The sequence below is a fragment of the Jannaschia sp. S6380 genome (assembly GCF_023015695.1).
Taxonomy (GTDB): Bacteria; Pseudomonadota; Alphaproteobacteria; order Rhodobacterales; family Rhodobacteraceae; genus Jannaschia.
Genome location: NZ_JALKAS010000002.1, coordinates 333872 through 387500, shown reverse-complemented (window position 1 = coordinate 387500; position 53629 = coordinate 333872). Strand labels below are relative to the sequence as shown.

Annotated in this window: 53 protein-coding genes and 1 pseudogene (1 of these 54 only partly in view); 30 read left to right on the top strand and 24 right to left on the bottom strand. The window is 68.6% G+C overall.

Annotated elements, in window-relative coordinates:
- Positions 1-11 precede the first annotated feature (11 nt).
- The 7 genes from MWU52_RS14940 to ahcY all read right to left on the bottom strand — a co-directional run bounded on the left by MWU52_RS14940 (position 12) and on the right by ahcY (position 8387).
- Positions 12-617 (bottom strand): protein-methionine-sulfoxide reductase heme-binding subunit MsrQ, encoded by a 606-nt coding sequence (locus MWU52_RS14940; RefSeq protein ID WP_246953651.1) that lies wholly within the window; start codon positions 615-617, stop codon positions 12-14.
- A 4-nt stretch (positions 618-621) separates the two neighbouring features.
- Positions 622-1518: a protein-methionine-sulfoxide reductase catalytic subunit MsrP gene (gene msrP / locus MWU52_RS14935; protein ID WP_246953649.1), complete on the bottom strand. Its 897-nt coding sequence runs from the start codon at positions 1516-1518 to the stop codon at positions 622-624.
- 186 nt (positions 1519-1704) lie between these two features.
- Positions 1705-4320 carry an ATP-dependent chaperone ClpB gene (gene clpB / locus MWU52_RS14930; RefSeq protein WP_246953647.1) on the bottom strand — a complete coding sequence of 872 codons (2616 nt, stop codon included), beginning with the start codon at positions 4318-4320 and terminating at the stop codon, positions 1705-1707.
- Between the two features lie 172 nt (positions 4321-4492).
- The gene (locus tag MWU52_RS14925; RefSeq protein ID WP_246953644.1) at positions 4493-4834 is read right to left on the bottom strand and encodes a DUF2853 family protein; all 342 of its coding nucleotides are present in this window, start codon (positions 4832-4834) and stop codon (positions 4493-4495) included.
- Between the two features lie 230 nt (positions 4835-5064).
- Positions 5065-6171 (bottom strand): PRC-barrel domain-containing protein, encoded by a 1107-nt coding sequence (locus tag MWU52_RS14920; protein ID WP_246953643.1) that lies wholly within the window; start codon positions 6169-6171, stop codon positions 5065-5067.
- 183 nt (positions 6172-6354) lie between these two features.
- Complete coding sequence (locus MWU52_RS14915) at positions 6355-6801, bottom strand: PRC-barrel domain-containing protein (protein ID WP_246953641.1); 447 nt, start codon at positions 6799-6801, stop codon at positions 6355-6357.
- Between the two features lie 203 nt (positions 6802-7004).
- The gene (gene ahcY, locus MWU52_RS14910) at positions 7005-8387 is read right to left on the bottom strand and encodes an adenosylhomocysteinase (RefSeq protein ID WP_246953639.1); all 1383 of its coding nucleotides are present in this window, start codon (positions 8385-8387) and stop codon (positions 7005-7007) included.
- 130 nt (positions 8388-8517) lie between these two features.
- Here ahcY and MWU52_RS14905 point away from each other — a divergent pair, with 130 nt between their 5' ends.
- The 3 genes from MWU52_RS14905 to MWU52_RS14895 are packed head-to-tail and all read left to right on the top strand — an operon-like array spanning position 8518 to position 10010.
- Positions 8518-9114: an HD domain-containing protein gene (locus tag MWU52_RS14905; protein ID WP_246953637.1), complete on the top strand. Its 597-nt coding sequence runs from the start codon at positions 8518-8520 to the stop codon at positions 9112-9114.
- Positions 9107-9577: a GNAT family N-acetyltransferase gene (locus MWU52_RS14900; protein ID WP_246953635.1), complete on the top strand. Its 471-nt coding sequence runs from the start codon at positions 9107-9109 to the stop codon at positions 9575-9577. The genes MWU52_RS14905 and MWU52_RS14900 overlap by 8 nt, the downstream gene beginning before the upstream one ends.
- 34 nt (positions 9578-9611) lie before the next feature.
- The gene (locus tag MWU52_RS14895) at positions 9612-10010 is read left to right on the top strand and encodes a DUF2177 family protein (protein WP_246953633.1); all 399 of its coding nucleotides are present in this window, start codon (positions 9612-9614) and stop codon (positions 10008-10010) included.
- A 2-nt stretch (positions 10011-10012) separates the two neighbouring features.
- Here the strand turns inward: MWU52_RS14895 and MWU52_RS14890 are convergent, their stop codons facing one another.
- Together MWU52_RS14890 and MWU52_RS14885 are read right to left on the bottom strand one after the other, a co-directional pair.
- Complete coding sequence (locus MWU52_RS14890; protein ID WP_246953631.1) at positions 10013-10342, bottom strand: hypothetical protein; 330 nt, start codon at positions 10340-10342, stop codon at positions 10013-10015.
- Positions 10339-10890, bottom strand: coding sequence for an ActR/PrrA/RegA family redox response regulator transcription factor (locus MWU52_RS14885; protein ID WP_246953628.1), 552 nt, complete (start codon positions 10888-10890; stop codon positions 10339-10341). Before MWU52_RS14885 ends, MWU52_RS14890 begins: the two co-directional genes overlap by 4 nt.
- 82 nt (positions 10891-10972) lie before the next feature.
- On the opposite strand from MWU52_RS14885, the gene MWU52_RS14880 reads away from it, so the two are divergent.
- The 10 genes and pseudogenes from MWU52_RS14880 to MWU52_RS14835 all read left to right on the top strand — a co-directional run bounded on the left by MWU52_RS14880 (position 10973) and on the right by MWU52_RS14835 (position 25089).
- The gene (locus tag MWU52_RS14880) at positions 10973-12337 is read left to right on the top strand and encodes a sensor histidine kinase RegB (RefSeq protein ID WP_246953626.1); all 1365 of its coding nucleotides are present in this window, start codon (positions 10973-10975) and stop codon (positions 12335-12337) included.
- 83 nt (positions 12338-12420) lie between these two features.
- Positions 12421-14013: a PAS-domain containing protein gene (locus MWU52_RS14875; protein ID WP_246953624.1), complete on the top strand. Its 1593-nt coding sequence runs from the start codon at positions 12421-12423 to the stop codon at positions 14011-14013.
- A gap of 44 nt (positions 14014-14057) precedes the next feature.
- Positions 14058-14546 carry a tRNA (adenosine(37)-N6)-threonylcarbamoyltransferase complex ATPase subunit type 1 TsaE gene (gene tsaE / locus MWU52_RS14870; protein ID WP_246953622.1) on the top strand — a complete coding sequence of 163 codons (489 nt, stop codon included), beginning with the start codon at positions 14058-14060 and terminating at the stop codon, positions 14544-14546.
- Positions 14543-15565: a phosphotransferase gene (locus tag MWU52_RS14865; protein WP_246953620.1), complete on the top strand. Its 1023-nt coding sequence runs from the start codon at positions 14543-14545 to the stop codon at positions 15563-15565. Before tsaE ends, MWU52_RS14865 begins: the two co-directional genes overlap by 4 nt.
- The gene (locus MWU52_RS14860) at positions 15562-16233 is read left to right on the top strand and encodes a nucleotidyltransferase family protein (RefSeq protein WP_348645524.1); all 672 of its coding nucleotides are present in this window, start codon (positions 15562-15564) and stop codon (positions 16231-16233) included. The genes MWU52_RS14865 and MWU52_RS14860 overlap by 4 nt, the downstream gene beginning before the upstream one ends.
- A complete protein-coding gene (gene addB, locus MWU52_RS14855; protein ID WP_246953618.1) occupies positions 16233-19178 on the top strand; it encodes a double-strand break repair protein AddB in 2946 nt (981 codons plus the stop codon). The genes MWU52_RS14860 and addB overlap by 1 nt, the downstream gene beginning before the upstream one ends.
- Positions 19175-22537: a double-strand break repair helicase AddA gene (gene addA / locus MWU52_RS14850; protein ID WP_246953616.1), complete on the top strand. Its 3363-nt coding sequence runs from the start codon at positions 19175-19177 to the stop codon at positions 22535-22537. The genes addB and addA overlap by 4 nt, the downstream gene beginning before the upstream one ends.
- 39 nt (positions 22538-22576) lie before the next feature.
- A pseudogene (trxA, locus tag MWU52_RS14845) lies at positions 22577-22900 on the top strand (thioredoxin); the annotation flags it as partial.
- 214 nt (positions 22901-23114) lie between these two features.
- Positions 23115-24275, top strand: coding sequence for a hypothetical protein (locus MWU52_RS14840; protein ID WP_246953612.1), 1161 nt, complete (start codon positions 23115-23117; stop codon positions 24273-24275).
- Between the two features lie 34 nt (positions 24276-24309).
- Positions 24310-25089, top strand: coding sequence for a hypothetical protein (locus MWU52_RS14835; protein ID WP_246953610.1), 780 nt, complete (start codon positions 24310-24312; stop codon positions 25087-25089).
- 104 nt (positions 25090-25193) lie between these two features.
- Here the strand turns inward: MWU52_RS14835 and MWU52_RS14830 are convergent, their stop codons facing one another.
- Entirely contained in the window at positions 25194-26528 is a 1335-nt protein-coding gene (locus tag MWU52_RS14830; RefSeq protein ID WP_246953608.1) for an ammonium transporter, read from the bottom strand.
- 26 nt (positions 26529-26554) lie between these two features.
- On the bottom strand, positions 26555-26893 hold the full coding sequence (locus MWU52_RS14825) for a P-II family nitrogen regulator (RefSeq protein WP_246953606.1): 339 nt from the start codon (positions 26891-26893) through the stop codon (positions 26555-26557).
- Positions 26894-27153: 260 nt separating this feature from the next.
- On the opposite strand from MWU52_RS14825, the gene MWU52_RS14820 reads away from it, so the two are divergent.
- The 8 genes from MWU52_RS14820 (at position 27154) to MWU52_RS14785 (ending at position 36054) form a co-directional block, all read left to right on the top strand.
- Entirely contained in the window at positions 27154-29307 is a 2154-nt protein-coding gene (locus tag MWU52_RS14820) for a PBP1A family penicillin-binding protein (RefSeq protein ID WP_246953605.1), read from the top strand.
- A gap of 57 nt (positions 29308-29364) precedes the next feature.
- The gene (locus tag MWU52_RS14815) at positions 29365-31110 is read left to right on the top strand and encodes a type I secretion system permease/ATPase (protein WP_246953603.1); all 1746 of its coding nucleotides are present in this window, start codon (positions 29365-29367) and stop codon (positions 31108-31110) included.
- The gene (locus MWU52_RS14810) at positions 31107-32441 is read left to right on the top strand and encodes an HlyD family type I secretion periplasmic adaptor subunit (RefSeq protein ID WP_246953601.1); all 1335 of its coding nucleotides are present in this window, start codon (positions 31107-31109) and stop codon (positions 32439-32441) included. Before MWU52_RS14815 ends, MWU52_RS14810 begins: the two co-directional genes overlap by 4 nt.
- A gap of 85 nt (positions 32442-32526) precedes the next feature.
- Positions 32527-32982: a RidA family protein gene (locus tag MWU52_RS14805; RefSeq protein ID WP_246953599.1), complete on the top strand. Its 456-nt coding sequence runs from the start codon at positions 32527-32529 to the stop codon at positions 32980-32982.
- On the top strand, positions 32979-33728 hold the full coding sequence (locus MWU52_RS14800; RefSeq protein ID WP_246953597.1) for a glycerophosphodiester phosphodiesterase family protein: 750 nt from the start codon (positions 32979-32981) through the stop codon (positions 33726-33728). The genes MWU52_RS14805 and MWU52_RS14800 overlap by 4 nt, the downstream gene beginning before the upstream one ends.
- Before the next feature lie 25 nt (positions 33729-33753).
- A complete protein-coding gene (locus tag MWU52_RS14795) occupies positions 33754-34941 on the top strand; it encodes a GNAT family N-acetyltransferase (protein ID WP_246953595.1) in 1188 nt (395 codons plus the stop codon).
- On the top strand, positions 34938-35189 hold the full coding sequence (locus tag MWU52_RS14790; RefSeq protein ID WP_246953593.1) for a 4a-hydroxytetrahydrobiopterin dehydratase: 252 nt from the start codon (positions 34938-34940) through the stop codon (positions 35187-35189). Before MWU52_RS14795 ends, MWU52_RS14790 begins: the two co-directional genes overlap by 4 nt.
- Positions 35190-35205: 16 nt before the next feature.
- A complete protein-coding gene (locus MWU52_RS14785) occupies positions 35206-36054 on the top strand; it encodes a mechanosensitive ion channel domain-containing protein (protein WP_246953590.1) in 849 nt (282 codons plus the stop codon).
- Positions 36055-36072: 18 nt separating this feature from the next.
- On the opposite strand, the gene MWU52_RS14780 is transcribed toward MWU52_RS14785, so the two are convergent.
- Positions 36073-37134 (bottom strand): ornithine cyclodeaminase, encoded by a 1062-nt coding sequence (locus MWU52_RS14780; RefSeq protein WP_246953588.1) that lies wholly within the window; start codon positions 37132-37134, stop codon positions 36073-36075.
- A 1-nt stretch (position 37135) separates the two neighbouring features.
- Positions 37136-38062, bottom strand: a complete 927-nt coding sequence (gene rocF, locus MWU52_RS14775) for an arginase (protein WP_246953586.1) — start codon at positions 38060-38062, stop codon at positions 37136-37138.
- A gap of 108 nt (positions 38063-38170) precedes the next feature.
- Between rocF and MWU52_RS14770 the strand changes: the two genes are divergently transcribed.
- A complete protein-coding gene (locus tag MWU52_RS14770; protein ID WP_246953584.1) occupies positions 38171-38593 on the top strand; it encodes an Lrp/AsnC family transcriptional regulator in 423 nt (140 codons plus the stop codon).
- A 19-nt stretch (positions 38594-38612) separates the two neighbouring features.
- Here MWU52_RS14770 and MWU52_RS14765 read toward each other — a convergent pair whose 3' ends face one another.
- Positions 38613-39101, bottom strand: coding sequence for a peroxiredoxin (locus tag MWU52_RS14765; protein ID WP_246953582.1), 489 nt, complete (start codon positions 39099-39101; stop codon positions 38613-38615).
- Positions 39102-39178: 77 nt separating this feature from the next.
- Here MWU52_RS14765 and MWU52_RS14760 point away from each other — a divergent pair, with 77 nt between their 5' ends.
- Both MWU52_RS14760 and rsmD read left to right on the top strand, forming a co-directional pair.
- Entirely contained in the window at positions 39179-40387 is a 1209-nt protein-coding gene (locus MWU52_RS14760; protein WP_246953581.1) for an FAD/NAD(P)-binding oxidoreductase, read from the top strand.
- Positions 40388-40394: 7 nt separating this feature from the next.
- Positions 40395-40937 (top strand): 16S rRNA (guanine(966)-N(2))-methyltransferase RsmD, encoded by a 543-nt coding sequence (rsmD, locus tag MWU52_RS14755; RefSeq protein ID WP_246953579.1) that lies wholly within the window; start codon positions 40395-40397, stop codon positions 40935-40937.
- On the opposite strand, the gene MWU52_RS14750 is transcribed toward rsmD, so the two are convergent.
- Positions 40934-41950 carry a TRAP transporter substrate-binding protein gene (locus MWU52_RS14750; RefSeq protein ID WP_246953576.1) on the bottom strand — a complete coding sequence of 339 codons (1017 nt, stop codon included), beginning with the start codon at positions 41948-41950 and terminating at the stop codon, positions 40934-40936. The two genes, rsmD and MWU52_RS14750, sit on opposite strands and share 4 nt — an antisense overlap.
- A 152-nt stretch (positions 41951-42102) precedes the next feature.
- Between MWU52_RS14750 and recQ the strand changes: the two genes are divergently transcribed.
- From recQ to yaaA, 3 genes are read left to right on the top strand one after another with little or no spacing between them, the layout of a single operon-like run.
- Entirely contained in the window at positions 42103-44136 is a 2034-nt protein-coding gene (recQ, locus tag MWU52_RS14745) for a DNA helicase RecQ (RefSeq protein WP_246953573.1), read from the top strand.
- The gene (locus tag MWU52_RS14740) at positions 44129-44542 is read left to right on the top strand and encodes a DUF1801 domain-containing protein (RefSeq protein WP_246953571.1); all 414 of its coding nucleotides are present in this window, start codon (positions 44129-44131) and stop codon (positions 44540-44542) included. Before recQ ends, MWU52_RS14740 begins: the two co-directional genes overlap by 8 nt.
- Positions 44543-44573: 31 nt before the next feature.
- Positions 44574-45344, top strand: coding sequence for a peroxide stress protein YaaA (yaaA, locus tag MWU52_RS14735; protein ID WP_246953568.1), 771 nt, complete (start codon positions 44574-44576; stop codon positions 45342-45344).
- Here the strand turns inward: yaaA and dapE are convergent.
- From dapE to MWU52_RS14720, 3 genes are all read right to left on the bottom strand, one after another.
- Complete coding sequence (dapE, locus tag MWU52_RS14730) at positions 45341-46480, bottom strand: succinyl-diaminopimelate desuccinylase (protein WP_246953566.1); 1140 nt, start codon at positions 46478-46480, stop codon at positions 45341-45343. The two genes, yaaA and dapE, sit on opposite strands and share 4 nt — an antisense overlap.
- Positions 46477-46815, bottom strand: coding sequence for a hypothetical protein (locus tag MWU52_RS14725; RefSeq protein WP_246953564.1), 339 nt, complete (start codon positions 46813-46815; stop codon positions 46477-46479). Before MWU52_RS14725 ends, dapE begins: the two co-directional genes overlap by 4 nt.
- Positions 46816-46916: 101 nt before the next feature.
- Positions 46917-47162 (bottom strand): GlsB/YeaQ/YmgE family stress response membrane protein, encoded by a 246-nt coding sequence (locus MWU52_RS14720; RefSeq protein ID WP_246953562.1) that lies wholly within the window; start codon positions 47160-47162, stop codon positions 46917-46919.
- A 106-nt stretch (positions 47163-47268) separates the two neighbouring features.
- Here MWU52_RS14720 and MWU52_RS14715 point away from each other — a divergent pair, with 106 nt between their 5' ends.
- On the top strand, positions 47269-47535 hold the full coding sequence (locus MWU52_RS14715; protein ID WP_246953561.1) for a DUF6525 family protein: 267 nt from the start codon (positions 47269-47271) through the stop codon (positions 47533-47535).
- Between the two features lie 61 nt (positions 47536-47596).
- On the opposite strand, the gene MWU52_RS14710 is transcribed toward MWU52_RS14715, so the two are convergent.
- Both MWU52_RS14710 and dapD read right to left on the bottom strand, forming a co-directional pair.
- Positions 47597-48067, bottom strand: a complete 471-nt coding sequence (locus tag MWU52_RS14710; protein ID WP_246953559.1) for a hypothetical protein — start codon at positions 48065-48067, stop codon at positions 47597-47599.
- Positions 48048-48872, bottom strand: a complete 825-nt coding sequence (gene dapD, locus MWU52_RS14705) for a 2,3,4,5-tetrahydropyridine-2,6-dicarboxylate N-succinyltransferase (protein ID WP_246953557.1) — start codon at positions 48870-48872, stop codon at positions 48048-48050. Before dapD ends, MWU52_RS14710 begins: the two co-directional genes overlap by 20 nt.
- A 237-nt stretch (positions 48873-49109) precedes the next feature.
- On the opposite strand from dapD, the gene MWU52_RS14700 reads away from it, so the two are divergent.
- Positions 49110-49556 carry a DMT family transporter gene (locus tag MWU52_RS14700; RefSeq protein ID WP_246953555.1) on the top strand — a complete coding sequence of 149 codons (447 nt, stop codon included), beginning with the start codon at positions 49110-49112 and terminating at the stop codon, positions 49554-49556.
- Here the strand turns inward: MWU52_RS14700 and MWU52_RS14695 are convergent.
- Complete coding sequence (locus tag MWU52_RS14695; RefSeq protein WP_246953553.1) at positions 49553-50467, bottom strand: serine/threonine dehydratase; 915 nt, start codon at positions 50465-50467, stop codon at positions 49553-49555. The genes MWU52_RS14700 and MWU52_RS14695 overlap by 4 nt on opposite strands.
- 61 nt (positions 50468-50528) lie before the next feature.
- Between MWU52_RS14695 and MWU52_RS14690 the strand changes: the two genes are divergently transcribed.
- On the top strand, positions 50529-51389 hold the full coding sequence (locus MWU52_RS14690; RefSeq protein ID WP_246953551.1) for a TIGR00730 family Rossman fold protein: 861 nt from the start codon (positions 50529-50531) through the stop codon (positions 51387-51389).
- Between the two features lie 243 nt (positions 51390-51632).
- On the opposite strand, the gene MWU52_RS14685 is transcribed toward MWU52_RS14690, so the two are convergent.
- The 3 genes in view from MWU52_RS14685 to MWU52_RS14675 are tightly spaced (each overlapping or abutting the next) and all read right to left on the bottom strand, a layout consistent with a single transcriptional unit that may run on beyond the window.
- Positions 51633-52484: an esterase-like activity of phytase family protein gene (locus tag MWU52_RS14685; RefSeq protein ID WP_246953550.1), complete on the bottom strand. Its 852-nt coding sequence runs from the start codon at positions 52482-52484 to the stop codon at positions 51633-51635.
- Positions 52457-53305 (bottom strand): penicillin-insensitive murein endopeptidase, encoded by an 849-nt coding sequence (gene mepA / locus MWU52_RS14680; protein ID WP_246953547.1) that lies wholly within the window; start codon positions 53303-53305, stop codon positions 52457-52459. The genes MWU52_RS14685 and mepA overlap by 28 nt, the downstream gene beginning before the upstream one ends.
- Positions 53302-53629, bottom strand: partial view of an MFS transporter gene (locus MWU52_RS14675; RefSeq protein WP_246953545.1) — the 3' portion only. It continues 1007 nt past the right edge of the window; 328 of the gene's 1335 nt are visible here — the last part of the coding sequence; the start codon falls outside the window, past its right edge; it ends in the stop codon at positions 53302-53304. Before MWU52_RS14675 ends, mepA begins: the two co-directional genes overlap by 4 nt.

Sequence of the window (53629 nt, the reverse complement as noted above, 5' to 3'; positions counted from 1 at the left end):
CGGCCGACGACCTACCAACGACGAATCCAGGCGAGTCGCATCCCGACCAGCAGAATCGCAGCCCCGAGGTAGAGAAGCGATTCCGTCGTCCAGACCTTTTCCTGCATGACGAAATGCACGCCGCCGAGGATCACCGACACATAGACCAGTCGGTGCAGGCGCCCCCAGGCCTGCGCGCCCAGCCGCCGGACCGCCCCCTGCCAGGACGTTGCGGCCAGCGGTATCAGCAGGATGAAGGCCGCGAACCCCACGGTCAGGTACGGTCGCTTGACGATCTCGGCGCCGATCAGCCCCCATCGAAGCTGAAGGTCGAGCGCGAGCCAGACCAGGAAGTGAAGCGTGAGAAACCCAAAGGCCAGCAGACCCAGCGGCTTGCGGAACTTCACCAGGTTGATGCGCGCGAAACGCATCAGCGGCGTTATCGTCAGCGATGCCAGCAGGAACTGCAGCGACAACATTCCCAGCGCCAGTTCCAGCGCCTCGACCGGGTCGATGGCGTTCAGTCCGACCCAGATCTCCCAGGCCCCCAAGGCGACCCCCGCCATATAGACCGGCCAAGTGGGCACCTTGCGCGCGGCCCCGGAAATCGCCTGGCCATATGCGGCGAAGGTCGACAAGCGCTCAGAAGTTCTCACGAAGGTCCATGCCCTCGTAGAGCGACGCGACCTGATCGGCATATCCGTTAAACGGCAACGTATCGATCCGGCCGCCGAACAGGCCAGCGCCGATCACGCGCTCACTTGCCTGGGACCAGCGCGGGTGATCCACCTCGGGGTTCACGTTCGCGTAAAAGCCGTACTCGTTCGGGTTCGACTGTTGCCAGGTGTTCAGCGGCTGCTCCTCGGTCAGGCTGATCCGCACGATCGACTTGATGCCCTTGAAGCCGTATTTCCAAGGCACGACCAGGCGCATCGGCGCACCGTTCTGGTTCGGGATCGGCCGCCCGTAGATGCCCGTGGCCATGATCGTCAGCGGATGCATCGCCTCGTCCATCCGCAGCCCCTCCACATAGGGCCAATCCAGGATCGGATAGCGCACGCCTTCCATCACGTCGGGCAGGACGGCCGTCTCGAAGCGGACATACCCTGCCTCGGGCCGAACGCCAATCTTCGCCAACAGCCTGTTCAGCTCGAAGCCGTTCCACGGAATGACCATCGACCAGGCCTCGACACAGCGGAACCGATAGATCCGTTCTTCCGTCGGAATGTCGCCGATCAGCTCGGCCAGATCATACTCGCCCGGATTCTCGACCAAGCCGTCCACCGTGACGCGCCACGGGTCGGTCCGCATGTCCTGCGCGTTCTCGGCCGGATCGCCCTTGCCCGTTCCGAACTCGTAGAAGTTGTTGTAGTTCGTGATCTGCTCCCAGGTGTTGGGCTCCAGCTCTTCCTGCGCGCGCAGGCCAGGCCCGAACCCCGCCGCGATCGACCCCGCCCCCATCGCCGCGATCAGACGCCGGCGGCTCCACCAGTATCCTTCGGGCGTCACGTCGGCTCGGGTCAGCTGCGGCTTGATCATGGGTCGTCCTCATCCTCGGTCGCCTGGATCGTATGTATGCTACCTAGACCGCACGCGAAGGAAAATCGCTCTGCCTCACGACAATGTAAGGTTTTTCGCGCGACGATTGTTCCGAAACGCCGGACCGATCACGCGTCCGCCATCGGACATGAAGGGGCGGCCCTTCCGGCCGCCCCGATCGTTTCGTCAGTGTACGACCGCATCCTCGGGCGGCTGGCGCTCGGACACGGCGACACGATCGCCGATGATCAACCCGCTGTCTCCGGCGCGGACCGGCACCACGCTGTCGTCACCGATATCACCGGCCAGCAGCATCTCGGCCAGCGGGTTCTGCAGCGTCCGCTGGATCGCGCGCTTCAGGGGTCGCGCGCCGAAGACCGGGTCGTACCCCTCGTCGGCCAGCCAGGCCTTCGCGCCCTCGTCCAGCTGCAGGGCGATGTTTCGCCCCGCCAGGCGCTTGGTCAGACGCGCGATCTGGATATCCACGATCCCGTCCATGTCCGCCCGGCCCAGCCGATCGAAGATGATGGTCTCGTCCAGCCGGTTCAGGAACTCGGGCCGGAAATGCGCCCGCACGGCATCCATGACATCGCGCTTCGCCTGCCCGGCATCGGCGCCGTCCGGCAACTGGCTCAGGGCCTGCGCGCCCAGGTTGGACGTCAGGATGATCAGCGTCTGCTTGAAGTCGACGGTCCGGCCCTGCCCGTCGGTCAGGACGCCGTCGTCCAGCACCTGCAGCAGCACGTTGAACACGTCCGGATGCGCCTTCTCGACCTCGTCGAACAACACGACCTGATAAGGCCGGCGCCGCACCGCTTCTGTCAGCACCCCGCCCTCGTCATAGCCGACATAGCCCGGGGGCGCGCCGATCAGGCGGGCGACCGAGTGCTTCTCCATGAATTCGCTCATGTCGATGCGGACCATCGCGCCGTCATCGTCGAACAGGAACTCGGCCAGCGCCTTGGTCAGCTCGGTCTTGCCGACGCCCGTCGGCCCGAGGAACAGGAACGACCCCAGCGGCCGTGCCTCGTCGTTCAGACCGGCCCGCGCGCGGCGGACCGCGTTCGCGACCGCCGTCACGGCGGTACGCTGCCCGATCACGCGGCGGCCCAACGCCTCCTCCATGCGCAGCAGCTTCTCGCGCTCGCCTTCCAGCATGCGGGACGTGGGAATGCCGGTCCAACGCTCGACCACGCTTGCGATCTGCTCGGGGCGTACGGCCTCCTCGACCATCATGTCGCCTTCGCGGCTCTCGGCCTCGGCCAGCTGACGCTCCAGATCTGGGATGCGTCCGTATTGCAGTTCACCTGCACGGCCGAAGTCGCCCTCGCGCTTGGCCTGGTCCAACTCCACCCGGGCGTGGTCCAACCGTTCCTTGAGATCGCGCGCGGATTCCAGCTTGTCGCGCTCGGCCTGCCAGGCAGCGGTCATCTCCGACGATCTCTCCTGCAGTTCGGCGAGTTCGCGCTCCAGCTTCTCCCGGCGGTCGCGCGAGGCCGAGTCCTCTTCCTTGCGCAGCGCCTCGACCTCGATCTGCTTCTGCAGGATGTCGCGGTCCAACGCGTCCAGTTCCTCGGGCTTCGAGTCCACCTCCATACGCAACCGGCTCGCCGCCTCGTCGATCAGGTCGATCGCCTTGTCGGGCAGGAACCGATCCGTGATGTAGCGGTTCGACAGGGTCGCCGCAGTCACCAATGCCGAGTCCGATATCCGCACCCCGTGGTGCAGTTCGTACTTCTCCTTGATGCCCCGCAGGATGCTGACCGTATCCTCTACGGTCGGCTCCTCGATCATCAACGGCTGGAACCGACGTGCCAGCGCCGCATCCTTCTCGACATACTTGCGGTACTCGTCCAGCGTCGTTGCGCCGATGCAGTGCAGCTCGCCCCGCGCCAGTGCGGGCTTGATCAGGTTCGCCGCATCCATCGCGCCGTCCGACTTGCCCGCGCCCACCAGCGTGTGCATCTCGTCGATGAACAGGATCACCTCGCCCGCCGCGGCGGTCACCTCGTTCAGCACCGCCTTCAACCGCTCTTCGAACTCGCCACGATACTTCGCGCCGGCAATCAAGGCGCCCATGTCCAGGGACATCAGCCGCTTGTCCCGAAGGCTCTCCGGGACATCGCCGTCGACGATGCGCAGGGCCAGGCCCTCGGCGATCGCGGTCTTGCCGACGCCCGGATCGCCGATCAGAACCGGGTTGTTCTTGGTCCGACGCGACAGGACCTGCATCGCACGCCGGATCTCCTCATCGCGTCCGATGATCGGGTCGATGCGGCCTTCACGCGCCGCTTCGGTCAGATCGCGGGCATACTTGTTCAGGGCATCATAGCCGTCTTCCGCGCTCGCGCTGTCGGCGGTCCGCCCCTTGCGGACGTCGTTGATCGCCGCATTCAGCGATTGCGCGTTCACCGCACCCGCATCCAGTGCGTCCTTGGCCCGCGACTTCACCATCGCCAGCGCCATCAGCACGCGTTCGACCGGCACGAAGCTGTCACCCGCTTTCTTGGCAACCTTCTCCGCTTCGTCCAGAACCCGCGTCAGTTCTCGCGAGAGATAGACCTGCCCCGCGTCGCCCGATACCTTCGGCAGGCGCGACACGGCCAGTTCAACAGCCTCTCGGACTCTCTCCGGGGATCCCCCGGCGGCGGCAATCAGGTTCGCGGCCATACCCTGATCGTCATCCATGATCGCCTTGAGCAGATGTTCGGGCATCAACTGCTGATGCTCCTCGCGCGTGGCGATCGTCTGCGCGGCCTGCAGGAAGCCACGCGCTCGTTCGGTAAATTTCTCCAGGTTCATCGCCCGTCTCCTCGGTTGCAGCGCCCGGCATTCGCGCCGCCCGTCAGAGGCACGGCGCCCTCGCGGGCCGACGGAATGCAGATGGGCACCCTGTTGCCGATCTGCAACCCTTCGCCGAACGGCAAAAGGGGCGCCCCAAGGACGCCCCCACCCCGGCCGCAGGACATGGCCCTCAGGCGTAAACGTTCTCTTTCCCGAAATGCTTGACGAGGAGATAGTAGAACACCGCGCGATACTTGGTGGCGTTCGATTTGCCATAGGTTTCCGCCGCCTTGTCGATGGCGTCGTCCAGCTTGGGACCGTCCGACAAGCCAAGCTTCCGGATCAGGAAGTTATTCTTGACCGTCTCCATTTCCTTGGGCTGGCTCGTGGCAACGGTCGCGCTGTCGCGGTTGTAGATCGAAGGCCCGCATCCAATGGTCACCTTGCGCAGCAGGTCCATGTCGGGCTCCTGCCCGATCTTGCTGCGGATCTCGTCGGCGTACTTCCCGATAAGCTCGTCGCGCTTGCTCATTGTCGTCTCCCTCTTGTCGCTCCAGGATGGACGTCTGCGCGCCCCCCGCGGCGGATGATCACCGCGTCGGCTGCGAAAATAAAGCAAAACTTGGCGCCGGCAGCCAAGGCGCGGCGCGAGCGTGTCATCGCGGTCGGGCCAGGCCCGGACGGCAGGCCCCCATCGGCGCAATCGGCACGAAAAAGGGCCCCCGCAGAACGGGGGCCCTAACTATCACCGGATCGGCGCGATCAGTATGCGTCGCCGACCGTCATGTCGAGCGGGACGACCTCACCGGACTGGTCCCATTCCGGCATGCCTTCCAGCTCCGCCTCAGTGGACGCGTCCACGATTAGCGCACCGTCCGTCATTGCGAAGCGGTCCAGCGGGATGGCGACTTCATGCTCGCCCAGACCCAGGAAACCACCGACACCGACAACCGCCAGAAGACCGCCATTGGCCATCACGAGGCTGTCGATCTCACCGACGTCGTCACCGGTCTCGCTCAGCACGTTCATGCCGACCAGGTCCGAGACGCGCGCATCGGCGAATGCGGCGTAGAGGCCCCCGGCGACGAGTTCGCCACGGTCAGCCACGTTCACGTTGGCGTCGCCTTCCTCCTCGATCAGGATTTCGGCATCGGCCTGCTCGACCTGGATGTCGGCGCCTTCGGCCTGCTCGACATTCACGACGGGCTCCGCATCCGACAGCATCACTTCGCCGTCGCCCTCGGTCTCGATATTGACGTCGGCATCGGCCTGCTCGACGGCGATCGCGGCGTTCTCGGCGCGGTTCACGCGGATTTCGGGCTCAGCCGAGGTGACCTGCACGTTCGGCTCGGACTCCTCGATGGTGATCCGCGGCTCGGGACGCACGAAACGCACGATCGGCTGCGGCTGCTCGACGGCGATCTCCGGCTCCGAGGTGGCGACGTTCACGTCGGGTTCCGGCATGCGCACGGTGATCGTGGGCTCGGGGATCCGTACGGTGACCTCGGGCTGCGCCTGTTCGATCGTGATGATCGGGGCCTGCTGCTCGACCGTCACGGTCGGCTCGGCCACGGTCACGGTGATCTCCGGCTGCGCCTGTTCGACGAGCACTTCGGGGCGCGCCTGATCAACGGTCACGACCGGGTCGTCGACGGTCACCTCGACTTCGGCGTCACCCTGCTCGACGACGATCTGGCCGCCCAGCGCGTTGGCGGAGGCACCGCCCTCGACGGGGTTGCCATCGGCGTCCAGAATCACGGCTTCGACTTCGGCATCTTCCTCGGGCACGACGGCGGTTTGCGCGAAGGCGCCAGTGGAAATGAGCGCGGCGGCTGCCACGCTGCTGAGAAGCAGCTTGTGGGTGGTCATGGAACACTCCTGGTGTTTTGTTTGCAGTGCCCTCACAACCGCGTCACCGGGCCGAAGTTCCAAGAATTCGCGCCGGCCGGCCAACCGGAACCCGAACGCCGGTATTCGCGTTTCGGACTCCGGCCCGACGACCGGCCCGACGTGGAACGGGCCGGTTCCGGCCCGCTCCTTCGTTTCCCTTCGCTATTCCGTCGGCGTCTCGATTACCGTGGCATCCGGCAGCGCCGGCTCCTCGGCGATGGGGGCACCCGCGACGGTCGTGTTCATCGCAAGCGGTTCGCCTTCGCCTCCGTATTCGGGCATCGCTTCCAGCGTCTCGCGGTCCAGCCCTTCCAGCAGAAGAGCGCCCTCCGCGGGGCTCAGCTCGGTCAGCGGGACGGCGACGTCATGCTCGCCGAACCCCAGAAAGCCGCCCACGCCCAGGACGGCCAACACCGCCCCGTCCGCGGAGACCAGCGCCTCGACCTCGCCGACATTGTCGCCGACGGCACTCAAGACGTTCTGTCCGACCAATTCGGACACGGCGGTATCGGCAAAGGCACCGTATCCGCCCTCCGGCTGGTCCTGCGCCGCAACCGGCAGCGCCGAGAAGGCTGCGACCACAAGGCCGCCGCCGATCAGTTCCTGCATTCGCATCTTGTCCTCCATCGATGGGCCACGCGTGCGGTGGCCGGCCCACCGACGCTAGCGCCGGCGCGTGCGCGATGGCGGAGGAAGCGCACCGGCGACGCGGTGGCGCGGCGCTCCGCCGAAAGGGCACCGATGCGCCGGCACGAAAAGGCCGCGCGCCCCAAACCCGGTGCGCGCGGCCATATTCCGCCGATGGAAGGCTTCTAGTAGCGGTAGTGTTCCGGCTTGAACGGTCCGTCCGGCGACACGCCGATATAGGCTGCCTGCTGCGGGTCCATCCGGGTCAGCTTCACGCCGATCCGGTCCAGATGCAGCCGCGCGACCTTCTCGTCGAGATGCTTGGGCAGGATGTAGACGCCTGGCTTGTAGTCCTCGCCCTTGGTCCAAAGTTCGATCTGCGCCAGCACCTGGTTGGTGAAGCTTGCCGACATCACGAAGGACGGATGCCCCGTCGCGTTTCCCAGGTTCAGCAGACGCCCCTCGGACAGCAGGATGATCCGGTTGCCCGAAGGCATCTCGATCATGTCCACCTGTTCCTTGATGTTCGTCCACTTGTGGTTCTTCAGGCTGGCGACCTGAATCTCGTTGTCGAAGTGGCCGATATTGCCGACGATCGCCATGTCCTTCATCTCGCGCATGTGCTCGATGCGGATGACGTCCTTGTTGCCGGTGGTGGTGATGAAGATGTCGGCCGATCCGACGACATCCTCCAGCAGGACGACCTCGAACCCGTCCATTGCCGCCTGCAGCGCGCAGATCGGGTCGACCTCGGTCACCTTCACGCGCGCGCCCGCGCCGCGCAGGCTGGCCGCCGAGCCCTTGCCCACGTCGCCGTACCCCATGACCACGGCGACCTTGCCGGCCATCATCGTGTCGGTCGCACGCCGGATGCCGTCGACCAGCGACTCCTTGCAGCCGTACTTGTTGTCGAACTTCGACTTGGTGACCGAGTCGTTCACGTTGATCGCGGGAAACGGCAACAGGCCCTTCTTGTGCAGGTCGTAGAGGCGATGCACGCCGGTCGTCGTCTCCTCGCTGACGCCCTTGATCGCGTCGCGGGTGCGGGTGAACCAGCCGGGGCTCGCCTCCATGCGCTTCTTGATCTGCGCATGGATGACCTCTTCCTCCTCGCTGGTCGCCACGCCCAGATCCTCGCCCGCCTCGGCCCGCGCGCCCAGCAGGACGTACAGCGTCGCATCGCCGCCATCGTCCAGGATCATGTTCGCGCCGTCCGGGAACTGGAAGGACCGGTCGAGGTAGTCCCAATGCTCCTCCAGCGTCTGGCCCTTGACCGCGAAGACCGGCGTGCCGCCCTCGGCAATGGCGGCGGCGGCATGATCCTGCGTCGAGAAGATGTTGCACGATGCCCAGCGAACATCCGCGCCCAGTGCGTTCAGCGTCTCGATCAACACGGCGGTCTGGATCGTCATGTGCAGCGATCCCACGATCCGCGCACCCTTCAGCGGCTTGTCCCCGCCATATTCCTCCCGCAGCGCCATCAGCCCCGGCATCTCCGTTTCGGCGATGTCGAGTTCCTTGCGCCCATAGGCCGCAAGCGCGATATCCTTGACGACGTAGTCTTCCATCCGGGTCTCTCCTGCGCGTCTCATACGGTCGGTGTCGCGCGCGGCCCTAGCAGGCCGTCACCGCCCGCACAATGCGCGCCGGCGACGCGGCCCGCTTGCATCGCCGCCCCGCCCCGCTAGGACGGTCCGCATGAGACAGGCACGCGCATGGCAAAGGATGCTCTCGGGGCGCAGGCTCGACCTGCTCGATCCCACGCCTGTGGATATCGAGGTGCGCGACATCGCCCACGGGTTGGCCTTCGTGGCCCGCTGGAACGGCCAGACCCAGGGTGACTGGCCCTATTCCGTGGCCGAACACTCGCTTTTGGTCGAACGCCTCTTCGCCCGTATCGATCCGTCCGCCGAGCCCAGGGACCGGCTCTCGGCCCTTCTGCACGACGCGCCGGAATACGTGATCGGCGACATGATCTCTCCGGTGAAAGCCGCCGTGGGACCGGCCTACGAGGCGCTGGACGACCGGCTCCAGACGGCGATCAACCTTCGCTTCGGCCTGCCCGCGCGCACGCCCGATCGCCTCAAGCGTCGCATCAAGAAGGCCGACAAGCTCTCCGCCTGGCTCGAGGCGGTACACCTTGCCGGGTTCGCCCGGGCCGAGGCGGACCGGTTCTTCGGCAAGCCCGACGCCGGACTGATCGAAGGCCTGTCGCTGACCCTGCGCCCTCCGGCCGAAGTGCGCGCCGCCTTCCTCGACCGGCATGCCGCCCTCCTCGCCGCTTGCGATGCATAGGCGCTACGCGCCCTCTCTGGCTGTCCGCCCGGCCCGATCTTTCGACGCCGCCGCCATCGCCCGGTTGCTCGACCGCGTCGCGCGGCCCGCGGAGGCCATCGACCCGGACGCGATCCGCGACTGGCTGACCCGCGGCGATGTTTGGCATCTCGTCGAAACCGACGATCTGCTGGGCCTTCAATGGATCGGTCCGCATCCGTACCTGCCCACGTCCACCTGCGAGATCGCGACCTTCGTGACCCCGGGCCCGCGCGACCTGGCGGCCGGTTCCGCCCTTTTCGATGCGACGCGCAGGGCCGCCCGGGGACGCGGGTACCGCCACATCACGGCAATTCTGCCGTCGACGAACGAAACCGCCGCCATCTACTACCGCTCGCGCGGGTTCGAGCGGCAGCGATGCAAGCCCGTGCTCGCGGAAATGCGACCGGACGCGAACGAACTGGTAATGACATATCGCCTATGAGACCTCGGGCCCGCCCCTGCCAAAGGACCCTCGCATGCAGTTCTTCCTGCTCTACCTGACCTCCGCGACGGTATTCGCGGTCATCGACGTGATCGGCCTGAACTTCATCATGAAGCCGCTGTTCGAACGTCACGTCGGCGATCTGCTGCAAAGCCCGATCAATATGACCCCGGCGCTTGTTTTCTACGCCTTCTACATCGCCGGGATGGTCTGGCTGGTCTCGATGCCGGCGCTTCGCGACGGATCGGTCGCGCAGGCGCTGCTGAACGGGGCGATCCTCGGCGCGCTCGCCTACGGCACCTACGAATTCACAAACATGTCCACACTGCGTGGCTGGGATTGGACCATGGTGGCGGTCGACACGACCTGGGGCACCCTGCTCACGGCGGCCTCGGCGGCGAGCGGGGTCTGGGCCGTACGGCTGATGGCCTGACCTCAGGTGCAGCCGCGCCCGGCGGCCCCTGCGGGCACGTCCCAGCCGACGAAGGTTCCGTCTTCGAAAATCAGGCGCGTTCCGTCGCGCAGCAAGACGGCGTCCCGTCCGGGGCCGCAGACGGCCGCGCGCGGCGCCTGCCGCTCGACCCGCTCGACGGTCTGCAGCACGCCCGGCCTGTCGCGGCCGAACCCGATCTCGCGCCCGCCCGATCCTTCGACGTTCAACCCACCGGGCGCCGGCACAAGTGTGTAGCGGCCCGCACCAGGCCCGTCCGGGGCGACCGGCTGACAGGCCGCTACCAGCAACAAAGTCCCGATCCGGAGGATCACCGGGGCGAACGCTTCGCCAGAATGCGCTGCAAGGTCCGGCGGTGCATGTTCAACCGCCGGGCCGTCTCCGACACGTTCCGATCGCACAGCTCGAACACCCTCTGGATATGCTCCCAGCGAACGCGGTCGGCAGACATCGGGTTCTCCGGCGGCGGCGGCATCGTCTCCTCGCGGCAGAGCAGGGCGTTCGTGATGTCATTCGCATCCGCCGGCTTCGACAGATAATCCGTGGCCCCGATCTTCACGGCCGCCACCGCCGTGGCGATGGCCCCGTATCCGGTCAGGACCACGATCCGCGCATCCGGGCGCTTCTCCTGCAGGTGTTCGACGACATCCAATCCGTTCCCGTCCTCAAGGCGCAGGTCGATGACGGCATAGGCCGGCGGGCGGGCCATGGTGCGGGCGATGCCTTCGGCCACGGATTGCACCGCCTCCACGGCGAAGCCGCGCTTGGCCATGGCGCGCTCCAGCCGGCGCAGGAACGGCTCGTCGTCATCCACAAGGAGCAACGATGGATCGGGCCCGATCTCCTGGATGGTCTCGCCCATTCTTGCGTCTCCCGAGCATCCTTGTCCCTGCGCAGATAAGTCGCCACCCTGCACCAGTCAAATCCAGCCCCAGGCCAGAGCCTTGCCCACGCAACCGACGCGAACCCTCCTGCCGCCCGAATCCTACGGGCCCCGCGTCCGGCTCGGCACGCTGGTCAACCTGCGCTGGCTGGCGCTGCTGGGCCAGACGGTGACCGTGGTCGTGGTCGGCCTGACCCTGTCGCTCTCGCTTCAGGTCGGGCTCTGCCTGCTGGTCATCGCGGTGGGCGCGGTCGTCAATCTCGGGGCGCTGGCGATTTATCCGACCAATGCCCGCCTGAAGGAATGGGAAGCATTCGGCGCGCTTCTCTTCGACCTGGTTCAGCTCACGGCCCTGCTTTTCCTGACGGGCGGCCTTCACAATCCGTTCGCCCTCCTCTTCCTGGCGCCGGTCACCATCTCGGCCACGGCGCTGTCGTTCCGCTCGACGCTGACGCTCGCGACCATCGCGGTGGCGCTGATCTCGCTTCTGGCGGGCTATCACGTGCCGCTGCGGCTGTCGGACGGCACGCTGCTGCAGCTTCCGAGCCTGCAACTCACCGGGTTCTGGATCGCGATCGTGATCGGCACCCTGTTCCTGTCGGGCTTCGCGTTCCGTCTGACGCTCGAGACGGAGCGGATGTCGAACGCGCTCCTGGCGACGCAGACGGCGCTCGCCCGCGAACAGAAGCTGCACGATCTGGCCGGCGTGGTCGCCGCCGCGGCGCATGAACTGGGAACGCCGCTCGCGACGATCATGCTGGTCTCCTCCGAACTCGCGGAGGAGTTGAAGGACCGCCCCGACCTGCGCGAGGACGCGATGCTGATCCGTTCCCAGGCCGATCGGTGCCGCGACATCCTGCGCTCCATGGGTCGCGCGGGCAAACGCGACCAGCATGTCCGGACGGCCCCGCTGGAGGCGGTGCTGCGCGAGGCCGCGGAGCCGCACGAGGGGCGCGGCATCGCCATCACCTACGACCTGGCCCCGGCCGAGGGCGGCCCGGCTCGCAAGCCCCATATCCACCGTCAGCCGGAAATCGTGCACGGGCTGCGCAATCTGGTGCAGAACGCCGTCGATTTCGCCCGTTCCGAAGTCTGGGTCGAGGCCCGCTGGTCCGAGCGCGAGATCGCGATGCGTGTCATCGACGACGGTCCCGGCTATGCCGGCGAGATGCTGCACCGGCTGGGCGATCCCTTCATCCGCAGCCGCCAGCGGCCGGGATATGACGGCATGGGCCTGGGTCTCTTCATCGCCAAGACCCTGCTGGAGCGGACGGGCGCCACGCTGACCTTCTCCAATGCCACGAAATCGGGCCGCGCCCGGCCGCGCCGACGCGCCGGCGCCATTGCCGAGCTGGTCTGGCCGCGCGACGCGATCATCGCCGAGGAGACCGGCGGCCTCGGCGCGAACGAGCCGATAGAACGTTGATCATTTCTGCGTTCTACCTGCGTTAACATCCCCTTAACCAAAATGCGGGAACGTCCCCCGAGCTTCGAGCAAAGGGGGCCGTCATGTCCGCGATCCTACCTGTCATCTTTCCATTGGTGGGCGGCCTCGCGGTCGGGCTGGGCGCCCTTCTCGCGGTGCTCTGGCTCGCCCCCCGGGAGCGGCAGGCACCGCCCGTCTGCGATCTCGACATCCTGTCGGAGCCGCGGGTCTTCCGGTTCCGCAACGGCTACCTGACGGATCACTCCGAGAATGTCTCGTTCCTGCTGCCGTCTCCGATCGACCACCTCAAGGCCTGGGACGACCTGATCGAGGCGCTGGCGGACGTCAACGCCGATATCGGCCCGGCATTCGCGGTGCTGCGCGACGCCGGTCGTCCGTTCAAGCTCGCCGGGCAATTCGGGCGCGACCGCATCCTCGTCCTCGGGCTGCGCGACGGCGACGACGTCCGCATCACCGTCACCACGGCCGAGGACAGCCAGTCCTCGGTGCGCATCGACCTGCACAGCCTCCGCACGATGGAGGACGAACTGGCCATGCTGACCCGCGCCGGCGACACCAGCCCCGCACTCAGTTGGGCCACCGATGGCGAGGGCCGCGTGATCTGGGCCAACGCCGCCTACATTGATCTCGTGTCGCGCTGCGCAGGGCCGGATGCCGCGCGCGGCTGGCCGCTTCATGCGCTGTTCCCCGACGGCGAAGGCACCCCCATCGGCAAGGCACGCCGCAAGGTCCGCGACCGCGACGGCGCGGAACACTGGTTCGAGGTCACCACCGCCGCCCCGGGCCGCGACGGGCTGCGCCAGACGCATGCGCTCTCGCTCGACGCCGTCATCAAGGCCGAGGAGTCGCTCAGAACCTTCATCCAGACCCTCACCAAGAGCTTCGCCTTCCTTCCCACCGGGCTGGCGATCTTCGACCGCGACGGGCATCTCACGCTGTTCAACCCCGGGCTGATGGACATGACCGGCCTCGACGGGGCGTGGCTGTCGCGGCGCCCGCGGCTGACCGACTTCTTCGACGCCCTGCGCAACCGTCAGAAGTTGCCCGAACCGCGGGACTACAAGACCTGGCGCGACGGGCTTGCCGACCGGCGGCGCGACGGGCAGGCCGGCATCTATGTCGAAACCTGGACGTTGCCCGAAGGCGCCACGTACCGCGTAACCGGCCGCCCGCAGGACGACGGCGCCATCACGCTGATGTTCGAGGACGTCTCGGCCGAGATCGTGGCATCGCGGAACCAGCGCGACATTCGCGAAATGATGCGCGACGTGATCGATCGATCCGAGGACGCGATCGTCGTTTTTGGGGCCGACGGGACGCGGATGCTCTCGAACGGCCGCGCGCGCCGGATGTGGCTGCCGGACGGGGACGAGGATACGGATTTGCCGGCCACGCTCGAGGGCTGCATCGCATTTTGGAAGACCCTGGCCGGTCCCAGCCCGGCCTGGGGCGAGCTGCGCGATTTCGTGCGCAACCCCGGCCCTGACCGCGCGGAATGGATTGAGGTCCTGAACGGCGCGGCCCTTGCGGGCACCGAAATGCGGATCGATCCCCTGCCGGGCGGGCGCGTTGCGGTCGCGTTCCGGGGTCCGGGCGCCGACCGGATGCCGATGCCGCAGGACGACAGGCGGACGGGACAGATGCTGCCGGCCTGACGGCGGCCTTGCACCCCACCGGCGGCGGCGTCTAACTGCGCGCCATGACCGCCCCCGACCCGACGATCCGGCTGCCCGATCCTGCCGCCACCGACGCCTTCGCGCGGGCCCTCGCGCCGCTGGTCCGGGCGGGAGACACGCTCCTGCTGCAGGGACCCGTGGGTGCGGGAAAGACGGCCTTTGCACGCGCCCTGATCGGCGCCCTCCGCGCCGCGACGGGCCTTCCGCCCGAGGATGTCCCGTCGCCGACCTTCACACTTGTTCAAACCTACGACACGGGGCCCTTCCAGACCTGGCATGCCGATCTCTATCGCCTGACCGACCCGGCCGAGGTCCTGGAACTCGGCTTGGAGGAGGCGTTCCAGGATGCGCTGTGCCTGGTGGAATGGCCCGACCGGCTCGGCTCCGACGCGCCCGGCCAGGCCGTGACGCTAGCCTTCGATCCGCTACCCGACGGGACCCGGCTACTGTCGATCCGCGCGCCCGCCGGCATCCGCGCCCGGTTCGCCGCGGCCCTGGATCCCGCCGCATGAACGCGCGCGAACGACGGATCGCGGGGTTCCTCGCCGCGAACGGCTGGGCCGAGGCCTGCCGGCTCCCGCTCGCGGGCGACGCGTCGCTGCGGCGGTACGAACGGCTCAACACGGGCGACCGCCGCGCGATCCTGATGGACGCCCCGCCCGAGACGGGCGAGGACGTCCGTCCGTTTCTGGAAATGGCCGATTGGCTGACGGCGCGCGGCGCTTCCGCCCCCGCGATCCTCGCCGCCGACGCGGAGGCCGGCCTTCTGCTGCTGGAGGATCTGGGCGACGACCTGCTAGCGCGTCATGCCCGCGCGTTCCCCGAGGACGAGCCACACCTCTACGCCACCGCCGCCGAAACGCTGGCCGCGCTGCAGGACGCGCCGCCGCCCGACCGCCCCTCCTATATCGATGACATGCCCGAACTCGCGGCGACCGTTGTCGACTGGTACGCGCCCGACGCACGCGACCGCCGCGACGCGATCCGCGACGCGATGGCCGACATCGCCGCCCGCCACCTGACCGGGCCGCAGGTCTTCGTCCACCGCGACTACCACGCCGAGAATCTTCTCTGGCTGCCCGAACGGCGGGGAACCGGCCGCATCGGGCTGCTCGACTTCCAGGACGCGATGCGCGGACCTGGCGAATACGACCTCGCCTCGCTGATCCACGATCCGCGGCGGGACGTTTCGGCCGAAGCCGTCGATGCGGCCACCCGTGCCTATCTCGACCGCACCGGGGCGGCGGCCGAGGGCGTCGCGGCCCGGATCGCAATCTGTTCGGTCCAGCGCTCGCTGCGCATCATCGGCCGGGTTTTCACCCGGCTCTGCCTCCATTCCGGCCGGACGTCCTATCTGCGTTTCATTCCGCCGACCTGGGATACGCTGCAACGCGAACTGGCGCATCCCGCGCTTGCCTCCCTGCGCCGCGTGCTGGACGGGGCCTTACCGACACCGGATGCCGCGTGGTTGGCCGATACGGCATCGCGGGCGGGCACGCGCGACGGTCGCGATCACGCGGGGCCGGCGTGACGTCGGCGATGGTCTTCGCGGCCGGTCGCGGCACGCGGATGCGTCCGCTGACGGATGATCGACCGAAGGCGATGGTCCGCGTGGCCGGCCGCCCCCTGATCGATCATGCGCTGGACCAGGTCGCGACCTGCGCGCCCGTCGCGGTCAACGCGCATCACTTCGCGGACCGGCTGATCGCGCATCTGCACGGTCGCGACGTGGCGATCCTGCGCGAGACGCCGACGCTGCTGGAAACGGGCGGCGGTCTTCGCAATGCCCTTCCGGCGCTGGGGGCCGGACCGGTCCTGACGATGAACGCCGATGCAGCCTGGACGGGCCCGCGCGCTTGCGACACGCTCACGGCCGCGTGGGATCCCGCGCGGATGGACGGGCTTCTGCTGATGGTGCCGAAACACCGCGTCACCGGAAAGGCGGGCGACGATTTCACCCTCGGCCCGGACGGCAGGCTCAGCCGGGGGGCGTGCCGGATGACCTATACCGGCGCCGGCATCGTCAAGACCGACCTTCTGGGGGGCATCACCGAAGATGTTTTCTCGCTCTGGCGCATCTGGACGCCGATGCTGGCGGCGGGCACGCTCTTCGGTGTCGAGCATCCGGGTCGCTGGGCCGATGTCGGCGCGCCCGGCGCCATCGCCCCGGCCGAGGCGATGCTGGCCGCATACGCCTGATGCGGGGCCTCTATGGCGAACCCCTTGGCGTCGATTTCAGCCACAGCCTCGCCGCGGGCCTGCGCGCGCGCCTGCGGGATCATCCGCCCGAGGCGATGGCGCGCGTCACGCTTCTGGTGAACACGACGCGTCTCGCACGGCGTGTGGAGGCGGCGCTCATGGCCGGAGGACCGACGCTTCTGCCGCGGATCCGGCTCGTCTCCGATCTTGCTTCGCTGCTGCCGCCCGGGGCCGCGCCAGGCGCGACCGTGGGCCCGCTCGCGCTGCGTCTGCGGTTGACGCGGCTGGTGGCGACACTCCTTCGCGCGGCGCCGGATCTGTCGCCGGTCGCGGCCGCCTTCGACCTGGCCGGAAGCCTGGCCGACCTGCTGGCCGAGATGGAGGAGGAGGGACTGTCCTCCGACGGGCTCGACTGCATCGACGTGGGCGACCTGTCCCGGCATTGGGAGCAGAGCCGACAGTTCCTGCGGATCGCGACCGACTGGCTGGACGGCGCAGGCGACCTGACACCGGCCGGTGAAAACGCGCTGGCCCTGCAGACGCTCCTGACGCACTGGGGCCAAACACCGCCCGCGGATCCCGTGATCGTCGCCGGTTCCACGGCGTCCCGGGCCCCCACACGCCGCCTGATCGAAGCGGTCCTCGATCTTCCCCAGGGGGCGGTCGTGCTGCCGGGTCTCGACACGGACATGCCGGAACCGGCCTGGCAGGATCTGGTCGCCGGCGATGGGCCCGGGCGGCAGGACCATCCGCAATTCCGCCTGGCCGCCCTGCTTGCCACGCGCGGTGTTACACGTGCCGAGGTGCCGCGCTGGGAAGACACCCCGCCGGTGGCGCCCGACCGCAATCGGCTCGTCTCGCTGGCGCTGCGCCCGGCCCCGGCGACGGATGCCTGGCGCGAGGAAGGCCCCGCACTGGACGGCCTCGAGGAGGCCTGCGCCTCCATCACCCTTCTGGAGGCGCCCTCGCCCGGTGCCGAGGCCGCAGCAATCGCCTGCGGCCTGCGCGACGCGCTTCACCGCGGGGTCAGGTCCGCTCTCATCACGCCCGACCGGACGCTTGCCCGCCAAGTCGGCGCGCAGCTCGGCCGATGGGGAATCGTGCCCGACGATTCCGCCGGCCGTCCGCTCAACCAGTCGGCGCCGGGCCGGTTGATGCTGCACGTCGCGCAGATGCGCGGCAGGCGACCGGAGGCGGAGGCGCTGTCGATCCTTCTGGAACATCCGCTGACGCATTCGGGCGGCGACCGGGCGGACCACCTCGCCCACGCACGCGCGCTCGAAGTCGGGTTGCTCCGCCGGGAGCCGTTGCCCTTTCCGACCGCCGAGGCGGTCATGGCATGGGTCGACGACCCGAGCACCGCACTGACACCGGACGACTGGTCCGAATGGCTTTGCGGTCTGCTGGACCGGCTCGCCGCCGACCCGCCGACGGCCACCCTGGCCGAACATGCGACCCGGCATCTGAACCTCGTGGAATATCTGGCAGGCGGCCGGACGGCGGTGCCGGGGCCGCTCTGGGATGGCGACGCGGGCCGGGCCGTGCACCGGATCGTGAGGGACCTGATCGCCAACGCACCCGAACGCGGCGATGCGGCGCTGGATGCGCGCGAGTTCGCGCGTATCCTTCAGGGGCTGCTATCTTCCGAGGAGGTTCGCGACACCCATGCCAGCAATCCCGACGTCATGATCTGGGGCGCGATCGAGGCGCGGGCGCGGCATGCCGATCTGGTGATCCTCGGCGGGCTGAACGACGACGTCTGGCCCGGTCAGCCCGCCCCCGATCCATGGCTCAATCGGGCCATGCGCGCCGCCTGCGGGCTGCGGCTGCCCGAACGCCGGGTCGGCCTGTCGGCGCATGACTTCCAGCAGGCCGTCTCAGCGCCGGAAATCTGGCTCAGCCGGTCCCTGCGCGGGACCGAAGCAGAAACCGTCCCGTCGCGCTGGCTCAACCGGATCGAAGGACTGCTGGGCGGGATAGGTCCGCGCGGCCAAGCGGCCCTGCGCGACATGCGCGACCGCGGCCGTGCCTGGCTTGCGACTGCCGCCCGGCTCGACATGCCCGATGATCGCCATCCGACCCGGGCGGCCGTCCGGCCCGGACCGGTTCCCCCGGCCGGTGTCGCCCTGGACCGCATTTCCGTCACCGGGGTCGAGACGCTGATCCGCGACCCCTATGCGATCTATGCGCGCGACATCCTCGGGCTGCGGGCGATGCCCCCGCTGCGCCAGGGACCGGACGGGCGGGTGCGCGGATCGGCCGTGCACGACGCCATGGAGCGGTTCACCCGCGCCACCCCCGGCCCGCTGCCCAACGATGCGGCCGAACGCCTGCGCGCCGCCTTCGAGCGCGCGCTGGAGGACGGGGCACCCTGGCCCGGGGCGCGGCGCCTCTGGCTCGGTCGGTTCGGGCGCGTCATCCCCGATTTCCTAGTGGCGGAGGCGGCACGGCGCGCCCGCGGCACCCCGCTGCTAATCGAGGGGACCGGCCGCCTTGCCTTCGCGCGACCGCCGTTCACGCTGACCGCCCGCGCCGACAGGATGGACCTGCGCGACGACGGGGTCGCGATCTACGACTACAAGTCCGGCCCACCACCCTCGGAGGCGCAGCAGAAGCACTATGCCAAGCAGCTTCTGCTGGAAGCGATGATGGTGGTGGAAGGCGCCTTCCCCGACCTGCCCTTCCGCGAGGTGCGCGAAGTGGCCTATCTGCAGGTCGGCAACCGCTACGCCGAGATGGCGCCCAAGGATTTCGGCCCAGACCTGATCAACGCCACCCGCACCGGCCTGATCGAACTGATGGCGCACTATGCCGACGGGGCCCCTTTCGTCGCACGGCTCGCGCCGGACCTTCTGGCCTATGCCAGCGACTACGACCAGCTGTCGCGCTTCGGGGAATGGGATGACACGATCCCCGCCATCCGCATTCCGCTGGCGCGGTCATGACGACCGATTTCACCCCCGACGCCGCGACCCGGGCGCAGATCGCGGCCGCCGATCCCTCGGGCTCGGTCTGGCTGTCGGCGAATGCCGGGTCGGGCAAGACGCGGGTGCTGACCGACCGCGTCGCATGGCTCCTGCTCGAAGGAACGCCGCCCGAGCGGATCCTGTGCCTGACCTACACCAAGGCCGCGGCGGGCGAGATGCAGAATCGGCTCTTCGCCAGGCTGGGCGATTGGGCGATGCTGTCCGACGACGAACTCCGCGACCAGATCACCCGCCTGGGGGCGGGGCGCGGAACGATCCCCTCGGACCGGCTGCGGCATGCGCGCACCCTTTTCGCCCGCGCGATCGAGACGCCGGGCGGCCTGAAGATCCAGACGATCCACGCCTTCTGCGCCTCGCTGCTGCGGCGCTTCCCGCTGGAGGCCGGCGTGACTCCCGCCTTCGCCGAGATGGACGAGACCGCCACGGCACGCCTGCATGCCGAGGTTCTCGACAAGATGGGCGACGACCCCGCGACGCGCGGCCTGGTGGATGCGGTGGGCGCGCGCTTGTCGGACACCGAACCGGCCGCGTTCCTGTCCGCCGTCGGCCGGATGCGCGACGGCGCCCCGCCGCCGGACGAGGCGGAACTGCGCGCCGCACTGGGCATTCGCGACGCCGATCCGGCCGCCGTTCTGGCGGACGTGGCCGGGCCCGAGGCCGCGGCGCTGATCGACGCGTTCCTGGACGATGCGGCCGGGGCACCGGGCAAGGCGCTGGCCCAGGCCGCCGCCACGCTGGCGCCCGGGCGCGGGGCCCATCCGGCCGATCGCTTCGCCGCGATGTGCAAGGCGTGCCTGACGGCATCGGGCACACCCCGCAAGACCGGCAACTGGCCCAAGGCGGTCCGGGAGGGGACGCATGGCCCCCTGGTCGAGACGTTCGAGGCGTTGATTGCACGTGCCGAGGATGGCATCGCCCGGATCGGTGCCTTCGAGACGCTGGAGCAGACCCTCGTCCTGCATGCCTTCGCCCCCGAATTCGTCGAACGGGTCGAGACCCGAAAGCGGGCGCGCGGGTGGCTCGATTTCGACGACCAGATCGCGCGGACGCGACACCTGCTGTCGAGCTCGAGCCTCGCGCAATGGGTGCTGTTCAAGCTCGACGGCGGGATCGACCACATTCTGGTGGACGAGGCGCAGGACACCGCGCCCGACCAATGGCAGGTGATCGTCAGCCTGCTGGCCGAGTTCGCGGCCGGCGCGGGTGCGCGGCCCGACATCCGCCGCACCGCCTTCGTCGTGGGCGACCGGAAGCAGTCGATCTATGCATTCCAGGGCGCGGACCTCGCCGCCTTCGACCGCATGCGCGACCGGCTGACGGAGTTGTTCGCGCCCGGCCCCGCCCCGATGGCGGAGCGGGAGTTGCGGCATTCGTTCCGCTCCTCCCCGGTGATCCTCGATCTGGTCGACGCCGTTTTCGTCGACGACAGCGGGCTGGGCCCGCCGCCGCGCCACATCGCGTTCCAGGACAGGATGCCGGGCCGTATCGACCTCTGGCCCGCGCTCGAGACCGAAAAGGAGGACGTGCAGGACCGGCGATGGTACGATCCGGTCGACCGGCGGGGCCGGAAGGACGCGAATGTCGCCCTGGCCGGCCATATCGCCACCGCGATCGAGCGGATGATTGCGGATCGGGTCCCCGTCGGGCGCGGCACCGACCGGCGCGCGGTCGAGGCCGGCGACATCCTGATCCTGTTGCAGCGGCGGCGCGACCTGTTTCATCACATCGTCCGCGCCTGCAAGGCACGCGGGCTGGACCTGGCCGGCGCCGACAGGCTGCGCCTGTCCGACGACATGGCCGTCCGCGATTTGATCGCCACGCTGACCTGGGTGGCGACGCCGGCCGACGACCTGTCGCTGGCGACGGTTCTGCGCTCGCCGCTGGGCGCGACCGACGAGGCCGGCCTGTTCGCGCTGGCGCACAAGCGCGAGGGGCGGCTTTGGGACGCGCTGCGCATGCGGGGGAGCGACCCTGACACCCAGGCGATGCTTGCCGATCTGCTGGCCCATGCCGATTTCGAACGTCCCTACGAGTTGTTGCAGCGGATCCTCGTGGTCCATGACGGTCGTCGCCGGCTGCTGGCGCGGCTGGGCGCCGAGGCGGCGGAGGCGATCGACGCGCTGCTGGCGCAGGCGCTGGCCTACGAACAGCTGGAGGTCCCCAGCCTGACGGGGTTCCTGGGCTGGCTGGCCTCGGCCGATGTCGAGGTCAAGCGCCAGGGCGGAAAGGGGTCGATCCGGGTGATGACGGTGCATGGCGCCAAGGGACTGGAGGCGCCCGTCGTGATCCTGCCCGAGACGATGACGCGCCGCGCGCGCGCCCTTTCTGGCGTGTTCCGCCTGCCCGACGGTCCCCATGTCTGGGCCGCGCCCAAGGCCGGCTGGTCGCCTGCCCTTCACGCCGCCGACGAACGGGCCCGGCAGGCCGAGGCGGAGGAACGCGACCGTCTCCTCTATGTTGGGCTGACGCGGGCGGAGAACTGGTTGATCGTCGGCGCGGCGGGCACGACCGGCGAGGACCCGCGCGACAGCTGGCACGGCATGGTCGAGGCCGGGATGCAGGCCTGCGGCGCACGTCCGCATGAGTTCGACTGTGGCACGGGGTTGCGCCTGGAATTGGGCAACTGGTCGCCCGGAGCCCGCGTCGCACCCGGCGCCGTCGCGCCGCCGCCGGCCTTCGACTGGCATGAGCGTCCGGCCCCGCCGCCGGCCCGCGCGGCCCGGCGCCTGGCCCCGTCGACCCTGCCCGGCCCCAAGACCCTACCGGGCGAGGGCGACCGGGACGGCGAGGCGGCACGGCGCCATGGAACCGCGATCCACGCCTTGCTGGAACATTTGCCGGGTCTCGATCCGACGGACTGGGCGCGCGCGGCCCCCGACCTCCTGCGCCGATACGCCGATGCAATACACGAGGCCGAGATCCCCGCCCTGCTGGCCGAGGCGCGATCCGTGCTTCTGGCGCCCGAATTCGCGCATGTCTTCGCCCCCGGCACACTGGCCGAGCTGCCCTTCGCCCTGCCCGCCGAAGGCGTCCGGCCCGCCATCGTCGGCACGATCGACCGCGTCCTTTTGGACGGCGACACGGTCACGATCGTCGATTTCAAGTCCAACGTCGCGATCCCCGACGACCCGGCCCGCACGCCGTCCGGCATCCTGGCGCAGATGGGCGCCTATCGCCGCGCCGCAGAAACCATCTGGCCCGACCGCACCGTCCGCACGGCGATCCTGTGGACCAAGGCGCCCCTGCTGATGGATCTGCCGCACGATCTGGTGACCGGGGCCTGGGCCGCCATTGACCCGGCCGGGCCGCCTGCCTAGCTTCCGACTCCGCGCCCGTCGCAACATGCAGGAGAGTTTCCAATGGCCACCATCGCCGCCACCGACGCCACCTTCGACGAGGTCGTCAAGCAGTCCGACATCCCCGTCGTCGTCGATTTCTGGGCCGAATGGTGCGGACCCTGCAAGCAGATCGGCCCGGCGCTGGAAGAACTTTCGGCGGAGTATGACGGACGCATCAAGATCGTGAAGGTCAATGTCGACGAGAACCCCGCCGCGCCCGCGCAGATGGGTGTCCGCGGCATTCCGGCGCTGTTCATGTTCAAGGACGGCCAGGCGGTCGACCAGAAGATCGGCGCCGCGCCGAAATCGGCGCTGAAGGACTGGATCGACGGCGTCGTCTGACGCCCGATATCCGGACTGCCGGCATCGACGAACCTTCTGAATTCCAATGAGATACCCCCCCGGACGTTCGATCGTCCGGGGGTTTTTCGATCGACACTTGCCCACCGGAATTGCCCGTTGCGGCGCGATTCAACCACGGTTTCCCTCACTTGCCCGGATGCGCGCTGTGGTGCCCTATTCCTGAACACCGGCACGATCAGCTGAGGTTCATCAAATGACGTTCTCGATAGACGCCCCCGTCGGCACGATGCTGGGCATCGGTTATAACGAAGCGACATCCGACCTGCGGTCGGCGGCCGTGATCGGTGACATCGGCGTGGACGACGACAGCACCGGCAACCTGAACACCGATTTCCATTTCGGCATGGTGACGAGCGCCAGCCATCTGGCGAAGTCGATGGAGATTTCCGCCGGGGCGAGCGTGCGGACGCTGAGCTTCGGGGCCAGCGCGCAGGTCGATTTCCGCGAACGGGTCGCGGTGTCGAGCAAATCCACGAACGTGCTTCTGCGCATCGCCGTCCTGCGGCGGCCCCGGCGGCTAGTCAACGCGCGGCTGACGCAGGACGGGCATGACCTGCTGGCCTTCGTTCCGCCCAAATCCGAGCGATTCCACCAGAGGTTCGGCAGTCACTTCGTCCGCCAGATCGTATCGGGCGGCGTGTTCTATGCGGTGGCGCGGATCGAGTCGGAGAGCGAGGAGAAGCAGGAGGAACTGGGCGTCGACGTGTCGCTGCGCATCGGCAATGTCCTGGGCGGCTCCGTCAACTCGTCCAACGACTTCTCCGAGAGCTTCGACTCAAGCACCGACCGGATCGAGATGTTCATCATGGCGGTCGGCGGTTCCCCCCGACCGGTCTTCAACATCGACCAGCTGATGACAGAGATCAGCCTGTTCGAGCAGGATCTGAGCAATGGCGTGGCGGTTCCGATCACCGCCGAGATGGCGCCCTATGATCAGTTGGCGCTGCCCAATGACGACGTCAGCTTCGTGCAGGAGCAGGTGGCGCGCGTGTTCCTCGACGAACTGGCCGAGGACTTCATGAACCAGGTCGAACTGCGCAACGAAATTGATTTCGTCCTGCGCAACCGCAACGCCTTCAAACCCTTCAACGTCCAGAACTTTCGCGAGGGTCTGAACAAGTGCAACCGGAACCTCAACCGGATGGCCGCGGCCGCCGACAGTTGCGCGCGGGACCGGACGATGTGCGTGCTGCCGCAGGACATCGCGCCGCCATCCCTGGTTTTTCCGGACCGGCGGGAGATACGGACCAATCCGCCACGCCCGCCGGGGGATTTCCCCATCGGTCCGCCCGTGTTCGAAGCCCCCGGAACCGGCCAGGCGATCAATTTCGCGCATTTCGTCAATATCGGCTGACCGCCGGGTCCCCCTTTTTCAACGAGGTGACGTCATGAAAAGTGCGACAGACTTCCGCCCCGCGTTGCTGGCGCTGACGCTCGGCTGCGCCGCCCTCGCCTCCCCGGCCGCGGCCGCCTGCGACATCGCGGAATGCAATCCGCAGGTCTGCGATCCCTGGCGCCCGGCCTGGACGATCAACGACTTTCCGGCGCATCAGACGGACACCACGACGGCGCAGCGCGACGCGCTGGGCGACATCGCCCGACACGTTGCCGACAGCCAGGATGACGCCGATCCCCTCGTGTGCCTGCGACTGATCGGACACGCCTCCTCCTTCCGCGGGATCGGAGCGGACGAATACGACCGGCGCGCCATGGTCCGCGGCGAGACGGTGGCGGAGATGCTGACCGCGACGCTCGAAACCCATGGGCTCACGTCGTTCACCGTCGCGCGCGGGGACATCGACAATGACGATGCCTTCTGCGGCGAAGTGCTCGGCTCGGACATCACGCTGATCTTCGACGGGCGGGGTAATGCGTGTCCGCTGGTGGACAACATGGTGAACTCGTCCAGCGGCACGGCGCGGGCCAACCGGGCGGTGAACCGGCGGGTTTCGATCTATGCCCTGCGCGCGATGGCCCCGATAGAGCGGCCCGATGCGCCCGCGGGGCCGAGCCTGTGCAACGAGCCCCGGGCGATCTGCATCAATCGCCATGGCACGGCGGTCGAAGGCAAGGCTTGTTGGACGCCGGGCAATTTCTGGGAGAATCCGGACGACCTGCGCGACGAAGTTCGCCGGGGCGAGGCGGACCTGATCTGTGGTGAGATGTAGCCCGTGCGCTCGGCCTGCCGCAAGGTAGTGCGCCACCGAACAGGAAGACCCCCGGGCAATCGCTCGCCCGGGGGTTCGTATTGCGTGAGATCCGGCAACGCGCGTCAGCCGCGCGCGAATTCCGGGTAGGCCTCCATCCCCAGCTCGGCCATGTCGAGACCGTTGATCTCCGCCTCCTCGTCCACGCGGATGCCGCCCAGCGCCTTCAGGATCAGCCAGACCACGAGGCTGGCGATGAAGACGAAGGCGCCGATGGCGACGAAGCCCAGGATCTGCGTGCCGAAGGACGTGCCGTCGGTATAGACCGGCACCACCAGCGTGCCCCAGAAGCCGGCGATCAGGTGGACGGGGATCGCGCCGACCACGTCGTCGATCTTCATCCGGTCCAGCATCGGCACCGCGAAGACCACGATGATGCCGCCGACCGCCCCGATCCAGAGCGCGCCGAACAGGGTCGGGTCGAGCGGCCCCGCCGTGATCGAGACCAGGCCCGCCAGCGCACCGTTCAGCACCATCGTCAGGTCGACCTTATTGTAGATGATCTGCGTCATCAACAGCGCGGCGACCGCACCGGCGGCAGCGGCCATGTTGGTGTTGGCGAAGATCCGGCTGATGTCGGTGACGTCCCCGATCGTGCCCATGGCCAGCTGCGACGCGCCGTTGAAGCCGAACCATCCCAGCCACAGGATGAATGTGCCCAGCGTGGCGAGCGCGAGGTTGGAACCCGGCATCGGCACCACGCGCCCGTCCTTGGCGTACTTGCCCAGACGCGGCCCCAGGACGATGGCACCCGCCAATGCGGCGAAGCCACCGGCGGCATGGACGAGGGTGGATCCCGCGAAGTCCGAGAAGCCCGCTTCCGACAGCCAGCCGCCGCCCCACTGCCACGACGCCTCGATCGGGTAGATCAGCCCGGTCAGCACGACGATGAAGGCCAGGAACGGCCAGAGCTTGATCCGCTCGGCCAAGGTGCCCGACACGATCGACGCGGTGGTGGCGACGAACATCAGCTGGAAGAAGAAGTCCGATCCGACGGAGGCATATGTCACGTCGACCATGTCGGCCCCGGCGCCTACGGGCTCCAGCACGGCGGGCACGAAAAGCGCGCCCAGGTATCCGACCACGGTCCAGTCATCGCCGGGATACATGATCCCGTATCCGATCAGCCAGTACATGATCGCCGCGATCGAGAAGAGCGAGATGTTCTTGGTGAGCTGCATCGTCACGTTCTTCGACCGGACGAGCCCGGCTTCCAGCATGGCGAACCCTGCGGCCATCCAGAAGACGAGGAAGCCGCCCACCAGGAACAGCAGCGTGTTGAAGATATAGGCCGTGTCGGCATAGGTCGCGAATTCGGGCACGGCGACGTCCTGCGCCAGCGCCATGGTGGGCAGGATCGAAAGGGCCGCGGCGGACAGGCATGCGTTGCGGAGTTTCATGTGGTCAATTCCCCTGATGATGTGGATCAGATCGCGTCGTCGTTCAGCTCGCCGGTGCGGACGCGCACGGCCTGCTCGACGTCCAGGACGAAGATCTTGCCGTCGCCGATCTTGTCGGTCTTGGCGGTCGCGGCGATGGTCTCGACGACCTGGTCGGCCATCGTGGCGGGTACGACGATCTCCAGCTTGATCTTCGGGACGAAATTCACGGCGTATTCGGCGCCGCGGTAGATCTCGGTATGGCCGGACTGGCTGCCGAAGCCCTTGATCTCGGTGACCATCATGCCGCGCACGCCGAGATTGGTCAGCGCCTCGCGCACCTCCTCCAGCTTGAACGGCTTGATCGCTGCAATGATCAGTTTCACGTCATTCCCCTTCTTCCTGCGGCCCTGCGGACCGGATGGGGGAAGATCACGAAGGCGGCCCACGGGGCGCAATGCATAGGCGGGTTCCGGCTGCCGTCCGGACGCGGGTTGCCCCAATTTTCCTCCGATCGCGGCGACATGCCCGATTTTTAGACGCTGCCGGAATGCTGCATGTGCAAAGCAATCGATCCATGGGGTGCACATTCCCCCGCGCCTCACCTATCTTGACGCGCAAAACACCCCCCACGGGATGAGCAGTGATGGCCAAACCCACGAAGAAGCGCCTGGTGGCCGACAAGCGGCGGACGGCGCGTGCCCCGGCCAAGCGCACGGCGCCGAAGAAACGCACGCGGCGCGCGGCGCCGCGGCGCGGCTTGCTGGGCTGGATCCTGTGGCCGTTCCGGTTCGCATTGCGACTGGGCTGGGCGTTGGCCTGGCGCGGCGCGGTCGTGGTCGCGCTGATCCTGGCGGTGGCCACGGCCTGGAACTACACCCGCATTCCCGACATGGCGACGCTGGCCGACGGGCGCGCCCGCGGGTCGGTCACGCTGCAGGACCGCGAGGGGCGGACATTCGCGTGGCGCGGCGACAATTTCGGCGGGCTGATCACGATGGAGGGCGTCTCGCCGCATCTGGCCAACGCCGTCATCGCGTCCGAGGACAAGCGCTTCTACCGCCATCTGGGCATCAGTCCGCGCGGGATCGCGGGGGCGATGCGCACCAACCTGCGGGCCGGCCGGGGGCCATTCTCGGGCTCGGGCGGGTCGACGATCACGCAGCAGGTGGCGAAACTCCTGTGCCTGGGCAACGACTACGATCCGACCTCCGGCATGACCGAGGCGCAGTTCGAGGCGGATTGCCGGGCCGGCAGTGTCTGGCGCAAGCTGAAGGAGATCCCCTACGCCTTCGCGCTCGAGGCGAAGTTCTCCAAGGACGAAATCCTGTCGATCTACCTCAACCGCGCCTATCTGGGCGCGGGCGCGCGCGGGTTCGCCGCCGCGTCGCAGCGGTATTTCGGCAAGTCCGTCGCCCGGCTGGAGCCGACCGAGGCGGCCATGCTTTCGGGCCTGCTGCCGGCGCCGTCCTACTATGCGCCCACCAACAACCTGCAGCGCGCGCAGGACCGCGCCAGGACGGTGCTGGTGCTAATGCGCGACCAGGGCCTGCTCAACAGCGCGGAATTCACCCGCGCGATGGAGAACCCCGCCACGCTGTCGCCGGCCGCGCGCCAGGACACCGGCGGCTATTTTGCCGATTGGGTGATGTCGGACGGCCCCGATTTCCTGACCGGCGAGACGACCGAGGACGTGATCGTGCGCACCACGCTGGACCAGAGCATCCAGAAGGCCGCCGAACGCGCGTTGCGCCATGTGTTCGAGACCAAGGTCTCCCCGGGCTCGGAGGCGCAGGCCGCGATCGTGGTCATGTCCGCCGACGGGGCCGTGCGCGCCATGGTCGGGGGCCGCGACACGCGCGGCGGCGGCCAGTTCAACCGCGCCATCCAGGCCGTGCGGCAGACCGGGTCCAGCTTCAAGCCGTTCGTCTATGCCGCCGCGCTCGACCTTGGTTGGCGCTACAACTCGACGGTGCTGGACAGCGAACTGGCGATCGACGTGCCCGGTTCGGGCACCTATTCGCCCGACAACTACACCAACCAGTTCTACGGCGAAGTTTCGCTGACCGAGGCGCTGGCCCGCTCGCTCAACGCGGCGACCGTCCGCCTGTCCGAGAATGTCGGACGCGACGTCGTCCGCAACGTCGCCACGCAGTTCGGCATCGAAAGCGACCTGGCCGAAGGGCCGGCCCTGGCCCTGGGCGTCAGCGAGAGCACCCTGCTGGAGATGACCGGCGCCTATGCCGGCATCCTGAACGGCGGCACGAGCGTCACGCCCTATGGCCTGTCCTCGCTGACCCTGCGGGGCGAGAACACGCCGCTCTTGGACCATGACAGCGGCTTGGGCGAACGGGTCATCACCGACGACGCCGCCCGGCAACTGGTCTACATGATGTCGCGCGTCATCGCCGAGGGGACGGGAACCCGGGCGCAGCTGCCCGACGGGCGCCCGGCCGCCGGCAAGACCGGGACGACCCAGGCCGCGCGCGACGCGTGGTTCGTGGGCTTCACCGGCGACTATGTCGCGGGCGTCTGGATGGGCTACGACGACAACACGCCGCTGAAGGGCGTGACCGGCGGCGGTCTGCCGGCCGAGATCTGGCGCGAGACGATGACCCGCGTCCACGAGGGCACGCCGGTCACGCCGCTGCCGATGATCGAACCGGCCGCCACGCCGCGCCCCGATCCGCAACCGCAGGTCGCGCGCGAGCCGCAGCAGCGGCAGCGCCAGCACCGGGAGCCGGACATCGCCGAGCGCATCCTGATGGACGTCCTGGGCGGAATCTTCCGCCGCGATTGACCCGCGGCCCAAATAAGTCCAGCAGGACGGCCACAGCAGCAAGGCGACCCAGACGCGATGAGATCCCCGCGCCCAAGCAATCGACCCTCCGGTTCGGAAGAGGTGGCCTCCGTCCGCAAGCAGGCGAACGGGCTGCTCTGGATGACGTTCCTGTTCTCGATGGCCGTGAACGCGCTGATGCTGACCGGGCCGATCTACATGCTGCAGGTCTATGACCGGGTCCTGGGTTCCCGCGCCGAGGAGACGCTGATCGCGCTGTCGGTGCTGGTGACATTCCTGTTTCTGATGATGGGCATCCTCGACTACGCCCGCGGCCGGGTGATGGCGCGCGTGGGTGCCCGGTTCCAGTCGGCGCTCGACGGGCGGGTCTTCGCCGCGCACCTGCGCCGCGCGGCCGCGACGCCGGGCGGCGCGGGCGGTCGCAACCCGCTCCGCGACCTCGAGGCGGTGCAGCGCCTGCTCTCCTCGCCGGTTTTCCTGGCGCTCTTCGACATTCCGTGGACGCCGCTCTTCCTGACGGCGATCTTCATCTTCCATCCCTACCTGGGTCTGCTCGCCGTCGGCGGCGGCCTTATCCTGATCTGCCTGGCCGCGATCAACCAATGGATGACCTCGGGGCCCATGACCGAAGCCAACAGCGCCACCGCCCGGGCCGAACTGACGGCGCAGCAGCTCGTCTCCGAGGCCGAGCTGGTCCAGAGCCTTGGCATGCGGGGCGCCGCCTTCCGCCGCTGGATGAAGGCGCGGGGCGCGTCGTTGACGCAATCCATCGGCTTCTCGGACCGCTCGGGCTTCTTCACGGTCACGACCAAGACGCTGCGGCTGTTCCTGCAATCGGCGATGCTGGGCCTTGGCGCCTGGCTGGTGCTGCAGAACGAGTTGACGGCGGGCGCGATGATCGCCGGTTCGATCCTGATGGGCCGCGCGCTTGCCCCGATCGAGATGGTGATCGGGCAATGGCAGCTGGTCCACGCGGCGCGGCGCGGCCGCACGGCGGTGATCGACCTTCTGGACCAGGTGGCGCCAGACGGGCAGCGCACGCCATTGCCTCGCCCCCAGGCCCTGATGGTTGGCGAAAACCTGACGATCGTGCCGCCCGGCGCCACGCAGGCCAGCCTGCGCGCGGTGTCCTTCGTGCTGCGGCCCGGCCAGGCGATGGGCGTGATCGGCGCGTCGGGGGCGGGCAAGACCTCGCTCGCGAAGGCCGTGACCGGCGCCTGGCCCCCCGCCGGCGGCCGCATCCGCCTCGATAGCGCGACGCTCGACCAGTACGATCCCGACGTCCTGGGCAGCTATATCGGATACCTGCCGCAGACCGTGACGCTGTTCGACGGCACCATCGCCGAGAACATCGCCCGCCTGCAGGACGACGCCGATCCCGCCCGCATCGTCGAGGCGGCCAAGAAGGCCGCGGCGCATGAGATGATCCTGCAGCAGCCCATGGGGTACGACACGCCGGTCTCGGCGGTGGGCGGGCGCCTGTCGGGCGGCCAGATCCAACGCGTCGGCCTTGCCCGCGCGATGTTCGGCGACCCTGCCATCCTCGTCCTCGACGAGCCGAACTCCAACCTCGACAACGAGGGGACGCAGGCCCTCAACAGCGCCATCCGCACCATGAAGGAGGAAGGCCGCTCGATCATCATCATCGCACACCGTCCCGCCGCGATCCAGGAATGCGACACGCTGCTGATGCTGGAGAACGGCAACCGCGTGGCCTTCGGCCCGCGCGAGGAGGTGCTGGAAAAGATGGTGGCCAACCATTCCGAGATCGCCCGCGCCGCCGGTTCGGGGGGCGTCCGATGACCCGCCTGCCCGCGCCGGCCGTCGCCACGCCACCCGCCGCCGGCGCCGGCGGCTGGTCGGCCCGGCGGCACCTTGTCATTGGGGTTCTGGGGCTGGTGATCCTGGTCGGCGGCTTCGGGTCGTGGTCGGTCCTGGCCAACATCTCGGGCGCGATCATCTCGCCCGGGCGGATCGCGGTCGACAGCAACCGGCAGATCGTCCAGCACCCCGACGGCGGCGTCGTGACCGAGATCCTCGTCCGCGAAGGCGACCGGGTCGAGGCCGGCGACACGCTGGTCCGGCTCGACCCGACGCCGCTGCGTTCGAACGCCGAGATCCTGCGTGGCCAGTTGCAGGAGATCTCCGCCCGCTCCGCCCGCCTGGTGGCCGAGCGGGACGAGGCCGAGGCGATCACCTTTCCCGAAATCCTTACGGAGGCCGCCGACGACCCCGACGTGGCCGACATGATCGAGGGTCAGCGCAACCTGTTCGCCGCGCGCGCCGCATCCCGCGCTCGCGAGGTCGAACAGCTGGGCCGCCGCAGGGACCAGATCGCGAGTCAGGTGGACGGCATCGCCGCGCAGTCCGAGGCGTTGGAGCTGCAGCTGCAATTCATCCGCGAGGAGCTGGACGCGCAGCGCAGCCTGCTGGATCGCGGTCTGGCGCAGGCTCCGCGGGTCCTGTCGCTGCAGCGCGAGGAGGCGGGCCTGCTGGGGCGCGTGGGCGAGTTGGAGGCGACCGTGGCCGAGTTGGAAGGCCGCGCGACCGAAATCGACCTGGAGGTCCTCAAGCTCGGCAATCGCGCGCGGGAGGAGGCGATCTCGGAGCTGCGCGACCTGCGCTTCCGCGAGCTGGAACTGGCCGAGCAGTACCGCGCCATCACCGAACAGATGTCTCGGCTGGAGGTGACGGCCCCGGTTCCGGGCGTGGTCTACGACCTGCAGGTCTTCGCCGAACGGTCGGTCATCCGTGCCGCCGAACCGGTGGCCTATATCGTCCCGCAGGACCGGCCCCTGGTGATCCAGACGCGCGTCGATCCGATCCATATCGACCAGGTCTTCCCGGGTCAGCCGGTCACGCTGCGCCTGCCCACCTTCGACGCGCGCACCACGCCCGAGCTGTTCGGCTCGATCGTCCGCGTCTCGCCCGATGCCTTTACCGACGAGGCGACGGGCCAGACCTTCTACCAGGCCGAGGTGCTGCCGAACGAGGGCGAGCTCGACCGCCTGAACGACCAGATCCTGCTGCCCGGCATGCCGGTCGAAGCGTATCTGCGCACCGACGACCGCACGCCGCTGGCCTATCTGGTCAAGCCCCTGGCCGACTATTTCAACCGCGCTTTCCGGGAGTAACGGGCAGGCCTGGCCGGCCCGTGGCGCTTGGCAACGCGCGGCCCGCATGCCAGCAAGGGCCGAGTTCCAATCGGAGGCCGGCCTCATGTCTTTCTCGGAAACCCTTTCCCGTCTCGGCGTGACCCTGCCCGACGCACCGGCCCCGGCGGCGAATTACGTGCCCGCGGTCCGCATGGACGACATGCTTTTCGTCTCGGGCCAGATCTCGAACGGGCCGGACGGGATGATCAAGGGGCGCCTGGGTGACGGGATGTCGGTCGAGGACGGGGCCGCAGCGGCCCGTCAATGCGCCATCAACCTGCTGGCCCAGGTCAAGGCGGCCTGCGACGGCGACATCGACCGGCTGGTCCGGGTGGTCAAGCTGACGGGCTTCGTCAACTGCACGCCGGATTTCGGCGACCAGCCCGCCGTCATCAACGGCGCGTCCGATTTTCTGGTCGAGGCCCTGGGCGAGGCCGGTCGGCACAGCCGGTCCGCCGTGGGGGCCACGCTTCCCTTCGGCGTCGCCGTTGAGATCGAAGGCATCTTCCAGGTAAGATGACCCTTCCCGCCAGCTTCCTGACCGGCGGTCACATCGCCCATCGCGGCCTGCACGGGCCGGGCCGGCCCGAGAACTCGATGGATGCGTTCCGGGCCGCGCTCGACCTCGGGATCCCGATCGAGCTGGACGTCCAGCCCTCCGCCGATGGCGTCGCCATGGCGTTCCACGACAACCACATGCGGCGACTGACGGGCCTCGACCTGCTGGTCGACAGCCTGGATGCGGATGCATTGGGCGGAACGGCCCTACGGGGCGGGAACGGTGGCGTACCGCGGTTGTCGCAGGTTCTGGACCTGGTTGCGGGCCGCGTGCCGCTCCTGATCGAAGTGAAGGACCGCGATGGCGCGATGGGCCCCGATGTCGGCCCGCTGGAGGCGGCGGTGATCGCCGATCTGGCTCGATATGACGGCGACGTCGCGGTGATGTCCTTCAACCCGCACGCCGTCGCCTGTTTTCAACGCGATGCGCCGCATCTGCCCCGCGGCCTGGTGACCGCGGCCTTCCGGGCCGAACACTGGCCCGACCTGTCGGCAGAGACCCGCGCCCGGCTGGCCCGGATCCCCGATATCGACCGTCTCGGCGCGTCCTTCATTAGCCACGAGGCCGCCGCCCTCGACATGCCGCGCGTGGCCGAGATCAAGGCCACGGGGCTGCCGATCCTCTGCTGGACGGTCCGGTCCCGGGCCGAGGAGTTGCGCGCCCGGCGCGTGGCCGATGCCGTGACCTTCGAAGGCTACTTGCCGTGAGGCGACGGGGCCCCACCTGTCGCCCATGACCGAACGCGAAATCGAGATCAGCGTCACGCCCGGCCTGGGTGACGTGGCGCCCGGTGATTGGGACGCCTGCGCCTGCCCCGAGGCGTCCGATGGCGGCCCCCCGAACGATCCGTTCACCACCCACCGCTTCCTCTCGGCGCTGGAACGCAGCGGCTCGGTCGGGGAGGGAACGGGCTGGCAGCTACAACACCTGATCGCGCGGGCGGAAGGGAAGATCATCGCCTGCGCGCCGATGTACGCCAAGGGGCACAGCCAGGGCGAGTACATCTTCGACCACAACTGGGCCCATGCCTGGGAACGCGCGGGCGGCGACTATTATCCCAAGCTGCAGATCGCGGTGCCCTTCACGCCCGCGACGGGGCGGCGCTTCCTGCTGCGCCCGGGCTTCGAGGAGACCGGCTTCCGCGCCCTTGTCCAGGCCGCGACCCAATTGACCGAACAGAACGATCTCAGTTCGCTCCACATCACCTTCTGCACCGAGGCGGAACGGACGGCCGGTGCCGCCCTCGGCCTGATGGCGCGGTCCAGTCAGCAATATCACTGGTTCAACGACGGCTATGCCGATTTCGACGCCTTTCTCGGCGCGCTCAGTTCGCGCAAGCGCAAGACGATCCGCCGCGAACGGGCCGTGGCCCAGGCGTTCGGCGGCACCATCGCTGCCTATACCGGCGACGCGCTCCGCCCCGAACATTGGGATGCGTTCTGGCACTTCTATCAGGACACGGGCGCGCGGAAATGGGGCCGCCCCTATCTGACGCGGGCGTTCTTCGATGCCGTGCAGGAGACGATGCGCGACGACGTGCTGCTGGTCCTGGCCGAACGCGACGGCACGCCCGTCGCCGGGGCGCTGAACTTCATCGGGCGCGACACGATGTACGGCCGCTATTGGGGCGCGGTGGAACATCATCCGATGCTGCATTTCGAGCTGTGCTACTACCAAGCTATCGATGCCGCGATCGCCCGCGGCCAATCGCGGGTGGAGGCCGGCGCCCAAGGCGAACACAAGCTGGCACGCGGCTACCTTCCGGTGACCTGCCACAGCCTGCATCACATCCCCGATCCGGGGTTTCGCGCGGCGGTGTCGCAGTTCCTGACCGCCGAGGCGCGCGCCGTGGAACACGACATCGAGGTCCTGACCGCCTACGGTCCCTTTCGACGCGAACCGGTGGAGGAACAGCAATGAACGATCTCGATATCCCCGACGGCTGGACGCGCGACGGTACCGCGATCCGCCGGACCTTTCATTTCGACGATTTCTCGCAGGCGTGGGGCTTCATGTCGCGCGTGGCGCTGCTCTCCGAGGCGGCCGACCATCACCCCGACTGGCGCAACGTCTGGAACCGGGTGGAGATTGCGCTTACGACGCATGATGCCGGCGGGCTGACCGAACGCGACTTCTCCCTGGCCCGCGCCATCAACGACCTGATCTGAAAGACACCGCACCGACATGAAAGACTTCCTTTCGACCGAACTCTACGCCGGCCGCACGATCGGCGATTTCCTGTCCCTCGAATTCCTGGCCTCGATCCTGGGCAGCCTGCTGGCCGCGATGCTGGTCCTGTTCGTGGGCTTCATGATCGCCGGATGGGTCGCACGGCGCATCAAGGGCCTGTCCGAGCAGCACGCGCGCCTCGACGCCACGCTGTTCGACTTCCTGGCCAACATCGCCCGCTACGTCATCATCGGCCTGTCCTTCCTGATCGTCCTGAACACCTTCGGGATCGAGACGACATCGCTCGTCGCGGTGATCGGTGCGGCGGGCCTGGCCATCGGCCTGGCGCTGCAGGGCACCTTGTCGAACGTGGCGGCGGGCGTGATGCTGATCTTCTTCCGACCGATCAAGCTGGGCGATTTCGTCATCATCAACGGCGAGATGGGGACGGTGAAGTCGATCAACCTGAACTACACCGAACTGGCGAGCATCGGAAACTATCAGATCATCATTCCGAACTCGGAGGTCTGGGGGAACACGATCACCAATTTCTCGGTCTACGACATGCGCCAGGCCGAATGGAAATGGGGCGTGGCCTATTCCGCCGACCTGGCCCTGGCCGAACAGGTGATCCGCGACACGATCACGTCGGACCCGCGTTTCGTGGCCGATCCGCCGCCCACAATCCTGGTGGACGGGCTGAACGATTCCAGCGTCGATTTCCTGGTGCGCGCCTGGGTGCCGCGCACGGATTTCTTCGGATACTGGAAGGATATGAACCGCGACGTGAAGATCGCGCTGGAGGCGGCCGGGATCGAAATCCCGTTCCCGAACCGCACCCTGCACATCGTCAACGGGGGATGACGCCCCCGCGCCGCCCGGTCATTGACCGGCGGCGCGCGCCACCATGCCGAACAGGTCGCGCGGATCGTCCGGGTCGGCCAGCAGGTCCAGTTCCACATAGTGGCCGGTGCGCATGGCCTCGGCATGGATGTGGCGCAGCGCGCTGAAATCCTCGGTCGCGAAGCCCACCGAATCGAAGAGCGTGATCTGGTCGCGCGACGTCCGCCCGGGCACCTGGCCCGCGATCACCCGCCACAGTTCCGTGATGGGGTGTTCGGGCGCCAATTGCTGGATCTCGCCCTCGATCCAGGTCTGCGGCGGGTACTCCACGAAGATGTCCGACCGCATCAGGATGTCGCGGTGCAACTCCGTCTTGCCGGGCGAGTCGCCGCCGATCGCGTTCAGGTGCACGCCGGCCCCCACCATGTTGTCGGTCAGGATGGTCGCCTGCTTCTTGTCGGCGGTGCAGGTGGTCACGATCTGCGCGCCGGTGATCGCCTCCTCGGCAGACGAACAGGCCGTCACGGTCAGGCCCGTCCCTTCCAGGTTGCGCACGGCCTTGGCGGTCGCTTTCGGGTCGATGTCCCACAGGCGCACCTCCTCGATTCCCAGGCAGTGGTGGAAGCCCAACGATTGGAACTCGCATTGCGCGCCGTTGCCGATCACGGCCATGACGCGCGCGTCTTTCGGCGCCAGGTGGCGCGCGGCCACGATCGACATCGCCGCAGTGCGCAGCGCCGTCAGGATCGTCATTTCCGAGAACATGACCGGATAGCCGTTGTCGACCCGCGCCAGCACGCCGAACGCGTTCACGGTCTGGAACCCCCGCGCCATGTTCGCCGGGTGCCCATTGACGTATTTGAAACCGTAGAACTCGCCGTCCGAGGTGGGCATCAGCTCGATCACGCCCTCCTCGGAATGGCTGGGCACGCGGGGGGTCTTGTCGAAGGTCTCCCAGCGCAGGAAATCGGCCTCGATCCGGTCGGCGATGGCGGCGATGGTCTGTGCCACACCGGCCTCGTTGACGATCCGCATCATGTGATCGACCGAGATGAACGGCACCATCGCCAGTCGCGAGGGGTTGGGGTCGTGCTTGGTCATGTCATTGGCTCCGTGTCGGGCGGTCGAGGACGGACTTGCCGAACAGGCTGGACACGAGGTCCACCATCAACGTCGCCGTCCGGCCGCGTTCATCCATGAAGGGGTTCAGCTCCGCGATGTCGAGCGAGGTGACGAGGCCGGAATCGTGCAGCCACTCCATCACCAGATGCGCTTCGCGGAAGGTCGCGCCGCCGGGCACGGTGGTGCCCACGGCGGGCGCGATGGAAGGGTCCAGGAAATCGATGTCGAAGCTGACATGCAGCCGTCCGTTCGCCGCTTCGACCCGTTCCAGGAAGGCGCGCAGCGGCGCGGCGATCCCGTGCTCGTCGATGGCGCGCATGTCGGTCACGTCGATATCCGACGCGGCAACCGCCCGCTTTTCGTGGGGGTCAACCGAACGCAGGCCGATCATGCAGATATTGGCGGGGTCGACCTTGGCCGCCGGGTCGGGGAAATGCGGCGCAAACTCCGACAGGCCGGTGAAATAGGCCACGGGCGTGCCGTGCAGGTTGCCGCTCTCGGTGCTGTCCAGGTCGTGGATGTCCGAATGCGCGTCCAGCCACAGCACGAAGAGGGGGCGCCCGTCGGCCTCGGCCAGGCGGGCCATCGCGGGCACCGTGCCCGCCGCCATCAGGTGGTCGCCGCCCATGAAGATCGGCACGGTCTCGGTGCCCAGGTCATCGGCCGTTGCCTGCAGCGTCGCGACCCAGCCCGCGCACAGGTCGAGGTCGCGGATGGCGGGGTTCCGGGCCTGCGGCACGGTCATCGCCTGCGCGGCCAGGTTGCCGCGGTCGGTCACGTCGTGGCCCAGCTCCGTCAACGCCCGGCCCAGCCCGGCCGTCCGCAGCGCGTCGGGCCCCATCATGCAGCCGCGCCGCCACGCGCCCGTCTCGACCGGGGCCCCGATGAGGGTGATCGATTTCATCATCCATCCTTCATTGAATGCGTCGGTGGCACTCAACCCCGATGGACCGGCGACATGAAGTCCGATAAGTGATCGATCTGCGCGATCAATCGACCGAATTGGATGATCCCGATGGACGATCTGGACAGAATCCTGCTCGCCGCGCTGTCTTCGGACGGGCGCGCCAGCGTGTCGGCGCTGGCCGCCCGGCTGGGCGTGACGCGGGCCACGATCCGCGCCCGTATCGCCCGCCTGACCGAGGCGGGCGAAATCCTGGGATATCGCGCCGTTCTGAAGGGCGACTTGGCCGACCGGCCCGTGCGCGGCATCGTCCTGATCGAGATCGAGGGCAAGGGCAGCGCCCGCGTGACCCGGATGCTGACCGCCATGCCCGAGGTGGAGGCGGTGCATTCCACCCATGGCCGCTGGGACCTGGTCGCCGAACTGGGCGCCGACACGCTGGAACTGCTGGACGCCACGCTGAACCGCATCCGCCTGATCGACGGTGTCTCGCGCAGCGAAACCAGCCTGTACCTGTCGACCCGGCGGGGCTAGCGCCGGATCGACAGGGCGATCAGATCTTCGCCAGCAGCGCCTCTCCGGCCGACGCCTCGCACGTGCCGGGGCTGTCCTCGACATGCAGGGTCCGCACGACGCCGTCGTCGACCAGCATGGCATAGCGGCGGGAGCGCCCCACCAGGCCCGCGGGCGGCGCGTCGAACTGCATGCCGATCGCGCGGGTGAACCCGCCGTCCGGATCGGCCAGCATGTGCAGATCCGCCGCCGCGGCCCCGGTGGATTCGGACCACGCCCTCATCACGAACGGGTCGTTGACCGAAACGCAGATCACCGTCTCGACGCCCTTCTCGGCGAACTCGTCCTTGGTGCGGATGAAGCTGGGGACATGGGCCGTGGTGCACACGCCGGTATAGGCTCCCGGCACGGCGAACAGGGCGACGGTCTGTCCCTTCGTCAGCTCGCGCAGCGAGACGGTCTCGGGCCCGTCCTCCCCGATCCGCATCAGCTCGGCATCGGGCAGCTTGTCACCTTCGGAAATGGTCATCGTCGCGGTCCTCGCGTTTGAAGTTTCACGCATCGGGATATAGCTGTCCGGCAACGCTGCGACCAGCAAGGTGCAACATGGATCATATCGCCGTCATCGGTGCCGGCCAGGCCGGCGCCTCGGTCGTCGAGACGCTGCGCAAGGAGGGGTATGACGGGCGCCTGACGCTCTGGGGTGAGGAGCCGGAACTGCCCTACCAGCGACCGCCCCTGTCCAAGGCCTATCTGCTGGGCGAGATGGCGCGCGAGCGCCTGCACCTGCGGCCCGCCGCTTTCTACGAGGAGAACCGGGTGGAGTTGCATCTGGGCACGCGCATCGACGCGATCGACCCGGACGCGCGCACCCTGACCCATGCCGGCGGCACGGAGGGGTGGGACGCTCTCGTCCTCGCCACCGGCTCGGCCCCGCGCCGCCTGCCCGGCGCGGTCGGCGGCGACCTGGACGGGGTGTTCGCGGTCCGCACGCTGGCCGATATCGACGCGTTGGCCCCCCATATCCGTGAGGATGGGCACCTGCTGGTCGTCGGCGGCGGCTATATCGGGCTGGAGGCGGCGGCCGTCGCCCGCAACAGAGGCATGCGCGTCACCTTGCTGGAAGCGGCCCCACGCCTCCTCAGCCGCGTGTCCTGCCGGGACACCGCCACGTGGTTCGCCGACAAGCACCGCGCGATGGGCGTCGACATCCGCGAAGCGGCGACGCTCGAACGGCTGACCGGCGACGGACACGTCACGGGCGCCACGCTGTCGGACGGAACCAAGCTGTCGGTGGACGCCGTCGTGGCCGGCATCGGCATCGTTCCGAGCACGACCCTAGCGGAGGCGGCGGGCCTGACGCTGGCCGACGGCATCGCGGTCGACGCGCAAGGCCGGACTTCGGCGGACGGCATCTGGGCTGCGGGTGATTGCTGCTCCTTCCCCCATCGCGGCGGGCGCGTCCGCCTGGAATCGGTGCCCCACGCCATCCACCAGGCCGAGACGGTCGCCCGGAACCTGCTGGGCGCGGCCGAGGATTACGTCGCCAAGCCCTGGTTCTGGTCCGATCAATACGACGTCAAGCTGCAGATCGCGGGACTCAATACCGGGTTCGACCGGGTGATCGTGCGCGACGGGTCCGATATCGAAGGCGGTCGTTCGCATTGGTATTTCGCCGGCGACAGGTTACTGGCCGTCGATGCGATGAACGACCCGCGCGCCTACATGGTCGGCAAACGCCTGATCGAGGCGGGCCGCTCCCCCGATCCCGACGCGGTGGCCGACCGCGCCGTGCCGATCAAGTCACTGATGTGAGGCGCGCATGAGGATCGTCGGCGGCGCATGGCGGGGGCGCAGACTCGCAACGGTCGGCAAGGGCGACGTCGCCACCCACCTGCGCCCGACGACGGACCGGGTGCGCGAGTCGATCTTCAACCTGCTGGAGAATGGCCGCCATGGCGATGTGCTGAGAAACGCACGCGTCCTCGACGTCTTCGCCGGCACCGGGGCTTTGGGCCTCGAGGCGCTGAGCCGGGGCGCGTCGCAGGCCACCTTCATCGAACAGGGCCGCAAGGCGCTGACCCTGCTGCGCGAAAACATGCGCCTGCTGGACGCGTCCGCCCGCATCGTCGCCCGCGATGCACGCAAGCCAGGGCCGGGCACGCCGCATGACCTCGTCTTCCTCGACCCGCCCTATGGCCAAGGCCTGGGCGAAAAGGCCATCGCCGCGCTTCGTGCCGAAGGCTGGCTCGCGCCCGATGCCCTGATCGTGTGGGAGGAAGGGACGCCGCCCACGCTCGACGGCCTGACCCCGGTCGATCAGCGCCGCTACGGCGACACCATCGTCACGCTGGCCCGCACCTAGCGGTGCGCGGCGACGGCGGCGCGTGCGTCCTCGACCAGGGACGCGCCGTCGAAGCCCTTCGCATCCATCTCCGCGATCCAGTCGCGCGTCACCGCGTCGCCCAGTTCCGCGATGTCGGCCGTGACCTCCGGCGACAGTTCGGCGATCTGGTTGCCCGACGCGACCATGACCGCCCGTCCTTCGGCATCGCCGATGTCATGCGCCCGCCCCGCCCAAGCCGAGGCCATGGCGCCCGAATTGGCGTCGATCACCGCCCGCAGATCATCGGGCAGGCCCTCGTACACGTCGCGGTTCATCGCCCACAGGAAGTAGAGATTGTAGAGCGACGCATCCCCTGCGACATCCGTGTGGCTGTCGGTCAACTCGTCCAGCTTCAGCGACGGCGCCTGCTCCCAGGTAATGACGCCGCCGTCCAGCACGCCCTTGGACAAGGCCTCCGGGAAGGCCGGCACAGGCATCCCCACCGGGTTCGCGCCGAGCCGGCGCAGCAGCAGCGTCGCCGCACGCGACGGCCCACGCAGGTTCAGGCCCCGGAAGTCGGCCAGCGTCTCGGGCGCGTCGCCCTTCAGGTGCACCAGACCGGGCCCGTGCATATGCGCGGCGATCACGTGGATATCCGCGAAATCGTCCATCAGATGCGTCTGCGTGAAGTCCCAGGCCGACTTCGACGCGGCCTCCGCCGATTTCGGCGTCATGAAGGGCAGCTCCAGCGCCTCCGCCTCGGGGAAGCGACCGGGTTGATAGCCGGGGATGACCCAGCCGCCATCGACCGCGCCGTCGGCGATCAGGTCGTACATGTTCGCCGCCGATCCGCCCAGCTGCATGAACGGGTACAGTTCGACCGCGATCCGCCCGCCGGATTGCTCCTCGATCGCGTCGGCCCAGGGCTGCATGAAATGCGCAGGGTTCGCCGAAGCCGGGTTCACGAAGTGCTGAAAGCGCAGCGTGACCTCCTGCGCGGCGACGGGCGTGGCCAGCAGAAACGTAGCGAGTGCGGTGCGAAGGACGGACATGGCATGTCCCCATATTTTGCGTCAGGGTTCGTGACCTACCACCAGTTCTGCCCTACGCCAAGGGTATTCTTGCGAACGCCTCGCAAACAGGCCCCTTGTCCATCGATTGCCCATATGTGATTCCCCTCGGGACCCAATTCGTGAGCCTGCCGATGCCCCGTCCCGCGGACCTTCTGTCCTCCGTCTTCGGATTCGACGCCTTCCGTCCGGGCCAGGCCGAGATCGTGGAGGCGGTCTGCGACGGGCGGGACGTGCTGGCGATCATGCCGACGGGGGGCGGCAAGTCGCTCTGCTTCCAGTTGCCCGCGCTGTGTCGGGATGGGCTGACCGTCGTCATCTCTCCGCTGATCGCGCTGATGCGGGACCAGGTCCGCGCGTTGCAGATGGCGGGCGTGTCGGCCGGCGCCCTCACCTCCGGCAACACCGAGGAGGAAACCGAGGCTGTCTGGCAGGCCATCGAGGACGGCACCCTCAAGCTTCTCTACATCGCGCCCGAACGCCTCGCCTCGACGTCGACGGAACGCATGCTGAAACGCGCCGACACCAGCCTCATCGCCGTGGACGAGGCGCATTGCGTCAGCCAGTGGGGCCATGATTTCCGCCCCGACTACCTGCGGATCGGCGCGCTGCGCCGGACGCTCGGCGTGCCGCTCGCCGCCTTCACCGCCACCGCCGATGTCGAGACGCGGGAGGAGATCGCACGACGCCTCTTCGACGGCGAACCGCAGACCTTCCTGCACGGGTTCGACCGCCCCAACATCACCCTGACCTTCCGGCCGAAGGACGGGCCGCGCCGCCAGATCCTGTCTTTCGCCGCCGCGCGCAAGGGTCAGTCCGGTATCGTCTATTGCGGCACCCGCGCCAAGACCGAAGGGCTGGCGAAGGCGCTGCGCGACGACGGTCACAGCGCCTGCCACTATCACGGCGGGATGGAGGCCGAGGATCGTCGGCATGTCGAGACCCGTTTCCAGCAGGAGGACGGGCTGATCGTCGTGGCGACCGTCGCCTTCGGCATGGGCATCGACAAGCCCGATATCCGCTGGGTCGCGCATGCCGACCTGCCCAAATCAATCGAAGCCTACTACCAGGAGATCGGCCGCGCCGGCCGCGACGGCGCCCCGGCCGACACGCTGACGTTGTTCGGTGCCGACGACATCCGTTTCCGCCGACAGCAGATCGACGAGGGGCTGGCCCCGCCCGAGATGAAATCCGCCGACCATGGCCGCCTGAACGCGCTGCTCGGTCTGGCCGAGGCGCAGGTCTGTCGCCGCGTCGCGCTCCTGTCCTATTTCGACGAGGCGCCGGAGCCCTGCGGCAATTGCGACCTGTGCGAGACGCCCCCCGAGCTGTTCGACGCCACGACCGAGGTGCGCAAGGCGCTGTCGGCCATGCTGCGGACAGGGGAACGTTTCGGCACCGGCCATCTGATCGATGTGCTGACCGGGACCGAAACGGACAAGACGCGCCGTTTCGGCCATGACGCGCTGCCGACCTGGGGCGTGGGGCGCGACACGCCGAAACCCCAGTGGCAGGCGATCTTCCGTCAGATGATGGGACTCGACCTCGTGCGGCCCGATGCCGAACGCCACGGCGCGCTGCGCATGACCGACCCGGCCCGCCCCATCCTACGCGGCGAGGCCGGCGTGACGCTCCGCCGCGACAGCGTCGCCCGCGCCGAGCGTCGCCCCGCCGTCAAGCAACTGGTCAGCGAGGAGGACGCGCCGCTCCTGTCGGCGCTCAAGGCCAAGCGCCGCGCGCTGGCCGAAGCCCAGGGCGTGCCCGCCTACGTCGTCTTCACCGACCGCACTCTGATCGAGATGGCCGAGACGAAGCCCGCCACGCTCGACGCCATGGCCCGCATCTCGGGCGTCGGCGCGACCAAGCTCGACCGCTACGGCGCGACCTTCCTGTCGGTCGTCACCGGCGACGCGCCCGAGCCGCTTCACCCCGCGCGCCGCAAGCTGGCCGGTCGGACCGAGGGCGCGCTCTATGACCGGCTGCTATCGGTCCAGAACGACCTTTCGCGCGGCGAGACCGGGCTCGACAAGCCGATGACCTGTTCGTCATCGCAATTGGCCAAGGTCGCGCGCGCCCGGCCCGACCCGGCCGAAGTCACTCGCATCCTTGGCGACCGTCACGCCGAACGCTTCGGCGAGGCGTTTCTGGAGGTCCTGCGGGATGAATAACTTGCGCCCCGACGACCCCGCCGCAGTGGCCGCAGTCTTCGATACCTTTCCCGACCAGGCGCGACCGACGCTCCTCGATCTTCGGGCGCTCATCCTGACCGCGGCGGCGGACATGCCCGCCATCGGCCCGCTGACCGAGACGTTGAAGTGGGGCCAGCCGGCCTATCTGCCCGCCCGGCCGCGCATCGGCACGACCGTGGGCCTGGGGCAGTCGAAGGGCGACGAACCAGCGCTCTTCGTCCATTGCCGGACCACCCTCGTTGCGAATTTCCGGCTGACCCATCCGGACACGTTTCGCTTCGAAGGCAATCGTGCCGTCCTGCTCGACGCGGACCGACCCCTGCCCGAAGCGCCTTTGCGCCATTTCGTGCAGGCCGCCTTGTCCTACCACCTGAAACGGGGTTGAGCGCCGGAGCGGAGCGCATAGAGTGCCGCCCATGCTCACCGTCATCTCCCCCGCCAAATCGCTCGACTTCGACCCCGTCGACGTCCCGCCGACCGCCCCGCGCTTCGCCGACGATACGGCGCGCCTCGTCCGAACCGCGCGGCGCAAGGGCATCCGCGACCTGCAGGCGTTGATGGACATCTCCGAAAAGCTGGCCCGCCTGAACCGCGACCGCTTCCGCGACTGGGAGGCCGCCCCCGAGAAGCCGGCGATCTTCGCCTTCGCGGGCGACACCTATACCGGCCTCGACGCCGCCACACTGTCGGAGGACGCGCTGCGGCATGCGCAGGGGCATCTGCGGATCCTGTCGGGCCTCTATGGCCTGTTGCGACCGCTCGATGCGCTGAAGCCCTACCGGCTGGAGATGGGGAGCAAGCTCGCCACGCGGCGCGGTCGTGACCTCTACGCGTTCTGGGGCGACCGGATCGCGAAGGCGCTGGAGGAGGACGCGGCCGCCAACGGTGCCACATGCCTCGTGAACTGCGCCAGCCAGGAATATTTCGGCGCCGTCGACCGAGAGGCGCTGACCCTGCCCGTCGTCACGCCGACCTTCCTCGAAGACCGGCCCGACGGCCCGAAGATCGTCAGCTTCTTCGCCAAGCAGGCCCGTGGGGCCATGGCCCGCTACGTGATCGAAAACCGCATCGAGGGCCCGTCCGACCTGCGCGCCTTCGACAGCGGTGGCTATCTCTGGCAGGCCGACCGCTCCACGCCCCAGGCTCCCGTCTTCCTGCGCCCCGACCGAGCCGCGCAAGCCGCCTAGGCGAAGTAGTCCCGCAGCACCCGGCCGTAGATCGCCTTCAACTGCTCGATCTGCTCCACGCGCACGCGCTCGTCGACCGCATGCATCCGGTGCCCGACCAGGCCGAACTCCACCACCGGGCAATGGTCCTTGACGAAGCGCGCATCCGACGTGCCCCCCGTCGTCGACAATTCCGGCACGCGGTTCGTCTCCACCTGCACCGCGCGCGACACCAACTCCGACAGCGGTCCCGGAGGGGTCAGGAACGCCTCGCCCGAGATCTTCGTGTTCATGCGGACGCGGATGCCGGTCTCGCCCACCACGCGGTCGACTTCGTCCTCCAACCAGGCGACAAGACCCGCGCCGGTGTGGCGGTCGTTGAACCGGATGTTGACCGTCGCCCGCCCTTCGGCCGGGATGACGTTGGTGGCCGGGTTGCCGACATCCATCGTGACGACCGCCAGAGTCGAGGGGTCGAAATGCTCGGTCCCCCGGTCCAGTTCCTCATCCGCCAGCCGCGCCATCATCCCCGCCATCGCCGGCAGCGGGTTCTGCGCCAAGTGCGGATAGGCCGAATGCCCCTGCCGCCCCTCGAACGTGAACCACGCGGTCAGCGACCCGCGCCGCCCGATCTTGATCATTTGGCCTATATGCTCGGGGCAGGTGGGCTCCCCCACAAGGCAGACATCCAGCCGCTCCCCTTCCGCCTCCATCCAGTCGAGGATCGCCACCGTCCCGTCGGCCGCGTCCCCCTCTTCGTCGCCGGTGATGGCCAGCACCACGGCGCCGTCGGGCGGGGTTCCGGCCACGAAATCGACGGCGGCGGCGGCGAAGGCTGCGACGCCCGACTTCATGTCCGTCGCCCCGCGCCCGTAGAGCCAGCCATCCTCGATCACCGCTCCGAACGGATCATGCGTCCACGCCGCCGCATCGCCCACCGGCACCACGTCCGTGTGCCCGTTGAACCCGAACGTGCGCGGATGCCCCCTATCACCCCAGCGCGCATAAAGGTTCGCGATCCCGCCCCGGTCCACCCGGGTGCAGACGAACCCCGCATCCGACAGGAGGTCCTCCAGCAGCGTGATCGCCCCGCCTTCGTCCGGCGTCACGCTCGGGCAGCGGACCAGGCGCGCCGTCAGGTCGACCGGGTCGATCACGCCTCGTCCTCGCGGAACACGGTGGTCTGCGCCACGACGACCGAATTCTCGGCCAGCGCGCGGGCCATCAGGTCGCGTTCGTCGGCCTCGATGTCGTGGCCTTCCGCCTCGCGCTCCTCCAGCGAGCCGTATCCCGTCACTTCCAGCACGTTCATGTCGGCGGTCTTGAGGACGGCCACGGTTTCGCGCACCGCCTCATCCTCGTCGACGCCGCTGGCATAGCACATCAGCGCCGCGCCCGACGCGCCCTTGGGAAGGCCGTCGCCGCTGCGGCGCCCGACCTCCACCAGGAGGGTGTAGACGTGATGCGGGCGCTTGGGCTTCTTCTCGGTCATCTCCGGGGTCTCCGTCGCGCTGCCGGCCATGTCAACCGGCCCCTGGAACGCAAACCGCCGCCCCGAGTAGGGGCGGCGGGTCGGGGGCCAGGCAGCCGGCACTATTTCCGTATGGCGCGCACGGCGAAGATGAGGATGCAGGCGCCGATGATTCCGACGATCAACTGCGGTATGATCGACTCCGCCGCGTAGATGCCCAGAAGCCCGAGGATGAAGTTGAGCACGAGCGCACCCACGATCCCTAGGATGATGTTCAGGAACAGGCCGGTATCGGCCTTCATGATCATGCTCGCGATCCAGCCGGCAAGGCCGCCCACGATGATGGAAAGGAAAAAGCCAAGGCCCATGGGTTGGGTCCCCTCTGTGATTGTGCGCCGATTCAACGCGGTCCGGTCGGGGCGGGTTCCCGCATCGCGTTTGACAGCGCCTGCGCGTGGCCCCATCTCGGGTGGCATGACGGATCGCCACGCCCTGTCGGACACGCGCCAGCGCCGACGCCTGATGGCCGAGTACGACGCCCTGCCACCCGCGCTGCGCGCATGGTTGGCGGGCGCCCGGCTGCAATGGTCGCCGGGCTCCGCCCGCCGCGCCTGGCGCCGCGCGATGTGGAAATCGCTGGGCCGGACGCGGAAGGCGGCCGAGCGGATGGACACCTTGGAAGATGCCCGATTGGCGCAGGATCCGCTTACGCTGAGGCGGCAGGATCGGGCGAAGGACTGACGTCGAGCTGCCTTTGCGATAAACGACACGGTCCATGCCCGCGCGATCTGCCCGCGTCCGCTCAGGTCCAGGTCGGGTCCTGCATGTCGTCGTAGACACCGATCCCGTCCAGAAGCGGAATGCGGAAACTGTCGGGCGGGGTATCGAAGAAGGCCCGGCCGGGGCTGTTGGACAGGCGAAAGTCCATATAATCCATCCGGCTGCACACCAGATCGTCGATCAGCAGAAAGCAGCAGGCGAAGGCCGTCAGAGTGGCCCCCTGACCGTCGACCCCGAAACTCGCCAATTCGATCGGTTCGGACGGATACCATTGATTTCCCGGCATCCGGCCGAGCACGCAATCATGTTCCTCGATCAACCGTTCGAGGGCCTCGCGATGTTTCGGCGTATCCCCGGGAAGTGCCTGGCCGTCGTAGTCGGCGATGGCATCCCGCAATTCGATGGGGGCCGTGCGCACCGCGTGGCGCAGGCTTTCGACGGCCCGGTCGCGCCGGACGGTCCAGTCGGCCCCCTCAGGCCCGGAGCAACTCATTGATCGCCGTCTTCGACCGCGTCTTCTCGTCCACCCGCTTGACGATCACCGCACAATAGAGGTTCACGCCGTTCTTCGACGGCATCGATCCGGCCACCACAACGGAATAGGGCGGCACCTCGCCATAGGTGAATTCCCCGGTCTCGCGGTCCACGATCTTGGTCGACTTGCCGATGAACACGCCCATGCCCAGCACGCTGCCTTCGCGCACGATGCAGCCCTCGACCACCTCGGACCGGGCGCCGATGAAGCAATTGTCCTCGATGATCGTCGGCCCCGCCTGCATCGGCTCCAGCACGCCGCCGATGCCGACGCCGCCCGACAGGTGCACGTTCTTGCCGATCTGCGCGCAGGACCCGACCGTGGCCCAGGTGTCGACCATCGTGCCCTCGTCCACATAGGCGCCCAGGTTCACGAAGGACGGCATCAGCACCACGCCCGGCGCGATATAGGCCGAGCGGCGCACGATGCAGTTCGGCACCGCGCGGAAACCCGCGCTCTCCCACTTGGCGGCGTTCCAGCCGTTGAACTTGCTGTCTACCTTGTCCCACCAACTGCCGCCCTGCGGTGCGCCAGATTGCGGCTCCATGTCCTTCAGACGGAACCCCAGTAGCACCGCCTTCTTGGCCCATTGATTGACGTGCCAGTCGTCGCCCCGCTTCTCGGCCACCCGCAGGGTGCCGCCATCCAGCGCCTCCAGCGTCGCCTCGATGGCGTCGCGCGCCTCGCCGGTGGTCTGCGGCGAGACAGTGTCGCGCGTGTCCCAGGCGGCCTCGATGGCGGATTCGAGCTGTTCGTTGGACATGCGGGGCCTCCGGGCGCTTTGATTGCGATGTGCTTATCGGCCCGCCCAAGTCAGGGCAATCCCGCCCAACCGCGTCTGGGCAGCGCCGGTCGCGTGATGGCCGCGGAACCCTTCGCACCGACGACCGACAGGGGGCCGGTCATTGGGCGCCGCGAAGTGGGGTTTACCGGAATTGCCCGATTTCGCGGCGTCGGCGATCATGGCCGCCTGTTTTCCGATCCTGGAACGGAACATCGCATGCCCTCCACCGTCGCCCTGCCCATCGCCCTCATCATCATCGCCGGCGGGCTCGCCGCCCTGCAGGCGCCCATGAACGCAGCGCTCGGGCGGAGTCTCGGCAGTCCAGTCGCGGCGGCGGCGATCTCGTTCGGCGTCGGGTTCGCCGCCCTTCTGACGCTGACCTTCGCGCTCGGCCATGGGGCCATGCTCGAACGGGCCCGCGCCGTCGATGCCCGCCTTCTGCTGGGTGGATTGCTGGGCGCCTTCTATGTCTGGGCGACCCTCTGGGCCGTGCCGGTCCTCGGCATCGTCACGGCCGTGTCGGGCATGATCCTGGGCCAGATCGTCATCGCGCTCATCCTCGACGCGTTCGGCCCCTTCGGCCTGCCCACACATGCGATCACGCCGACCCGCCTGGCCGCGGGGGCGCTCGTCGCATGCGGGCTGATCCTGTCGCGCCTCTAGAACGCCGCCAACGGATCCGGAGCCGGGTTCGCGCCGCAGATCAGCACCGCCACGCGTTCGTCCGCATCCGGCACGTAGGCCCCGCACAACAGCGCCGCCAGGGCGCAGGCACCCGCCGGCTCCACCAGCATCCGCGCCTCCTGCCACAGCATCCGCTGGGCCCGCGTGATCGCATCGTCCGGCACCGTCATGCTGTCCATATCGCGCGCCAGGTCGAAGCAGATCGACCCGATCCGCCGCGCGCCCAGCGCGTTGGCCGCGACGCCACCGACCTCCACATCGACCGGCGCCCCCGCCTCCAGCGCGGCGTGCAGCGCGCGGGATCGCTCCGGCTCGACCGCGACGACACGCCGCCGACCGCCCCACCAGGCCAGCGCGCCTGCGATCAACCCGCCACCACCCACGGCGACCAGCATCGTGTCGGCCTGCAATCCCTGATCGTCCCATTCGGCAAAGCACGTCCCCTGCCCGGCGACCGTCGGCACGGCGTCATAGGCATGAACCTGCATCGCGCCGGTCTCCGCCTCATGCGCCCGCGCCCGCTCCAACGCATCGGCGTAGAGACCCGGCACCACATGACAGGTCGCGCCCGCCCGCTCGATCAGCGCGATCTTCGCGGCACCTGCCACCTCCGGCACGAAGACATGGGCCGGAAACCCCAGTCGCGCCGCCGCGAAGGCCACCGCCGCGCCGTGGTTCCCGCCAGACGCGGCGACCACGCCCGCCGCCGGCACCTCCACCGACAGAAGCGTGTTGAACGCGCCGCGGGCCTTGAAGCTGCCGGTGTGCTGCATCTGTTCCAGCTTCACCTCGACGTCGAAGCCGCCGAGGTTGAGCCGTGCGATCGGCGTCACCCGCGCATGCCCCGCGATCCGTGCGCGCGCCGCCGCGATTTCCCCCGTCCAATCCATGTCGCACCTCCCGTCCGCGCCTGTTAGACCCAGCGCGACCCAAGGATTCAAGGACGACCCGATGACCGACCATCCCCGGAACCACCCGCTGCGCGAAGCCCGCGAAGACCGGCAGACCGCCAGCACGGTGCCCGACACCGCGCAGACCCGTTCGCCCGCCTATCGCCTGGCCTTCACCGACGAGGATTTCCTTTGCCGTGACGAGCTGCGCCCCGTCCGTCTGCAACTGGAATTGATGAAGCCCGCCCTGCTGATGGATGAGGCGGAGGTGACGTCGACCGTCGTCCTTTTCGGGGGCGCCCGCATCCCCCGCCCCGAAAACGCGGACCGCGCCCGCACCGATACGCTGCGCGACCTCGCGACCCAGTACGACGAGGCGCGCCGCTTCGCGCGGCTCGTGACCGAACGCTCGATCCGCGACAGCGGCGGGCGCGAGAACGTCATCGTCACCGGCGGCGGCCCCGGCGTGATGGAGGCCGGCAATCGCGGCGCCCTGGATGCGGGCGGCCGCAGCGTCGGCCTCAACATCGTGCTGCCGCACGAACAGGCGCCGAACGGATACGTCACGCCGGAGCTGTCGTTCAACTTCCACTATTTCGCGATCCGCAAGATGCACTTTCTGATGCGGGCCAGCGCGATCTGCGTCTTCCCCGGCGGCTTCGGCACGCTGGACGAGCTGTTCGAGGCGCTGACCCTGATCCAGACCGGACGCATGGAACGCGTGCCGTTCCTGTTGTTCGGCGAGGCGTTCTGGCGCGGCATCTTGAACTGGGACGCGTTGCAGGAGGCGGGCACCATCGGTGCCGACGACCTGGAGCTGTTCCGCTTCGTCGAGACGGCGGAGGACGCCCTGGCCCTGATGGACGATTGGCCCCTGCCGCGCACCCGGCGCGAACATCTGCCCGACCGCGTGGAGGCTTGAGGGAAAGGGGCGCTGCCCGCGCCCGTGCATTCCCCGGCAGCATTTGGGGCAAGATGAGACGAGGGTCACATCCTGCCCCGGAAAGACGAGGGTCTCACCTTGCGCGGCCATCGGCTCCTCAGCCTGTGCCGCAGAACCATGTTGCGGGACCGGAGGTAAACAGGGGGTTAACGCCCCCTTCATCTTGCCGGAAATACCTCGGGGGGCGCGAAGCGCGGGGGCGGCGCCCCCTCCGCCGGGGCGTCAATCAAGCAGGTAGTCGACGAATTCCGTCCGCTGGACCAGCGGGCGCTGATTGTCGTCGGATACCATCGTCGCGCGAAGCCGCCCCTCCCCATCGCGCCAGACGGCGATCCCCTCCAGGTTGTCGTGCCGGCCCACGGCGCTCTCGAACTCCAGCCGTTCGTCGCCGCCTTGCAGGTCGAAGCTGCGGACGCGGCTGCGAAACCCCAGCAGCAGGAAGTCCCGCTCCAACAAATACAGCCGTCCATCCGGCCCGATATCGGCCCCGGCGACCAGGAACCGACCGTCGCGGCGCAGTCCGAACGGCACGGTCCATTCGCCATTCATGTAGCGATAGACCGGAAACGGCCGGTCCAGTTCCCCGGACCTTTCGGGAATGGCATAGAGCGCGCCGCCCGCATCCGCGGCCAGGGCCTCCAACCCGGAATTGCCCTGCAGCCCGGCGAACCCGTCCGGCAGGGCCATGCGATCGGGCACGGCGCCGATCCCGTCATGGCGCATCACGCGATGCGTGCCCTCGAACGCCACGAAGAAGTCACCACCGACGCGCGCGATCGCCTCGGCATCGCTCTCGCGCCCTTCCAGCGCCTCGCCGGTCGAGCGCAGCAGATGCCCGCGCTCCTCCACCTCCACTTCGCGCACCACGCCGTCCGCATCGCGGGCCAGCCGGCCGCGGACCCACCCGCCCCGGTCGGACAGCACCACCATGTCGGCCCCGTCCGGCGCCAGCCACAGCGCCGAATAGCCGCCGGCACCCGCGAATCCCGGCTCCCAGACGTGATTGCCCAGGAACTCGGCCGCGGAAACCGGCGCCGCCAGCAGGGTCAGCGCGAGGAGAGGACCGCGGCGCATTGCTGCGGCAGATCCGCCATCCGCAACTCCCGGCGCGGGGCGGGGGCGGGGGCATTCGGATCGGGCGGCGGCGGGTTCAGGATGTTGTTCACCCATTGCCGCGCCTCGGCGCAGCCGTCGCCTGGCGGCGGCGGGTCCTGGTTGATGCAGGCGCGCGCGCCGCGCGGGCAGGAAATGCGGATATGAATGTGATAATGGTGCCCCCACCAGGGCCGGACCTTGCGCAGCCAGGACCGGTCGCCCGTCTCGTCCTCGCACATCCGCACCTTGGCGCCCGGAAAGATGAAGATCCGCGCCGTGCGCGGGTCCTGCGCGGCCTTCTTGACCAGTTCGTGCTGTCCGCGCGACCAGTTGTCGTTGACGAAAGCGCCCTCGGCCCGGCGCATCGATACGGCGGACAGGTTCTCGCGCTGGCGTACCGAAAGGGTCATGTCGGTCGCCGGGTACAGCCAGACATCCGCGTCCAGCCCGATCTGGTGGCTGCGATGGCCGGACGTCATCGGCCCGCCGCGCGGCTGGCTCATGTCGCCGACATAGATCCCGCCCCAGCCGATCCGGTCCATGTGGCGGCCCAGGTCCTGGACCAGGTCGATCAGTTCGGGATGACCCCAGTTGCGGTTGCGCGACAGGCGCATGGCCTGCCAGCTGGGCCCGGTCTCGGCCAGTTGCACCAGCCCCGCCGCGCAGCCGCGCGAATAGCTGCCGAAGGGTTCCGCCCGCTGGGCGGATCCGGCGCGCTGCGCCCCGAACAACTCCTTGGCGAGCTGGGCCTGGGCGGGTGCCGCCAGCAACGCGGCGCACAGGAAAATCAGTCGGATCATGCAGGTTCCCCTTCCGGTTCAACCCAGACTAGCAGGATCAGCCCGAGGGTGAAGAGGCCCGCGACCGGCAGGATCCCCACCTGCTGCGATCCGCTCGCCAGCGTGACGGCCCCGATCAGGAACGGCGCCAGGAAGGCCGTGGCCTTGCCCGCCAGCGCGTAGAGGCCGAAGCCTTCGGTCATCCGCGCCGGATCGGCCTGGCGCACCAGCATCGTCCGGCTCGACGCCTGCAGCGCCCCGCCCGCCGCGCCGATGATCGCGCCCATCACGTAGAACGCGATGTCGGGCAGCGCCGAATTCGGTCCGACCGGCACCAGAAACACG

What these genes read in the sequence shown, in the direction of transcription:
- msrP (WP_246953649.1), bottom strand. Translation starts at nt 1,518, where the DNA reads ATGATCAAGCCGCAGCTGACCCGAGCCGACGTGACGCCCGAAGGATAC.
- clpB (WP_246953647.1), bottom strand. Translation starts at nt 4,320, where the DNA reads ATGAACCTGGAGAAATTTACCGAACGAGCGCGTGGCTTCCTGCAGGCC.
- MWU52_RS14925 (WP_246953644.1), bottom strand. Translation starts at nt 4,834, where the DNA reads ATGAGCAAGCGCGACGAGCTTATCGGGAAGTACGCCGACGAGATCCGC.
- MWU52_RS14920 (WP_246953643.1), bottom strand. Translation starts at nt 6,171, where the DNA reads ATGACCACCCACAAGCTGCTTCTCAGCAGCGTGGCAGCCGCCGCGCTC.
- MWU52_RS14915 (WP_246953641.1), bottom strand. Translation starts at nt 6,801, where the DNA reads ATGCAGGAACTGATCGGCGGCGGCCTTGTGGTCGCAGCCTTCTCGGCG.
- ahcY (WP_246953639.1), bottom strand. Translation starts at nt 8,387, where the DNA reads ATGGAAGACTACGTCGTCAAGGATATCGCGCTTGCGGCCTATGGGCGC.
- MWU52_RS14905 (WP_246953637.1), top strand. Translation starts at nt 8,518, where the DNA reads ATGAGACAGGCACGCGCATGGCAAAGGATGCTCTCGGGGCGCAGGCTC.
- MWU52_RS14900 (WP_246953635.1), top strand. Translation starts at nt 9,107, where the DNA reads ATGCATAGGCGCTACGCGCCCTCTCTGGCTGTCCGCCCGGCCCGATCT.
- MWU52_RS14895 (WP_246953633.1), top strand. Translation starts at nt 9,612, where the DNA reads ATGCAGTTCTTCCTGCTCTACCTGACCTCCGCGACGGTATTCGCGGTC.
- MWU52_RS14885 (WP_246953628.1), bottom strand. Translation starts at nt 10,890, where the DNA reads ATGGGCGAGACCATCCAGGAGATCGGGCCCGATCCATCGTTGCTCCTT.
- MWU52_RS14875 (WP_246953624.1), top strand. Translation starts at nt 12,421, where the DNA reads ATGTCCGCGATCCTACCTGTCATCTTTCCATTGGTGGGCGGCCTCGCG.
- tsaE (WP_246953622.1), top strand. Translation starts at nt 14,058, where the DNA reads ATGACCGCCCCCGACCCGACGATCCGGCTGCCCGATCCTGCCGCCACC.
- MWU52_RS14865 (WP_246953620.1), top strand. Translation starts at nt 14,543, where the DNA reads ATGAACGCGCGCGAACGACGGATCGCGGGGTTCCTCGCCGCGAACGGC.
- addB (WP_246953618.1), top strand. Translation starts at nt 16,233, where the DNA reads ATGCGGGGCCTCTATGGCGAACCCCTTGGCGTCGATTTCAGCCACAGC.
- addA (WP_246953616.1), top strand. Translation starts at nt 19,175, where the DNA reads ATGACGACCGATTTCACCCCCGACGCCGCGACCCGGGCGCAGATCGCG.
- MWU52_RS14840 (WP_246953612.1), top strand. Translation starts at nt 23,115, where the DNA reads ATGACGTTCTCGATAGACGCCCCCGTCGGCACGATGCTGGGCATCGGT.
- MWU52_RS14835 (WP_246953610.1), top strand. Translation starts at nt 24,310, where the DNA reads ATGAAAAGTGCGACAGACTTCCGCCCCGCGTTGCTGGCGCTGACGCTC.
- MWU52_RS14830 (WP_246953608.1), bottom strand. Translation starts at nt 26,528, where the DNA reads ATGAAACTCCGCAACGCATGCCTGTCCGCCGCGGCCCTTTCGATCCTG.
- MWU52_RS14820 (WP_246953605.1), top strand. Translation starts at nt 27,154, where the DNA reads ATGGCCAAACCCACGAAGAAGCGCCTGGTGGCCGACAAGCGGCGGACG.
- MWU52_RS14815 (WP_246953603.1), top strand. Translation starts at nt 29,365, where the DNA reads ATGAGATCCCCGCGCCCAAGCAATCGACCCTCCGGTTCGGAAGAGGTG.
- MWU52_RS14810 (WP_246953601.1), top strand. Translation starts at nt 31,107, where the DNA reads ATGACCCGCCTGCCCGCGCCGGCCGTCGCCACGCCACCCGCCGCCGGC.
- MWU52_RS14805 (WP_246953599.1), top strand. Translation starts at nt 32,527, where the DNA reads ATGTCTTTCTCGGAAACCCTTTCCCGTCTCGGCGTGACCCTGCCCGAC.
- MWU52_RS14800 (WP_246953597.1), top strand. Translation starts at nt 32,979, where the DNA reads ATGACCCTTCCCGCCAGCTTCCTGACCGGCGGTCACATCGCCCATCGC.
- MWU52_RS14795 (WP_246953595.1), top strand. Translation starts at nt 33,754, where the DNA reads ATGACCGAACGCGAAATCGAGATCAGCGTCACGCCCGGCCTGGGTGAC.
- MWU52_RS14790 (WP_246953593.1), top strand. Translation starts at nt 34,938, where the DNA reads ATGAACGATCTCGATATCCCCGACGGCTGGACGCGCGACGGTACCGCG.
- MWU52_RS14785 (WP_246953590.1), top strand. Translation starts at nt 35,206, where the DNA reads ATGAAAGACTTCCTTTCGACCGAACTCTACGCCGGCCGCACGATCGGC.
- MWU52_RS14780 (WP_246953588.1), bottom strand. Translation starts at nt 37,134, where the DNA reads ATGACCAAGCACGACCCCAACCCCTCGCGACTGGCGATGGTGCCGTTC.
- rocF (WP_246953586.1), bottom strand. Translation starts at nt 38,062, where the DNA reads ATGATGAAATCGATCACCCTCATCGGGGCCCCGGTCGAGACGGGCGCG.
- MWU52_RS14770 (WP_246953584.1), top strand. Translation starts at nt 38,171, where the DNA reads ATGGACGATCTGGACAGAATCCTGCTCGCCGCGCTGTCTTCGGACGGG.
- MWU52_RS14765 (WP_246953582.1), bottom strand. Translation starts at nt 39,101, where the DNA reads ATGACCATTTCCGAAGGTGACAAGCTGCCCGATGCCGAGCTGATGCGG.
- MWU52_RS14760 (WP_246953581.1), top strand. Translation starts at nt 39,179, where the DNA reads ATGGATCATATCGCCGTCATCGGTGCCGGCCAGGCCGGCGCCTCGGTC.
- rsmD (WP_246953579.1), top strand. Translation starts at nt 40,395, where the DNA reads ATGAGGATCGTCGGCGGCGCATGGCGGGGGCGCAGACTCGCAACGGTC.
- MWU52_RS14750 (WP_246953576.1), bottom strand. Translation starts at nt 41,950, where the DNA reads ATGTCCGTCCTTCGCACCGCACTCGCTACGTTTCTGCTGGCCACGCCC.
- recQ (WP_246953573.1), top strand. Translation starts at nt 42,103, where the DNA reads ATGCCCCGTCCCGCGGACCTTCTGTCCTCCGTCTTCGGATTCGACGCC.
- MWU52_RS14740 (WP_246953571.1), top strand. Translation starts at nt 44,129, where the DNA reads ATGAATAACTTGCGCCCCGACGACCCCGCCGCAGTGGCCGCAGTCTTC.
- yaaA (WP_246953568.1), top strand. Translation starts at nt 44,574, where the DNA reads ATGCTCACCGTCATCTCCCCCGCCAAATCGCTCGACTTCGACCCCGTC.
- MWU52_RS14725 (WP_246953564.1), bottom strand. Translation starts at nt 46,815, where the DNA reads ATGACCGAGAAGAAGCCCAAGCGCCCGCATCACGTCTACACCCTCCTG.
- MWU52_RS14720 (WP_246953562.1), bottom strand. Translation starts at nt 47,162, where the DNA reads ATGGGCCTTGGCTTTTTCCTTTCCATCATCGTGGGCGGCCTTGCCGGC.
- MWU52_RS14715 (WP_246953561.1), top strand. Translation starts at nt 47,269, where the DNA reads ATGACGGATCGCCACGCCCTGTCGGACACGCGCCAGCGCCGACGCCTG.
- MWU52_RS14710 (WP_246953559.1), bottom strand. Translation starts at nt 48,067, where the DNA reads ATGAGTTGCTCCGGGCCTGAGGGGGCCGACTGGACCGTCCGGCGCGAC.
- dapD (WP_246953557.1), bottom strand. Translation starts at nt 48,872, where the DNA reads ATGTCCAACGAACAGCTCGAATCCGCCATCGAGGCCGCCTGGGACACG.
- MWU52_RS14700 (WP_246953555.1), top strand. Translation starts at nt 49,110, where the DNA reads ATGCCCTCCACCGTCGCCCTGCCCATCGCCCTCATCATCATCGCCGGC.
- MWU52_RS14695 (WP_246953553.1), bottom strand. Translation starts at nt 50,467, where the DNA reads ATGGATTGGACGGGGGAAATCGCGGCGGCGCGCGCACGGATCGCGGGG.
- MWU52_RS14690 (WP_246953551.1), top strand. Translation starts at nt 50,529, where the DNA reads ATGACCGACCATCCCCGGAACCACCCGCTGCGCGAAGCCCGCGAAGAC.
- MWU52_RS14685 (WP_246953550.1), bottom strand. Translation starts at nt 52,484, where the DNA reads ATGCGCCGCGGTCCTCTCCTCGCGCTGACCCTGCTGGCGGCGCCGGTT.
- mepA (WP_246953547.1), bottom strand. Translation starts at nt 53,305, where the DNA reads ATGATCCGACTGATTTTCCTGTGCGCCGCGTTGCTGGCGGCACCCGCC.